The sequence below is a fragment of the Sphingomonas hankookensis genome, from assembly GCF_001619955.1.
Taxonomy (GTDB): Bacteria; Pseudomonadota; Alphaproteobacteria; order Sphingomonadales; family Sphingomonadaceae; genus Sphingomonas; species Sphingomonas hankookensis_A.
The window spans coordinates 1-56,914 of record NZ_LQQO01000003.1 but is presented as its reverse complement, the minus strand read 5'-3'; the positions used below and the strand labels follow the sequence as shown (position 1 = coordinate 56,914).

Here is a 56,914-nt window from a genome sequence, read left to right as displayed (position 1 = left end):
CCATGTCGGCCCGCCGCTCGCCACCGCCGTGTCGGCCTGGGTCAATGTCGCGATGCTGTACGTCACGCTCAGGCGGCGCGGGCATTTCGCGCTCGACAGGCAATTGACCCACCGCCTGCCGCGCTTCGCGCTCGCCTCGCTGCTGATGGGGGCGGCGCTGTTCTTCGCCGATACGCTGGTTGCCCCGTGGACGACGGGCGCGGTGGTCACCCGCATCCTCGGCATGGTCGCCCTCGTCGGCGCGGGCGCCATCGTCTATGGCATCGCCTGCCTGGTCACCGGAGCGTTCCGGCTGGCCGATCTTCGCGCGCTGCTCCGGCGGCGTGCCGCGTAACACAGGAAACCATTCATGCGTGTCGTCTCCGGCATCCAGACCACCGGCAATCTCCATCTCGGCAACTATCTGGGCGCGATCCGCAACTGGGTGCGGTTGCAGGACCGAATGGGCGCGGACGATGTGTGCCTGTTCTTCCTGGCAGACCTCCACGCGCTGACCGTGACGCAGGACCCGGCGACCATGGCGTCGAACACGATCGAGATGGCGGCGACCCTGCTCGCCGCCGGGATCGATCCCGACCGCTCGATCCTGTTCAACCAGGCGCGCGTGCCCGCGCATAGCGAACTGGCGTGGATCCTGGGCGGCACGGCGCGGGTCGGCTGGCTCAACCGCATGACCCAGTGGAAGGACAAGGCCGGCAAGAACCGCGAAGGGGCCAGTGTCGGCCTCTTCACCTATCCGGTGCTCCAGGCCGCCGACATCCTGGCGTATCGCGCGACGCACGTGCCGGTGGGCGAGGATCAGAAGCAGCATCTGGAATTGGCGCGCGATATCGCCACCAAGTTCAACCTCGACTTCAACGTCGACCTGTTCCCGCTGCCCGAACCGATGATCCCGGAGGACACGCCGCGCATCATGAGCTTGCGCGACGGCACCGCGAAAATGTCCAAGTCCGATCCGTCGGACATGAGCCGCATCAACCTGATCGATTCGGACGACCAGATCGCGGCCAAGTTCCGCAAGGCCAAGACCGACCCCGAACCCCTTCCGTCCGAAGTTGGCGGCCTCGCCGAACGCCCGGAAGCACGCAACCTCGTCACCATCTATGCCGCGCTGTCGGGGGAGACATCGCAGGACGTGCTCGCCAACTTCGGCGGCCAGGGGTTCGGCGCGTTCAAGCCCGCACTCGCCGATCTGGCGGTCGCCAAGCTCGGCCCGATCCGCGACCGGCTGGTCGCCCTGCTCGACGACCGCGCCGCCGTCGGCGCAACGCTCGCCAAGGGCGCGGCCAGGGCCGATGCGCTGGCCCGCCCCACCCTGGTCGCCGCGCAACAGGCGCTGGGCCTGCAAATCTGAACATTTGTTTTGGTTAATCGGGTGCCACGGCCAAATTAATGCTGTCCGTGGCACCTTCCCCACCTTATGCGTTCGGCAACGCCCACCACAGGGGAAGCCGTTCGTGACCAGCACCGTCGAAACCAAGCCCTTCACCGACCAGAAGCCCGGCACCTCCGGCCTGCGCAAGAAGGTCCGGGTGTTCCAGCAGCCGCACTATGCCGAAAATTTCATCCAGTCGGTGTTCGACGTGGTGGAGGGCAAGGACGGCGCGACCTTGGTGATCGGCGGCGACGGCCGCTATCTCAACCGCGAAGTCATCCAGACCGCGATCCGCATGGCCGCCGCCAACGGCTTTGCCCGCGCGATCGTCGGACAGGGTGGCATCCTGTCGACCCCCGCCGCCTCCAACGTCATCCGCACCCGCGGCGCGATCGGCGGTCTCGTCCTCTCCGCCAGCCATAATCCCGGCGGCCCGGACGAGGATTTCGGCATCAAGTACAATGTCTCGAACGGCGGCCCGGCGCCGGAGAGCTTCACCGACGCGCTCTATGCCCGTACGCTGGAAATCGACCGCTACGTCATCAGCGACATGACCGATATCGACCTCGACACGCTCGGCGAGACGACGGTCGACGGCCTGACCGTCGAGGTAATCGACCCCGTCACCGCCTATGCCGAATGCATGGAAGGGCTGTTCGACTTCGCCGCGATCCGCGACCTGATCGCCGGCGGCTTCCGCCTGTCGTTCGACGCGATGCACGCGGTCACCGGCCCCTATGCGACCGAGATCCTCGAGCGTCGCTTGGGTGCCGCCCCCGGCACCGTCGTCAACGGCGCCCCCCTGCCCGATTTCGGCGGCCATCACCCCGACCCCAATCTCGTCCACGCCCATGAACTGTACGAGCGGATGATGGGCGACGACGCCCCCGATTTCGGCGCGGCATCGGACGGTGACGGTGACCGCAACCTGATCATCGGGCGCGGCATTTTCGTGACGCCCTCCGACTCGCTGGCGGTGCTGGCGGCCAACGCGCACCTCGCCCCCGCCTACAAGGACGGCATTGCCGGCATCGCCCGCTCGATGCCGACCTCCGCCGCCGCCGACCGCGTGGCGCAGGCGCTGGACGTGCCGCTGTACGAAACCCCGACCGGCTGGAAATTCTTCGGCAACCTGCTCGACGCCGGCCTTGTCACCATCTGTGGCGAGGAGAGCGCGGGCACCGGGTCCAACCATGTCCGGGAAAAGGACGGCCTGTGGGCAGTCCTGCTGTGGCTCAACATCCTGGCGGTCCGGCGTCAGCCGGTGGCCGAGATCATGGCCGACCATTGGGCGCGCTATGGCCGCAATTACTATGCGCGCCACGATTATGAAGGCGTCGAGCAGGCTGGCGCGGACGCACTGATGACGTCGCTGCGTGAGCGTCTGGTGACGCTGCCTGGCACGACGATCGGCGACCTGACCGTCTCGGAGGCCGACGACTTCGCCTATCACGACAGCACTGATGGCTCGGTCAGCCGCAAGCAGGGCATCCGCATCCTGTTCGCCGACGGATCGCGCATCGTGTTCCGCCTGTCGGGCACCGGCACGCAGGGCGCGACGTTGCGCGTCTATATCGAACGCTACGAACCGGCGGACGGCGATCTGGCGCAACAGACCGGCGATGCGCTGGCCCCGCTGGTGGCGGCTGCGGAGACGGTTGCTTCGATCAAGCAGCACACCGGGCGGAACGAGCCGGACGTCGTTACGTAAGAAATTGGGTTCACGCGGAGGCGCGGAGGCGCGGAGGGAGTGCGATCGGGGCACCTCCTCCGCGATCGGGAGATGCTTGCGCTAGCGATAGCCCTAGAGATGAGGCTGCTGCCGCGGCAAGCGCTTGCCCGACGCGCACACTCTCCGCGCCTCCGCGTGAACCCTTCTGCCCCCTTCCCCGCAATCCGTTCGGTTCGAGCAGCTTCGAGCTTGTCGAGAAGCGTCTGTCGAGAACTTGGTCGTTTGGGGCAGCCCCTTCTCGACTTCGGTTCTCGACAGGCTCGAACCTGCGCTCGAAGCAAACGGCAGGGGCGTTGGGTAAGGGGCTTCAGCCCTCGAGCGAGCGCATCAGCGTGCGGACCGCTGCGTCGATTTCGCGATCCACCCCACGCAGTTCCTCGATCCGCCGAACCGCATGGATCACGGTCGAATGGTCGCGATTGCCGAACTTGCGGCCGATCTCCGGCAGCGACCGGGTCGTCAGCCGCTTGGCGAGATACATCGCCACCTGCCGCGGCCGCGCGATCACCTGCGCGCGGCGGGCCGATACCAGGTCGAGCTGCTTCACCTCGAAATGCGCTGATACCGCACGCTGGATATCGTCGATCGTGACGCGCTTGGCCGGCCCCGCCAGCATCTCGCCCAGCGTCGCATGGGCGAACGCCATGTCGATGGTCTCACCGGTCAGCGAGGCATAGGCGACGAGGCGGTTGAGCGCGCCTTCCAGCTCGCGCACGCTGCCGTGAATTCGCCCGGCGAGCAGGTCGATCACATCCTCCGGCACCGCGGTACCCGGCACCTCGGCCAGCTTGGCGGCCAGGATTTCGTGACGCAGCTCGGTCTCGGGCGTCTTGATATCGGCGACCAGACCGCCGCCCAGCCGCGACAGCAGCCGCGGGTCGATCCCGTCGAGCAGCGCCGGCGACCGGTCGCAGGCGATCACCACCCGCTTGCCCGCGTCCATGAACGCGTTGATCGTGTGGAGGCATTCCTCCTGCGTGGCGTCCTTCCCGGCGACGAACTGCAGGTCGTCGATCATCAGCAGGTCGACGCCGCGCAAACGGGCCTTGAAGCTGTGCGTGTCGCGCGCGCGCATCGCCGCGACGAATTCGAACATGAACCGCTCGGCCGGCAGATAGACTGCGCTCGCGCCCGGATCGGCCTCGAGGAACGCATGGCCGATGGCGTGCATCAGGTGCGTCTTGCCGAGGCCCGTGGCGCTGTGGAGGAACAGCGGGCTGAAGCGCGGCACGCCCGGTTCGGCCAGCGCCTTCGCCGCGTTGAACGCCACGCGATTCGACGGGGCGACCACGAACCGGTCGAATCGATAGCGCGGGTCGAACGCCGGACGCTCGGCCGGGGCACGCTGCGGCATGGCGGGCATCGGTGCGGCGGCGGCGGCCGCCATCAGCGGCAACGGCGCTTCGGCCGGTGCCGAATCGAACAACGGAGCGGGCGGAACGATTCGGGTGGGCAAGGCGGTGGCGGTTTCGACGGTGACGTCACGGACATGGGGCAGCTGGGCACGGAATTCATGCGCCAGGCGCTCGGCATAATGGTTGCGGACCCAATCGGTCATGAAGGCCGATGGCAGCGTCAGGCGGACCACGCCGTCGCCATCGGGCGCGACCAGCTCCATCGGCTTCAACCACCGGTCGAACAGTCGCTGCCCGGCGGACACGCGCAGGTTCTGGCGCACGCGGGCCCAAGCCGCTGCCACCTCCACCTGTTCATGATCCACCGGCATCGTCACTGAAACATACCTCTCCCGCGCCGGGAAGCATGCCTCCCGGCCCTGTCGGTCCGTCGTCTAAAAATCCCCCCTCGACCGCGCCGAAGCGTCGGTCGCACGCGAAGATTCGCGTGGGCCCCTGCTCGCCACGAGTGCGTCGGGGAGTGCTGTTTAGGAACCGGAATGCGCTTCGATCAAGTCATCAAACCGAAATAAAGGCAGTTGACACGCCCCCAGCCGCAGAAATGCGTCGGATTTCTTTTTTATGGTTCAATAACAATATGTTAAGCGCAAGTTCGCGCCGTGAATCAGCGGAATCCTAGGATTTCCGCCATTTCCCAAAGGCTTGATTCGACGCGGCTTCGCGGAACCAATTTGGGGATGGTTGGCCGGCATCGATACCATACCGCGCTTGGCATAGGCCGAACGCAACAAACCCCGCCGGCGCTGACGCCGACGGGGTATCCTGCTTGCCGACAATGGCCGAGCGATCAGGCGATCGCGCCGACGGCCTTGGTCAGACGCGAGAACTTGCGGCTCGCGGTGTTCTTGTGCAGCACGCCCTTGGCGACGCCACGGGCCAGTTCCGGCTGGACGTTCGCCAGCGCGGTGGTGGCTGCTTCGCGGTCGCCGGCGACGATCGCTGCTTCGACCTTCTTCACGAAGGTACGGATGCGGCCGACGCGCGCACCATTGATTTCCGCACGACGCGCATTGCGCCGGATACGCTTCTTCGCCTGTGGCGTATTCGCCATGCCGTCCTCGACTCTCGCAAATGATTGGTGCCGATCGAGCAGATCCCGACCGGAGAAGGTGCGCCCCTTAAACGCTTAAGCCCGCGCGGTCAACTATTGCTGGCATGTCCGGCACCAGAAGGTGGAGCGCCCGCCATCCACCCGGCGCTCGACCATGCCGCCGCACGGACACCGCTCGCCTTCGCGGCCATAGACCCGGAATTGCTTGGAAAAATAACCGAGTTCGCCGTCCGGCCGGGCATAGTCGCGCAAGGTCGATCCGCCCGCCTCGATCGCGGAGAGCAGCACCGCGCGAGTCGCGTCGACCAGCGCCGCGAGTCGTTCCGGTGCGATCTGTCCGGCGGGACGGGTCGGGGCGATTCGTGCGACGTTCAGCGCCTCGCAGACATAGATATTGCCGAGTCCCGCAACGATCCGCTGGTCGAGCAGCAGCAGCTTCACCGGCGCGATCCGCCCGGCGAAACGCCGCTCCAGATGTTCGGCGGTGAAGTCCGGTCCCAGCGGCTCGGGACCGAGCGCGACGAAGGGCGGCCATGCCGGCACCTCGGCGGTCGGCATCAGGTCGACCGAACCGAAGCGGCGCGGGTCGTTCAGCACCACCTGCCGCCCCGCCGCCGTTTCCAGCACGAGATGATCGTGGACCAGCGGCTCCTCCGGGTCGACCCGCCAGCGCCCCGACATGCCGAGGTGGAAGATGAAGCTGTCGCCGCGATCGGTATCGATCAGCCCATATTTGGCCCGGCGCGAAAGACCGGTCACCGTCGCCCCGGTCAGCCTTTGCCCCAGATCGACCGGCATCGCCCGGCGCAGGTCGGCGCGGTTGGCGACGACGCGGGTCAGCCGCTGGCCGTGCAGCACGGGGGCGAGGCCCCGGACGGTGGTTTCGACTTCGGGCAGTTCGGGCATGGGATCCTGACGATCGGGACGGTACGCCCCTTGGTGCAAAGAAAGCTAGGTTCGGTTTGCCCCCGCCACAAGGCGCGGCTAGGGCTGTGCCCATGAACGACACGGTATCCTTCGGTTACGAAGACGTAGCCCCCGATGAGAAGACGCGGCGCGTCGGCGATGTGTTCGCGAGCGTGGCGGCGCGCTACGACCTGATGAACGACGCCATGTCGGGGGGCATGCACCGGTTGTGGAAGGACCGGTTCGTCGCGCGGGTGAAGCCGGGCAAGGGCGAATCGATCCTCGACATGGCCGGCGGCACCGGCGACATCGCGTTCCGCATGGCGAAGCACGGCGCGGCCATCACCGTCGCCGACATCAACCCGGCGATGCTGGGCGTCGGCATGGAACGCGCCGAAAAGCGCGGGATCGACGGCCTCGTCTGGTCCGAACAGAATGCCGAGACGCTGGATTTCGCCGATCGCAGCTTCGATGCGTACACGATCGCGTTCGGCATCCGCAACGTGACCGACATCCCCAAGGCCCTGCGCGAAGCGCACCGCGTGCTGAAGCGCGGCGGGCGCTTCTTCTGCCTCGAATTCTCAACCGTCACCTGGCCGGGCTTTGCGGACGTGTACGATCAGTACTCGCACAAGCTGGTGCCGAAGCTCGGCAAGCTGCTGGCGAATGACGAGGACAGCTATCGCTATCTGATCGAATCGATCCGGCGCTTTCCCGACATGCCGACCTTCGAGCGAATGATCGCCGATGCGGGCTTCATCCGCACCCGGGTCGAACCGATCATGGGCGGGCTGGTCGCGATTCATAGCGGGTGGAAGATTTGATGCCGAAGGCATCAAACCCCCGCGCAGGCGGGGGTCCAGGGCCAAAGGCAGCATGACCTCGACGCTCACCCACACCTGGCGCATCCTGAAATGGGGCCGCACGCTGGCGCGCCACGGTGCGCTGATCGATATCGAGCGTAACCCGCGTACGCCGCCGCGCCTGCGCCGCGTGGTCCGTCTCGCCCGGTTCGGGGCGCGCGTGCCAAAGACCCCGCGCTATGCCGAGGCGTTCGCCGCGCTGGGCCCGGCGGCGATCAAGCTCGGCCAGACGCTCGCCACCCGCCCCGATCTGGTCGGCGAAGCGGTCGCGCAGGATCTGCTGTCGCTGCAGGACGCCCTGCCCCCGCTGCCCTGGGACGTGGTGCGCCCGGCGATCGAATCGGGCCTGGGCCAGCCGATCGAAGCGCTGTTCGCCTCCATCGAGGAAAGCCCGGTCGGTGCCGCCTCGATCGCGCAGGTCCACCGCGCGATCACCACCGATGGCCGCCGCGTCGCGGTCAAGGTGCTGCGGCCGGGCGTCGAGGCGCAGTTCTTCGACGCGATCGACACCTATGAATGGGCCGCCGCCCGGCTGGAGGCGATGGGCGGCGAGCTGAAGCGGCTACGCCCGCGTCTCGTCATCGAAACGATGAAGCGCTGGACCGCGCGCGAACTCGACCTGCGTCGCGAAGCCGCCTCTGCCTCCGAACTGGCCGACGGCATGGAGGCCGAGCCCGACTTCACCGTCCCCGCGATCGATTGGCAGCGCACCACGTCCAAGGTGCTGACCACCGAATGGATCGACGGGATCAAGCTGTCGAACCGCCCCGCGCTGATCGCCGCCGGACACGACCTGAACGCGATGGCGACCCGCCTCGTCCGCGCCTTTCTGCGACAGGCGATCGCCGACGGCTTCTTCCATGCCGACATGCACCAGGGCAATTTGTTCGCCCTGCCCGACGGGCGCATCGCCGCGATCGATTTCGGCATCATGGGCCGGATCGACCGGCGCGCGCGGGTGTGGCTGGCGGAGATTCTCTACGGCCTCATCACCGGCGACTATAAGCGCGTCGCCGAAATCCATTTTGAAGCGGGCTATGTGCCGGCGCACCACAATGTCGCCGAATTCGCGACGGCCCTGCGCGCGGTGGGCGAACCGATGCGCGGCCTGGCGGTCAAGGACATGTCGGTCGGCATGATGCTCGATTCGCTGTTCAACATCACCCGCGACTTCGACATGCAGACCCAGCCGCACCTGTTGCTGCTGCAAAAGACGATGGTGATGGTGGAGGGGGTGGCGACCGCGCTCGATCCCGATATCAACCTGTGGGAGACGGCGGCGCCGTTCGTGCGCGGCTGGATTCGCGACGAGCTGGGGCCGGAGGCGATGGTCGCCGACCGCATCGTCACCGACCTGCGCACCTTTGCCCGGCTGCCCGACCTGATCCGCAATATCGAGGCACGCTATCCCGCCCCCGGCGGCGCCCCGCCCTCTCCGCCGCTGCCCGATATCGCGGTGGTGAAGGTCGGCGGCGGTTGGCGCTATGGCCTCGTCGCCCTGGCGAGCGGAGCGGCCGGCGCGGCGCTGGTACAGCTGCTGGGATGATCCGCCCGCGGCCACCGCTGTGGCTGTCGTCGCCCACCCGGTTCGCAGGAGTGCGGCCGGCCATGGCGCTGATGCTCCTGCTGCTCGGCATCGCCCTGTTGCTGACGACATGGATGCGGCCGGTCGAGGACGTCGGCACCCGCGCCGGGGGACAGGGCGACCTCGGCCTCTACGGCGCGGTGGTCGACGGGTTGCGGCGCGGCGGCGACTATTACGGCGTCATCGCGACCGAATTTCGTGCAGCCGGCTATCCGCTGCGCCCGTTCACCGCCGTCCGCCTGCCGACGCTGACCGTGATTCAGGCGGCCCTGCCCGATATGGTGTCGGTCGTGCTGCTGGTGCTGATCGCCGCCGCGACCGGTTTCGCCTGGACCCGGCGGATCGGCGACTGGTTCGATCGCGGCCCGCCGCGCATCACCGCGCTGTTCCTGCTCGCCGGCGGCATGGTCGCCTTCGTCCAGCCGGCGCTGGTCCATTTCCATGAGCTGTGGGCCGGGCTGCTGGTCGCATGGTCGCTCGCCATCCGGCGTGCCGATCGCTGGATCGAGGCCGTCGCGCTGGCACTGTGCGCGATGCTGATTCGGGAGACTGCCGCGCTCTATGCCGTCGTCATGCTTCTCGCCGCGCTGGTCGGGCGGCAGCGGCGCGAGGCGCTGGCATGGGGTGCGATCCTGCTGCTGTTCGTCGCCATCCTGTCGCTCCACGCCCGCGCGATCGCCATGGTGTCGGGGCCGCTCGACATGAGTGCCGCTGCCTGGGGCGGCTGGCACGGCCCCGCGCTGTTCGCATCGGGCATGGCGCGCTCGACCGCGCTGACCATGCTGCCCTGGTGGCTGGGCGCGCCGCTGGCGATGCTCGCGCTGGTCGGCTGGGCGGCGGCGCCGGGGCCGGTCGGCGTGCGCGCGGCGGCGACGTTCGGCGTCTTTGCCCTGTTGATCGCGGCATTCGCACGGACCGACAGCTTTCACTGGGTACTGATCGCCGCGCCCGCCTATCTGGTCGGCATGGCCTTTCTGCCCGATGCCTTGCGCGATCTGACGCGCACGTTGCTCGACAGGCGGCGCGTTCGGGTGCAGAGGATTACCCGATGACACGCATATTGCTGATCGTCGGTGGGGGCATCGCCGCCTATAAGGCGTGCGAGCTGATCCGCCTGCTGCGCGGGGCCGGGCACAGCGTCCGCTGTGTCCTGACCGATGGCGGCGCGCAGTTCGTGACACCGATGACGCTCGCGGCGCTGAGCGAACAGCCGGTCCATACCAGCCTGTGGGACCTGAAGGACGAGGCGGAGATGGGCCATATCCAGCTCAGCCGCCAGGCCGATCTGGTCGTGGTCGCACCTGCCACCGCCGACCTGATGGCGCGCATGGCCGCCGGCGTCGCCGACGATCTCGCCACCACCTTGCTGCTCGCGACCGACAAGCCGGTGCTGGCCGTGCCGGCGATGAACGTGCGCATGTGGCAGCATCCCGCGACCGTCCGCAACGTCGCGACGCTGCGCGGCGACGGCGTGAGCGTGATGGACCCGGACGAGGGCGCGATGGCGTGCGGCGAATATGGCCCCGGCCGCCTGCCCGAACCGGCGGCGATCGTCGCCGCGATCGAATCGCTGACCGCGCCCGCTGCGCGACAGACGCTGGCCGGACGGCATGTGCTCGTCACCGCCGGCCCGACGCATGAGGCGATCGATCCGGTCCGCTACCTCGCCAACCGTTCCTCGGGGAAACAGGGTTTTGCCATCGCCGCCGCCTGTGCCGCGCGCGGGGCGCGGGTGACGCTGATCGCCGGTCCGGTGACCCTCCCCACGCCCGGGGGCGTCGACCGCGTCAATGTCGAATCAGCGCGCGACATGGCGAACGCCGTTGCGCAGGCGTTGCCGGCCGATGCGGCGGTGATGGTCGCCGCCGTCGCCGACTGGCAGGTGGAGGCCGCGCCATCGAAGCTGAAGAAGGGCGACGGCCCGCCGACCCTGACGCTGCTGCCCAATCCCGACATCCTCGCGATGCTCGGCAAAAGCCCGCGTCGCCCGCGGCTGCTGGTCGGCTTCGCGGCGGAAACCGACGACGTGCTGGCGCATGCCACCGCCAAGCGGATCGCGAAGAATGCCGACTGGATCGTCGCCAACGACGTATCGGGCGATGTGATGGGTGGCGACCGCAACAGCGTCCACCTCGTCACCGCCGACGGCATCGACCATTGGGCCGATGCGCCCAAGAGCGACGTCGCCGGTCGACTGGCCGACAGGATTGCCGATGCGCTGGCTTAGCCCCCTCCTCCTGCTCGCCGCCGCCGGATGTGCGACGCATGGCACGTCCTCCGCACCGTCCGCGCCTGCCCTGGCCGGGCAGAGCTTCGGCCCCGCCGCGCCGCGCGACGTCCGCACGCTGGTCGTCTTGCTGCATGGCGATGGCGACGGCGCGGTTCCGGCGACCTTCACCGGTGCCGCGCACCGACTGGCCGACGCGATCCCGCACGCGCGCGCCATCGCGCTGCTGCGGCCGGGCTATCATGACGATGCGGGCAATCATTCCCCCGGATCGCGCGGCGGCACCGGCGGCGACAGCTACACCGCCGACCGGATCGCAGCGGTGGCCGATACGATCAGGAGATGGCGGGATCGCTATCCCCAGGCGCGGACGATCCTCGTCGGGCAATCGGGCGGCGCGGCGATGGCGGCGGCGCTGGTCGGCCTCCGCCCCGGGCTGGTCGACGGCGTCGTGCTCGCCGGCTGTCCGTGCATGTTACCCGAATGGCGCAAGTTCCGCGCGAAACAGGGCCATGGCGGCTTCGCCACGCCGGTCGACAGCTTCGACCCGTTGATGACGGTCGGCGGGGTCGCCCCGGTCACCCGCGTCGCGCTGCTGGTCGGTGCCAACGACAGCGAGACGCCGCAGCGTTTCTCGCGCGCCTATGCAGAGGCACTGGCACTGCGCGGCATCGCCACCGATTATCGCGTGCTGCCGGGACGCGGCCATGACCTGCTCGACGACCCCGACCTGATCGACGCGGTGCGCCGCATGTCCGCCGACCCCGCCCCCGTACCGGTCCGGAACGCGATGGTGACCCCGTGATCGCGCTGCAGATCCTCCGCCTGCCCCATGGTGCCGGCCTGCCGCTGCCCGCCTATGCCACCGCCGGCGCGGCGGGGATGGACGTCGTTGCCGCCGAGGATGTCGAACTGGCCCCCGGCGCACGTCACGCCGTCGCCACCGGCTTCGCCATGGCGATTCCGGAGGGCTATGAGGTACAGGTGCGCCCGCGCTCGGGCCTGGCGCTCAAGCACGGCATCACCTGTCTCAACACCCCCGGCACGATCGACAGCGACTATCGCGGCGAGGTGAAGGTGATCCTCGCCAATCTCGGGCAGGAACCGTTCCGCGTGGTGCGTGGCGAACGCATCGCACAGCTGGTCCCGGCCGAGGTGATCCGCGCCACCCTGACCGAAGTCGACCTGCTCGACGATACCGTTCGCGGGGCGGGCGGGTTCGGATCGACCGGCCGATGATGCCCTTCGCCCTGCTCGGCCTTACCGCCCAGCTGGTGCAGGCGTCGCCTCTGGTCGCACCGTCGCCGCCCATCGCGCCGCAGCCTGCGCCGCTGGCCCGGTCGCCGATCGACTGGAGCGCGTTGCCGCCGCTGCCCTATCGCCGCACCCCGCATCCGACGGCGCGCATGACCGCCTTCGTCCAGTCCGAAATGCGCCGGACCGGCTGTCCCCGCCCCGCCCCGGTCGGCGGCCGCCTGCAGGTGCAGGTCGATGTCGCGGTGCTGATCGGCGAGGATCATGTCGTCCGCGCGACGATCCCCCGCGCGATCAACTGCCCGACCGTCGAACAATATGCCGCCGGGCTGGTGGTCAGCTATGCGCGCGGCAATCTCGTGCCTCGCTTCGTCGGCGCGGGTAACTGGTATCGCGCCGTGCTGCTGTTCGACTGGGCCGAATGACCTTCTCCGACGCCGAACTCGATCGCTACGCCCGCCACCTCGTCCTGCGCGAAGTTGGCGGTGCCGGACAGGCTGCGCTGAAGGCCGCGCGCGTGGTCGTGATCGGCGCGGGCGGCATCGGATCGCCCGCTTTGCAATATCTTGCGGCGGCCGGGGTCGGCACGCTGGTCGTGATCGACGACGACCGGGTCGATGCCAGCAACCTGCAACGCCAGACGCTGTTCACCGGTGACAACATCGGCGTGCAAAAGGTCACGGCGGCAGCATCCGCCATCGCCCGGATCAATCCGTTCGTCGCAGTAGAGCCACACTCCGTCCGAATCGACGCCACCAACGCCGCCGATCTGCTCGCCGGCGCCTCCGCCATACTCGACGGGTGCGACAACTTCGCAACCCGCCTCACCGTCGCCGACACCGCCCTCGCCGCCCGTATCCCCTTGATATCGGCCGCTGTCGGCCAGTTCGAAGGGCAATTGGGCGTGTTCCGCGGCTGGGAACCGCACCTCCCCTGCTATCGCTGCTTCGTCGGCAACGACCCCGCGCGCGCCGACGCCAGCTGCGCCGACCAGGGGGTGCTGGGCGCCCTCACCGGCATCCTCGGCAGCATGGCCGCGCTGGAGGTCATGCGCGCGATCATCGGCTTCGGCGAGGACCCCGCGGGCAGGCTGCTGATCGCCGACCTGCTCGCCTTCCGCTTCCGCACCCTGACCCTGCCCAAGGATCCCGGCTGCCGATGCGCGGGCTGACGGTTGTCGTCGCCGGTCCCGACCCGGACCGGCTGCGCGCCGCGCTGACCACGGCCTGCGCCGCCGCCGCGCTCGGCGGACGCGCCCGAGTCTATCTGCATGAAAAGGCAGTCGAGTTGCTCGTGACCGATGCCGCCGCGCCGGAAGGCCTGCCAAACCTGAACGACCTCCGCGCCATCGCGACCGACAGCGGCGTGGACCTGATCGCGTGCCAGACCGGCCTCGCGCTCGCCGGCCTGTCCGCCGACACGCAAAGGGTCGCGGCAGGCGGTCTGATCGACCTGCTCGCGACCCTCGGGGATGACCGGCTGGTCACCCTGTAGCGGCGGGAGCCTCGGCCCCCGCCCTGTTCCTTACTTGGCCAGCGCTTCCTCGGCGAAGGCCCGCACCGCCGGACCGATGTCCGCGCGCGCCAGCGCCAGCGCGATGTTCGCCTGCACCCAACCGGCCTTGTCGCCGCAGTCGTACCGCTTGCCGTCGAAGGTGAAGCCGTGGAACGGCTGGTTGCCGATCAGCTTGGCCATCGCATCGGTCAGCTGGATTTCACCGCCCGCACCCGGCTCCTGCGAATCGAGAATCTGCATGACTTCGGGCTGCAGGATGTAACGACCCGGAATCATCAGGTTCGACGGCGCCTTGCCCTTGGGCTTTTCGACCAGCGCGGTGACTTCGGTCAGCCGGCCGTCGGTCGCGCCCGGCGAGATAATGCCGTACTTGTCGGTTTCGCTGTCCGGCACTTCCAGCGCGCCGATCACGTTGCCGCCGACCTGATTATAGGCGTCGACCATCTGCTTCAGGAACCCGCCGACCATCAGTTCGTCGGGCAGCAGCACCGCGAACGGCTCGTCGCCGACGATCTCGCGCGCGCACCACACCGCATGGCCGAGACCCAGCGGCTCCTGCTGGCGGACATAGACCGGGCTGCCCGGCTTCTGCCGGATGCCTTCGATCAGCGCCATCGACTTGCCGCGCGCCTTCATCGTCGCTTCCAGTTCGTAGGAAACGTCGAAATGATCCTCCAGCGCGCCCTTGCCGCGGCCGGTGACGAAGATGATCTGTTCGATCCCGGCTTCCAGCGCCTCTTCGACGGCATACTGGATCAGGGGCTTGTCGACGACGGTCAACATTTCCTTCGGCATCGACTTGGTCGCGGGAAGAAACCGCGTGCCCAAGCCGGCGACGGGGAAGACTGCCTTGCGTACCTTCTTGATCGTCATCGTTTCCATCCCTGAAAATTGCTGCGCCGCAATAGAACGATGTCAGCCGATTGGCAAACCCGGCGCTTTATTGATCGTGCCACCCCTTTCGCCTAGAGGCCTTGGCGCATCATGGTCTTTTCCAAGCTCTTTCGCCGATCCGCAGCCCCCGCTCCCCGCGTACCCGATGACGGCGTCGTCTATGCGATCGGCGATATCCACGGCCGGCTCGACTGTCTCGAGCAATTGCTGGCGCAGATCGATGCCGATCCCGAACGGGGCGATCGCCGCGTTACTCTGGTCTTTCTCGGCGACCTGATCGACCGCGGTCCCGATTCGCGCGGCGTCGTCGACCGGGTGATGGCGCTGTGCGCGGCCAGCCCCGACGTCCACTGCCTGTGCGGCAACCATGAGGAACTGCTCCTCGAAGCCGCCGACGGCGCACGGCAAGCGCTGGGCATCTTCAACCGTGCCGGCGGGCGCGAGACGCTGCTCAGCTACGGCGTCGACGACGAAACCTATGAGCGCGAGGACCTGAAGGGTGTTCAGCGCCTGATCCGCGACCATGTGCCGCCGGTCCATCTCGATTTTTTGCGGTCGCTGCCCGACAGCATCGTGATCGGCGATTATGTGATGGTCCACGCCGGCATCCGCCCCGGCGTCGCGCTGGCCGATCAGAAGTCGTCGGACCTGCGCTGGATCCGCGCGCCGTTCCTTGACCATCGCGGGCACCATGAACGGTTCGTGGTCCATGGCCACACCGTCACCGACCAGCCCGACCTTCGCGACAACCGGATCGGAATCGATACCGGCGCCTATCGCACCGGCCGACTGACCGCCCTCGCCCTGTCGGGTGAAACGCGGCGATTCCTGACGACCCATTGTCCCGAAGGAACCGGCGCAAGCGTCGACTGATTCGGCGCGGCGGCGACCGGGTTCCAATTCGTTTCAGCGTTGCCGGCCCCGGCCAGCTTCGTCCGGGGCCGGACCCGCTGACCTGTAGCCGCCGCCACGGCAAAGGCAGGCGCTCGGCGCTTCGTGCTTCCATCAGCAAGGGCGTCGACCGCTTGCCGAGACGGCGCCCCGCTTCGGAGCCACCTGCTCGACACGCCCGTCGCCACCGGAGCCGACATCTGCCGGTCCGACCAACCATCACCATAACGAAAAAGGGCGCCCCGTGAGGGACGCCCTTTCAACAGATCGCGGCGCGGTTACCCGCGCGGACAATCAGTTGCTGTCCGAATCGCTGTCCGAGTCGGCGACGACGACGATGCCGGCGACGACGGCAGCAGCGGCCAGGATCGCGACAATCACGCCGCCGCCGGCCAGCTTCTCACCCTTGGCAGCCGGAGCCGACGCACGAGCAACCGACAGCTTCGAAGCGTTGGCAGCGTTGGCGATCGTCGGAGCAACGGTCATCGACACGGCCGAGGCCGCGATCAGCATCTTCTTGGCAAAACCCATTTCTACACTCCCTTGCAAAACTTTACGTCGGATCGCCCTTTGCACAGCAGCACGCCACCTGCAAGTCCTATCGTTCCGTTCGCGATCAGCCGTTGGGCCATCAAGACCAGAATGGTCGCGCGAACGACTGGCCGGGAACAGGTTAAGATCGCGTTAGTTCCTGCGCCAAAAACAATAGTGGCAACATATTGTTACGATTCGGCTGCGCTCGAACCTATTGCAGCGGCTGATCGCGCGTCGACAGCACTGGCGGCCGATAGGGAATGGGTGCGCCCTTTGGCAGCGCGGCAAGTTCCGCCGCAATCAATTGGGCGCGTTTGGACGCGGATGAATGGGTTCTGCTGTGAAAGATCCCGCCATCGATTCGCGCGCCCGGCCCCCGCCAGAACCGGACCGCCTCCTGCGGGTCCCACCCGGCGTTCCGCAACAGATGCACGCCCAGTCGGTCGGCATCGTCCTCGGTCGCACGGTGCAGTCGCCCGTTACGGCCCAGTTCACGCAGCAACCCTCGGCTGACCCGCGCGGCATCCAGCCGCGCATGATGGCGCAGGATGTTGTGCGACAGTTCATGCGCGACGACCACCGCGAGTTGCGGATCAGCCAGCTTGTCCAGAAACGCACTCGATATCTGTACCAGCCGCCCGTCGGCAACCGCATCCATGGTGGTGCCGACGCGTAGTTCGAACAGCGTGCGGCATCCCAGTGACGGCGCGATGGCGACGCTGCGGTCGCTTCCTGCCCGTCGCACGACCATCGTCAGTGGCCGGTCGACCGGCTGGGCGTCGATCAGCGCGACCATGGCGTCGCGGGTGCGGACATGACCGGCACCATCGGCGACCGGAACCGGCTGTCCGTTGACGCTGACGATCGTATCGTCGGCGTGCAGTCCGGCCCGGGCGGCCGGGCTGTCGGGCACCACCCCCTCCACCGCCACGCCGGTCGCAAAGCCGAACGCCGTACGCGCGGCCGGTTGCTCCGATTCGGCATATTGGTCGATGGCATGGACCACGATGCCCGGCACCGGCGCCACATCGCTGCAGAGCGCGGCGTTCGCCGTCGCCAGGCGATACCCGATCGCACCCAGCCGCAAATCGGCGGCACGCAGTGCCTCCAACGTGGCCGTATCGGCGGGAGCAGCCGCGGGCGCCGCACCGATCGTCAGCAGCGTTGCCAGCAGCGCCGTCGATCGAAGCACATGGGAAGTCTGGCCGGGAACGCGGCGGAACGGGATGCGGAAAGCCATGGCGTGCGAATAGCACGAAATGCGGCAGGCGCGATGGGTGCCCTGCGGCGCGCATCCGGTTCTGGACACCGACATGATCGCGACGATCGACCGTCCAACTCTCGGAGGATCATGTCGGCAATGTACTGATGCGGAGTATGCGACCAGCGCCCGAGACCGTATCATTCGGCCTTCTGCGCGAAACCGTCGCTCCAGCGAGGGCTGGAGCCTCTCGCGGCTCCTGCCATGGGCAAGAACCAGGCGGAATTTCGATCGCCCTTACACGAACGTTTGGTACAAGGCGGATCGGCCCCTGAGCCTTAGCACCTGTTCCAGAGCGCCCGTCCGCCAATCAGACTACGCCACATCGACGGCAGCGCGCGATAACCGGCACCGGCCACGCGTAAACCAGCCATTCGCGCCCCGCCCCCGCAGCACCCCAAACGAAAACGGCGCCGGTACTACCGGCGCCGTCTGCGATTCGTTCGGAGGCTGGTTCAGCGGCCGGCCGGCGGCGAGACTGCGCCCGGCGGGGGCGTAGCGCCGCCCTGCTGTTGCTGCATCATCTGCTGCATCTGAATCTGCTGCAGCACCGTTTCCGGAATGAAGTCGAGCATCTCGACATCGAACACCAGCACCTGCTTCGACAGCTTCTCGACTTCCGGCGACATCGGCGGCGCGCCTTCGGGACGCGGCGCGGCATAGCCGAGTTCGGGCTTCAGCCAGAAACGGTACTTCGACCCCTTCGGCATCAGCTTGATCGCTTCACCGAAACCCGGGACAACACCCTTTGGCGACATCGGCGTCGGCTGGCGGCTCTGGTCGAAGATGGTGCCGTCGGTGAACTTGCCGACATAGTTGACCAGCGCGACGTCGGCGTCGGTCGGCGTCGGGCCGCTACCCTTGGTCAGCACTTCATATTGCAGGCCGCTGGCGGTCGTCACGACGCCGGAGCGCGATGCGTTGCTGGCGAGGAACGAATCGGTGCCGCTGCGCGTGCCGGCCCAGGCGAATCCGGCCGCGAGCAGCAGGGCCAAGACGATCCCCACCCATATCCAGACGATATGACGCTGCTTGACGGGACGGAGCGGAACGGCAGTGACCGACATCGAAACCTCTTCCGGCGCAGCCTGTGCGCCGCATCGCATGGATCAAACAAGGCCGCCGGTCGGATGACCCGCGACCCGATTCGATACTTACCGTGCGCTGTCGCGTTCCATCCGCTTGCGCTCCAGCTTGCGGGCGCGACGAACGGCGGCGGCACGCTCGCGAGCGCGCTTTTCCGAGGGCTTTTCGTAGTGACGGCGCAGCTTCATCTCGCGATACACGCCTTCGCGCTGCAGCTTCTTCTTCAGCGCACGAAGGGCCTGATCGACATTGTTGTCACGGACGATGATCTGCATGGGGTCGGTAAACTCCGGGTCTTTATCGCAATAGAATAGGGTTCGCCGAAGCATGGCTGCGGCGTGACGAATCCCCCTAACAGGACTGTCCCGCGCGGGCAAGCCAAACCGGCAGGGTTCAGAAGATCAGGTCGCCCCCTGCGCGACCGGCGACGATTCGGCCGATCGCATCGAACAAGGCGTCCATCGCCACGGGCTTGAACAGCACCTCGTCGGCCCCGGCCGCGATGCACCGCTGGGTCAGGTCGATCGCGGTATCGGCGGTAACGACCACGATCGGCAGCGTCCGCTTGGCGTCGTCCCGCGCGCGCACCCGCCGGATCACCTCGAAGCCGTCCATGCCGGGCATGCGCAGGTCGAGCAGGACGAGGTCATAGTCCCCCTCCTCGATCCGCTGCAACCCGGCCTCTGCGCTGTCCGCCTCGACCATGGCCGCCCCGGCCACGTCGAGCATGTCGCGGACGACACGACGATTCATCGCATCATCCTCAACAAAAAGGATTTTCATGCGACGCACGCCGATCGGACAGGGCAGACATTGACGCTGTTCATATTGCAATCCGCTATCGCGCTATGCGGCGTTCGGTACAAGGGGGACCGCAGGCGCCCGGCCTTTCCCCACGACAAATAAGGCGTCGATTAGTTGCGTAGCCGAAACAGGTTTTTGCAGCAATGTGACATTCTTGCATGGAGGAGCGATATCATCTTGCTCCCGCGCCAGCAGCACGATGCGCAAGTTACGCTGATGCGCTTCCGCGACTACCATCGATAGTATGCCATCGGCATCGGTGCTCCCCGCCGACAGCGAGGCCATATCGACCAGCACCGTGTTGGTCGATCCCAGCGCCAGCACGTCCAGCAAGCCCGCGGCGTCGTCGAGGAACGCCATGTCGTCGACATGATCGGCGAACAGGGTGCGCATCATCCCCCGGGTGATCGGATTGCGTTCGAGGATCGCAAGCGTTGCCGCCCGCGCCGCCCGGTCCACCGGACCGGTCCCGACAACCTCCGGCGCGACCGTGACCAGCGGCAGATCGACGGTAAAGGTCGCCCCCTGCCCCGGCGCGCTGCTGACGATGATATCGCCGCCCATCGCCCGCGCGAGATTGCGGCAGATCGTCAGGCCGAGACCGGTGCCGCCATAGCGACGCGTGGTGCTGGTGTCGGCCTGCTGGAAGGATTCGAACACCTCCTCCAGGCGGTCGGGTGCGATGCCGATCCCGGTGTCCGCCACGGCGATCGACAGCCGGTCGCCCGTCGCCGCCACCCGTAGCGCGATCTCGCCCGACGGCGTGAATTTCAGCGCATTCGACAACAGGTTGAACAGGATCTGCCGCAACCGGACCGGGTCTCCCTCCACCCAGCGGGGCACGTCGCCCAGTTCGACAACGAAGCCCAGTCCGCGATCCTCCGCCTGTCGCCGCCACAGCCGTGCCAGATCCTCGACCGTCGCGATCAGGTCGGTCGGCACACGTTCGACCGACAAATTCCCCGACTGCATCTTCGCGACGTCCAGAATGTCGTCGACCAGCGATCGCATCGTGACCCCTGCGTCGTGAATGATGTCCAGCCGGTCGCGGGTTGCCGGGGCCAGCGATTCGTCGCGCAGCATCACCTGCGCCATGCCGAGAATACCGTTCAGGGGTGTGCGAATCTCGTGGCTGGTCGTGGCGAGGAAATCGCCCTTGGCCTTCAGCGCCTTTTCGAGCGCGGCATTGGTCGCGGCAAGATCGACGTTGGCGCGCCGGATCGCATCGCGGCTGCGACGCAACGTCACCACGCCGAAGCTCAGCAGCGCAAGGAGCACTGCGACGGCCGCGGCGATGCTGCCGAACAGGATACGCTCGAACCGCGCATTGGCCCGTTCGAACGCGACGTTGCGGCGCAATTCCTCCTGCTGCAACCGCGCGATGCGCAGTTCCTGGTTCTGGAAATCGAACCGCGCCGACATCAGCGCGGTCTTGGTCGAGGTGGTGAGCTGCGTCGCCTGCTCGTTCAGCCGGTCGAGCGCCTCGAGATGGGCGAGCGCCTTCGCGGTTTCCCCGGCGGCGGCATAAACCCCGTAAGCATTGCGATGATTGTCCCGCGCCGTCAGTGGCGTGGTCGTCAGGTCGACATCCTCGAACGCCGTATCCACCAGCCTTACCGCAGTCCGGAAGTCGCCGCGATCAGCGGCTATCCGCCCGGCCAGCGTCTGCAACTGATTAAGCGCGGTTATCGCATCGGCGGCCCGCGCGATCGCCATCCCCCGAACGGCCGCCTGCCATGCAGCATTCGGCGCACCCTCGCCACGATAGGCGCGCGCGATGTTACCGTAGATACGTGCTTCGAAGGCAGGATTGCTGATCCGGCCTACCAGTTCCAATGCGCGGCGGAAGTCGGTCAAAGCGCGACGATACTGCCCCATTTCGGTGAGTACGTTACCGCGATTGTTCAGCAACGATACCGACAGGACGGGATCAGCAGCATAGGCATCGATCGCTTGCCCATAATATTTGAGAGCGGCGCTGAAATCCGATCCCTGTCGATACAAGGCACCTATGCTCAGCAGCGCCAGCGACTGACCTCTGGCGTCTCCTGTTTCCTGATAGATGCGATACGACATCTGATAGTCGTTCAGCGCAGAACTGACATTCCCTTCGTCGGAAGCGACGTCCCCTCGCGTGCGAAGAATATCACCTTCCAGCGGAAGCCGGGGTCGCCGTCGTTGCACGAGCGACAGCGCAGAGCGAATTTCGCGACGCGCGTCGGCACGTCGACCGAGCCGGGCATACGCCTCCGCCTGGAGCCAGATACTGGCAGCAACCAAGGGTGAGTCCGCACCATCACGCTCGCCTGCCGCCTTTTCCAGCGACTCGCCTTCTTGCAATCCCCGCTCGGGTTGGGCGACCAGCCCCGAACGTGCTGCCTCGAACCTTGCTTCGAGGATGGGCTGGTTGGCCTGCGCCATGGCCGGCATTGGCGCCAGTGAGGCGGCAGCGAAGAACAGGACGGGAGCGGCACGTCGCGCGGTCATGGTTCATCATGCGACGGACGAGGTTAACCGCGAGTAAGTTTGCCCAGTCGGCTGATCGCGGCATCTGTCGTGCACATTGCAGGGTAGGATCATCCGGTCCGTCGCGGCTTCCTGCTTAGCCGACCTTCCACTGCCCCACGTCACGGTGAAACGAGAATCGCGGTCCCGCCATCGCCGCGACATGCCGTTCTTCGGACAGGAAGGTCAGGAACGCGGCAAATTCGATCGGGCGGCTGATCAGGAACCCCTGCACCATGTCGCACCCCATGACCCCCAGCAGCGCCAGCGCGGCGGGCGTCTCCACGCCTTCCGCCGTCACTTCCATGTCCAGCGCATGGGCCAGATCGATGGTCGAGCGGACGATCAGCGGATCGCGGTTGCTGCTGGTCAGCTGGGTCACGAACAGCTTGTCGATCTTCAGTTCGCGGGCGGGCAGCCGCTTGAGATAGGCGAGCGACGACAATCCCGCACCATAATCGTCGATCGCGAGCGGCACGCCGATGCGCGCGAAGATGCCGAGATTGGCGATGGCGCTTTCCGGATCGCGGATCACCGCCGTTTCGGTAATCTCGAACCCGATCTTCGCACCGCCCCCGCTGACCAGCGCGCAGGCATCGCGGACGAAGCCCGCATCGGACAGCAGCACGCCCGAGATATTGATGAAGATCGGAATGTCGTGTCCCTGAGCAGCGAGCACGCGCTGGTCGGCGATCGCCCGCTCGATGATCCACAGCGTCAGCGGACCGATCGCGTTCGAACGCTCGGCCGCTTCGATGAACATGCCCGGCAGGATCAGTCCGCGCACCGGATGGCGCCAGCGCACCAATGCCTCGGCGCTGACCACCTGTTGCTGCCGCACCCGCACCTTGGGCTGATATTGCAGGAAAATCTGCCCGCTGGCGATCGCCTCGGGCAGTTCGCGCATCAGCTGGATGGGGTCGTCGCCGGCCGATGGATTGGCAAGGTCGCGCACGACGTCGCTGCGAATCTCGCGCGCATCAGCCAGCGCCTGTTCGGCGGATTCGATCAGGCGGAGCTCGTCGGCATCATGGGTCGGCGCGCCACCACCACCGATTCGCAACGACAAGCGATGGGATTCGCCGTCCAGGTCGAACGGCGCGACCATGGTGGCTCGCACCTGCTCAACGGTCGCGACGCCTTCGGCGGACGAGTCGCAGTCGAACGACAGTTCCAGCATCGCCGGTCCTGCCGGAATGGCGCGGATCATCGGCAGCGCCGTTTCCAGCCGTGCGATGACGTCGTCCATCACCAGCCGCGCGCGAGCCACTCCGACGCTGCGACGCAGGGCGACGAAATCTTCGAGTTCGGCCAGCAACAGGAATCGGTAGGGGGGAACCGCATGCCCAACCGACGCTCCGCCAGCGGATCGTGATGGATCCCGGGCCCCGACCCGCGGGAATTGGTCCGATTCGGCGCGACGCATGACCCGCCTTCGCTACCTACCCAACTGCAAAACTTCGGTTAACGGCGATGATCCGCACTCTGCGTGCGGTCGTTGCGATTCCGATTTGGCGTAGGGTTAATTTTACGTTAATACGTCCGGGCGCTTCGGCGTAACTGGGAGAATGAAGATGCAGGCATTTTTTGCTCTGTTCCGTGACAATTACGGCGACGATCTGCGTCCGATCTGAACGGAACCGGCGCCTGGGACGGTCCGGTACGCCGGGCAGTTCCCAGGCGCTTTTTGACTGCACATGATCGTGGTACGATGGATAGGGCCGTGATCGTATTGGTCCCAGCTCCACGCGATAGCTGAACTGCCGCACGCCGCAGGAATCGTTGCTTTGGTGGGCCGGACCGGATCGCTACCTGCGATCCCGACATGACCGAGCCTTCCCCCGACCGCCTTACCCATCTCCAGCGCCTGGAAGCGGAGAGCATCCATATCCTGCGCGAAGTCGTGGCCGAGGCCGAACGCCCGGTCATGCTCTACTCGGTCGGCAAGGATTCGGCGGTGATGCTGCACCTTGCCAAGAAGGCTTTCTACCCCGCTCCCCCGCCCTTCCCGCTGCTCCATGTCGATACGACGTGGAAATTCCGCGCGATGTACGACCTACGCGACAAGGCGGCGCGCGATGCCGGCATGGAGCTGCTCGTCCACCAGAATCCGGAAGCGAAGGCGCGCGGGATCAACCCGTTCGACCATGGCAGCCTGCACACCGATCTGTGGAAGACCGAGGGGCTGAAGCAGGCGCTCGACCATTATGGCTTCGATGCCGCGTTCGGCGGCGCGCGCCGCGACGAGGAGAAGAGCCGCGCCAAGGAGCGCGTCTTCTCGTTCCGCTCAGCCAATCACCGCTGGAACCCGAAGGCGCAGCGGCCGGAACTATGGCACCTCTATAATGCGCGCAAGGCGAAGGGCGAATCGATCCGCGTCTTCCCGCTGTCGAACTGGACCGAGCTGGATATCTGGCAGTACATCCTGTCGCAGGGGATCGAGATCGTGCCGCTCTATTTCGCGGCGCCGCGTCCAACCGTCGAGCGCGACGGCATGTTGCTGATGGTCGATGACGACCGCTTCCGGCTACTGCCCGGCGAAGTCCCGGTCGATCGCTCGATCCGTTTCCGCACGCTCGGCTGCTATCCGCTGACCGGCGCGGTCGAGAGCGAGGCAGCGACCCTGTCGGAGGTCATTCAGGAGATGCTGCTGACCACCACCTCCGAAAGGCAGGGTCGCGCGATCGACCGCGATGCGGGATCGGCCAGCATGGAAAAAAAGAAGCAGGAGGGGTATTTTTGATGGCAACCGCCCCCGCCTACACGCCCGATGCGCTGATCGCGGCCGATATCGACGCCTATCTCGCGCAGCATCAGAACAAGTCGCTGCTGCGCTTCATCACCTGCGGGTCGGTCGACGACGGCAAGTCGACGCTGATCGGCCGGCTGCTCTACGATTCGAAGATGATCTTCGAGGATCAGCTGGCCGCATTGGAGAGCGACTCCAAGCGGGTCGGCACCCAAGGCGGCGAGATCGACTTCGCGCTGCTGGTCGACGGTCTCGCCGCCGAGCGCGAACAGGGCATCACCATCGACGTCGCCTATCGTTTCTTCGCGACGGAGAAGCGCAAGTTCATCGTCGCCGACACCCCCGGCCACGAACAATATACCCGCAACATGGTGACCGGCGCATCGACCGCCGACCTCGCCGTGATCCTGATCGACGCACGCAAGGGCGTGCTGACTCAGACACGGCGGCACAGCTATCTCGCGCACCTGATCGGCATCCGTCACATCGTGCTGGCGGTGAACAAGATGGATCTGGTCGGCTATGATCAGGCGATCTTCGATAGCATCGTCGCCGATTATGCCGCTTTCGCCGAATCGATCGGCATCGCCGGCTTTACCGCAATTCCGCTGTCGGGGTTCAAGGGCGACAATATCGCCGCCGCTTCGGCCAACACGCCATGGTACAGCGGACCGGCGCTGATCGAACATCTCGAATCGGTCGAACTGGACAGCGAGGCGGCGGCCGCGCGGCCGTTCCGCCTGCCGGTGCAATGGGTCAACCGCCCGGATCTCGACTTTCGCGGGTTCGCCGGACTGATCGCCAGCGGCACGGTGCGCCCCGGCGATGCGGTGCGGGTGCTGCCATCGGGCAAGACGTCGCATGTCGCGCGCATCGTCACGATGGACGGCGATCTGGAACAGGCGGTCGCAGGGCAGTCTGTTACGATCACTCTTGCGGACGAGATCGACTGTTCGCGCGGCGACGTGATCGCTGCTGCCGACGCCCCGCCCCAGGTCGCCGACCAGTTCCGCACGACCATCGTATGGATGGATGGCGAACCGCTGCTGCCTGGTCGTGCCTATTGGTTGAAGACTGGTTCAGGCTTGGTCTCCGCTACGGTGCAGACTCCGCGCCACGCGGTCGACGTCAACACGCTGGCCGAACTGTCGGTCAAGACGCTGCAGCTGAACGACATCGGCGTGGCCGACGTGTTCACCGACCGCGGCATCGCCTTCGAACCCTATGCCGACAATCGCGACCTTGGCGGGTTCATCCTGATCGACAAGATCACCAACGCCACCGTCGCCGCCGGCATGATCGATTATTGCCTGCGCCGCAGCCAGAACGTCCATTGGCAGTCGATCGACATCACCCGCGAGGCCCATGCCGCGCAGAAGAACCAGTCCCCCCGCGTGCTATGGTTCACCGGCCTGTCCGGGTCGGGCAAGTCGACGATTGCGAATTTGGTGGAGAAGAAACTTCACGCGTTGGGCAAACATAGCTTCCTGCTGGATGGCGATAATGTCCGCCATGGCCTTAACCGCGATCTGGGGTTCACCGATGCCGATCGGGTGGAGAATGTCCGTCGCGTAGGCGAGGTCGCCAAGCTGATGGCCGATGCGGGCTTGATCGTGCTGACCGCGTTCATCTCCCCCTTCCGCGCCGAGCGCGACCTGGCGCGGTCGATGCTTCCGGAGGGCGAGTTCGTCGAGGTGTTCGTCGATACGCCATTGGCCGTCGCGGAGGCACGCGACGTGAAAGGGCTGTACGCCAAGGCACGTAGCGGGGCGCTGGCCAACTTCACCGGCATCGACAGCCCGTACGAACCGCCGCTTTCACCCGAAATCCATGTCGATACGACGCGTGAAACGCCGGAAGCCGCCGCCGAGCGCATCGTCGAGCATGTTCTGGGTATCTGGGCGCCGGTGCTGTGACCGACGACGCGCTGCTGGCGACCGCCATCGCCGCCGAGGCGGGCAAATTGCTCCTCGCGATCCGGGAGGAAGGGCGCGAGACCGGCAAGGCGCTGGGCGACCGGGCCGACAGGGAAGCGAACGCGCTGATCCTCGAGCGGCTGCGTGCGGCGCGACCGCAGGCGTTCGTGCTGTCCGAGGAGTCGGCCGACGACAAGGCCCGCTGCGCGGCGTCGCAGACATGGATCGTCGATCCACTGGACGGCACGCGCGAATATGCCGAGGGGCGCGACGACTGGGCGGTGCACGTAGCACTTGCCGTAGGCGGGCGCGCGGCGGCGGGTGCGGTGGCGCTGCCCGCACTCGGCGTTACCCTGTCGAGCAGCCCCGCGCCGATCGTGCCCCCCGCCCCGGCACGCCCGCGCATGGTCGTCAGCCGGACCCGCCCAGCACCGCAGGCACTGGCGGTGGCGGAGGCGATCGATGCCGAGCTGATCCCGATGGGGTCGGCCGGAGCCAAGGCGATGGCGGTGGTGCGGGGCGAGGCCGACATCTATCTCCACGCCGGCGGGCAATATGAATGGGACAGCTGTGCGCCGGTCGCCGTCGCGCTCGCCGCCGGGCTGCATGCGTCGCGGATCGATGGGACGCCGCTTTATTATAATTGTCATGATACCTGGCTGCCCGATCTGCTGATCTGCCGGCATGCCGATGCGGCGCGGATTTTGTCCCTGATCGCCGTGTAATCGTCCCAACGACAAGAAGAAGAAGCGGGACCCCGGATCAAGTCCGGGGTGACGGAGCGGATGCCCCTTACCCCGCGGGCAGGGTCAGGATGGCGCGGGCGCCCAGACCCGGCCCCTCGCTTTCGAGGCGCAGCGCGCCGCCCATCGCCGCCATCCAGTTCGCGCACCAATGCAGTCCCAGCCCGCCCGACTTGGCCTTGCGGGTGGAATAGCCGGCCTGGAACAGCATCGGCGCATCGAGCGGATCGAAGCCCTCGCCATCATCGGCGATCGTCACCGTCACGACGGGTGCGTCGACGATGGTGACGATCACCTGCCCGTCGCCGCCGCCCCGGGCGGCGATCGCTTCGGTCGCGTTGCGGAACAGGTTGCCGATCACCTGGCTGAGGATCACCCGGTCGGCGCGCACCCAGCAGGGCGATGCGGGAAAGGTCACCGCGATCGAGCGGTCGTCGCCATAGCGGGCGATCGCACCGTTGCGCGCGATCAGGTCGGTGACGTCGCAGCGGTCGAGCGCCACGCCCTCCGCCGCCATGTCCTGCGGCCCTCCGATGATGTCGAGTACGTTGGCGAGCGCCGCGCGGCCCGTTTCGAACTGGGCCAGCCGCTCCATCCGCGCCCGCGCCGCCGCATCGATCGCGGTCATGACATAGGCGGCGAGCTTTTCGCGCCGGTCGGGCGGCACATCCCCGCGCGCCAGTTCGGACACGACCCGCTCGATCACGTCGCGTTCGGCGACCGGCGGCTGGGCCAGCCCGTGCGACAGGATCGCGCTGATCGGCGACAGCGCGTTGCGGGCGTTATGGACCAGCGCCGCGCGGCTTTCCGAGCGCCCCAGCCGAAAGGAGCGCAATTCGCGCTGCCCCGCCTGATCCTGCATCTGCCGCCGCACCACCGCCAGCCGCCGCGACAGCGAGTGGATCTCGGCCGGAGCCGGCACAGGATCGGGTATGGTGGCTTCCCCGGGTTCGACCATCGCCGCCATGTCCTGATCGACCTGGCGCAGCGGATCGGTGACCCAGCGGGCAATGCCGCGCCACAGCGTGACCAGCAGCAGCAGGAGCAGGAGCAAACCCACCGCCACGCTTCCCCACGCCACCGCCGGTCCCGCGACGACCCCCAGCACCCCGCCCGCCAGCGCGATCCCGGCGAGCCCAACCAGCGCCATGCGTCCGAGCAGCGCCGCGCCGAGCGGACGGGCGCGCCGCGCGGTCATGCGCGGCCGGGTTCGGCCGATATCCGCGCCTGCCCCGGCCACGCGCCGCTACGCGCCATATCGGTCGCCGCCGCGCCATCGACCGGGCGGGAGAGGAAATAGCCCTGGAGATGCGAGCATCCCGCAAGGCGCAGTGCCTGCACCTGCTGTTCGGTTTCCACCCCTTCGGCCACCACCTCCAGCCGGAGTGCGCGGGCGAGGTGGATGATCGAATGGACGATCGCCGCGCTTTCGCGTTCGCGCCCCATGCCGTCGATGAAGCTGCGATCGATCTTCAGGCAATCGAGCGCGAATTTGCGGATATTGTAGAGCGAGGAATAGCCGGTGCCGAAATCGTCGAGCGCGATGCGGAACCCCATCTGCCGCAGCCGATAGAGTGTGTCGGCGGCACGTTCGGCATCGTCGAAGATCGCCGTTTCGGTGATTTCGATCTGCAACCGGTCGGGGGCGATGCCGGCGCGCTGCACCTTTTCGACCAGATGCCCGACGAAATTCTGCCGTCGGAACTGGCGCGGGGAAAAATTGACCGAGACATATTGGCTTGGCCAGTCGGCGAGCATCGCCAGCGCGCTATCCAGCACCCAGTCGCCAAGGTCGTGGATCAGGTTCGATTCCTCGGCGATCGGCACGAAGGTCGCCGGACCGATCGCGCCATGATCGGGGCTGTTCCACCGCAGCAGCCCTTCGAACCCGACGATGTCCAGCGTCCCCTGCGCAACGATCGGTTGATAGAGCAGCGCCAGTTCCTGCTTCGCGATCGCCTGGGTCAGCCCCTCCTCGACCCGCCGACGGAATCGGATCGATTCGTCCATGCTGTCGTCGAACAGCCGCACCACGCCCCGGCCCGAACGCTTGGCCTCGTTCAGCGCCAGATCGGCACGGCGCATCACGTCGACCGGATCGCGCCCGGTATCGCCGGCGACCATGACCACGCCGATCGACGCCGCACCATGGATCGGATGGCCGAACACCTGCAGATCGGCCGAACAGGCGCGCACCAGCCGTTCGCAGCGCATCACCGCCGCATCGGCGGTATCGACATGCAGCAGCACGCCGAATTCGTCCCCGCCCAGCCGGGCGACGAAGCCATGGTCGCCGGTCCGGTCGATCAGGATGGCGCAGATGGTGCGGATCAGCTCATCACCGACCAGATGACCGAGCGTGTCGTTGATCAGCTTGAACCGGTCGAGATCGATCATCGCCATCGCGAACGCGCCCGGTCGCCGCGCCTGTTCGGACAGGTTGCGCAGGAAGGCCAACCGATTGGGCGCACCGGTCAGCGGATCGCGATTGGCGAGGCGGATCGCCTTGCTCTCGTTCGCGGCCAGCTCGCGCGCCTGATCCTCCAGCTCCTCGATCTTGGTCGCCAGCGCGGCGCGGGTCCGGGCAAGCTCGCGATCCGCCAGCCAGCGATGCGACAGCGCGGTCGCGGTCTGGACGACTTCCTCGGCGGTGAACGGCTTGGCGATGTAGAACAGCCGGTCGGGCGGTCCGGCGACCCGCGCGATCTGTGCCGGCGAAAAGTCGGAATAGCCGGTCACGATCACGATCTGCACATCGGGGTCGATCGCACGGATGCGGCGGGCGGTCTCGCGCCCGTCGATGCCCGGCGGCATCCGCACGTCGATGAAGGCGACGGCAAAGCGCCGGTCGTCCCGCACCGCGCGTTCGACGGCCGCGACCGCTTCATTCCCCTGATGGACATGATCGAAGGTCATGGCGAGCGGCGGCGTGTCGCCGGGTGTCACATCGTCGAACAGTTCGGCCGCCAGATCGGCCAGCTGCGCGGCATCGTCCGCCGGAGCGAACGACATGCGATAGGAATCATGCACCGCCGGATCGTCATCGACAATCAGGACGCGCGCTACGGGGTCATTCGGTTCCATGACGTCTGCAAACTTACCCGACTGGCGACCGGAGTCGCAGGAATTGCCGGATCAGCGCGCGACGGGCCGTTTCGATCCCGTTTTGGTCGGTTACCGGCGCGTTAGCCACGATGGGCCGGGCGGGCCGTCGGTTCGAGGCATCTGCGAACGGTCTTTCCCGACACCGTCCTGTCCGGAAGGTCGGCCAGGGCAGCCCCACCGCCACGGACGAGTCTGGTCAGCAGCGCGGGCCGGTGCCAGAAGGCGGACATGGGCGCACATCATCACGGTCATGGCCACCACGATCACGGGCACGGTCACGGGCATGGCCATGCGCACGGGCACGGCGCGGGCGGGCATCATCACCTGCCGACCGATTTCGGCCGGGCCTTCGCCATCGGGACGATCCTCAACATCGGCTTCGTCATTATCGAAGGGGCCGCCGGCTTCTGGTTCGATTCGGTCGCGCTGCTCGCCGATGCCGGGCACAACCTGTCCGACGTGCTGGGGTTGCTGATCGCCTGGGGCGGCATGGAACTGGCCAAGCGGCCGGCGACGCCGCGCTTCACCTACGGGCTGGGCGCGTCGACCATCCTCGCCGCACTCGCCAATGCGCTGGTGCTGCTGATGGCGGTCGGCGCGATCCTGCTGGAAACGATCCAGCGGCTCGGCAGCCCGCGCGCGATCGACGGCTGGCCGGTGGTGTGGGTGGCGCTGGCCGGGATCGTCGTCAATGTCGCGACCGCGCTGCTGTTCGCGCGCGGACGGCATGGCGACGTCAACATCCGCGGTGCCTATCTCCACATGGCCGCCGATGCGGCGGTGTCGGCCGGGGTGGTGATCGCCGGGTTGGCGATGCTGTGGACCGGGGCGGCGTGGATCGACCCGCTGGTCAGCCTGATCGTCGTCGCGATCATCCTGATCGGGACCTGGGGGTTGCTGAGCGAATCGGTGCTGCTGGCGCTACAGGCGGTGCCGCGCGGGATCGACGCGTCGGCGGTGGAGGCGGTGCTGGCGGCGCAGCCGGGCGTGGTGCGGGTGCACGACCTGCATATCTGGCCGATGAGCACGACCCAGACCGCGCTGACCGCGCATCTGGTGGTGCCCGGCGGGCATCCGGGCGATGCGTTCCTTGCCGCGCTGGGCGAGCGGCTGGAGCACGACTTCGGCATCGGTCATGCGACGGTGCAGATCGAGACGGGGGATGATTGCGCGATGGTGCACGCACATTGAGGGTTTGGTTAAGTCGCGTTCCCTATCGTCATCCCCGCGCAGGCGGGGATCCATACACGCTATCGTCGCGGATAGATTCGAACCGATAGCGTCTATGGATTCCCGCCTTCGCGGGAATGACGAAGATTGCCCGTTGCAGCCCTTACCGCGCCACCGACACGCGGTACACCATGCGGTGATGGTACGGCTTGCCCGGCTCCACCCGTGCCGAACCGAAGGCCGACTGGTTGGGCGTGTCGGGGAATTTCTGCGGCTCCAGCGCGATGCCGTCGCCCATGCGGTACACATGCCCCTTCTTGCCGATCAGCGTGCCGTCGAGGAAATTGCCCGAGTAGAATTGCACGCCCGGCTCGGTAGTCAGCACTTCGAGAACACGGCCGGAGGCGGGGTCTTCGAGCCGGGCGGCCAGCTTCGGCTCCTTCGTGATCCCGGCGTCGAGCACGAAATTATGGTCGTAGCCGCGCCCGGCGACGATCTGCGCATCGCGGCCGTCGCGCACGTCCTGTCCGACGATGCGGCCACGGGTGAAGTCGAACACCGTGCCGGCGACCGCGCGCCGCTCGCCGGTCGGGATCAGCGCGTCGTTTACGGGCGTGTAGCGGCTGGCCGGGATGGTCAGCTTGTGGTTCATCGTGCCGACCGTGCTGCCCTCGCCGCCCATGTCGAACAGCGCGTGGTTGGTCAGGTTGACGATGGTCGGCGCGTCGCTCTTGGCATCGAAATCGATGGTCAGTGCGCCCTTGTCGTCCAGCGCATAGGTGACAGTGACGTCGAGCGCACCGGGATAACCCTGGTCGCCGTTCGGGCTGTTCAGCGCCATGGTGACCGACGCGGTCGGGCCGTCCTTGACCGACACGATCCGCCACACGCGCTTGTCGAAGCCGACCGTGCCGCCGTGGAGCGAATTGGCCTTGTCGTTCTGGGTCAGCTGATACGCCTTGCCGTCCAGCGTGAACTTGCCGCCGGCGATGCGGTTGGCATAGCGGCCGATGGTCTGGCCCCAGTAATTGGGCGCGGTGACGTAGCTGGCGACGTCGTCATAGCCGAGCGTGACGTCGGCGACCTTGCCGTTCCGGTCGGGGGCGTTGAACGCCTGCAGCGTGGCGCCGAGCGTCATGATCCGCGCGCTGACGCCGTTGCTGCCGGTCAGGGTAACCATCTCGACCGCGGTGCCGTCGGGCAGCTTGCCAAAGCTCGACCGCTTGGCCGTGGCGGCGCCCGCCGCCTGTGCCCCGATCAACATTGCCATGGCCGTCGACCCGACCAGAAGCGCCTTCTTCATCGTCACCCTCCCAATGCACCGGCGGGCTATCGCGCCACGTCCGGTCCGTTGGGAAGGATATAGTCCGACAATAAGCGTTAGTTCAAGCGGCGAGGATCAGCCGTCGCCCAGCCGTTCGATATCGGCACCGACCGCCTGCAGCTTTTCCTCCAGCCGTTCATAGCCGCGGTCGAGGTGGTAGACGCGGCTGACCGACGTCTCGCCCACCGCCGCCAGGCCGGCGATGATGAGGCTCATCGACGCGCGCAGGTCGGTCGCCATGACCGGCGCACCGACGAGGCCGGCGACGCCGCGCACCACCGCCGAGCGGCCGGTGACGGTGATGTCCGCCCCCATCCGCGCGAGTTCAGGCACGTGCATGTAGCGGTTCTCGAAGATCGTCTCGGTCAGCACGCTCGCCCCGTCGGCGCGGGTCAGCAGCGCCATGAACTGCGCCTGCATGTCGGTGGCGAAACCCGGATAGGGCGCGGTCGACAGGTTGATCGGGCGGATATCCCCGCTCGCCTCGACGAACAGCGAGGTCGCTTCCTCACGCACCGCGACGCCGGCCTCGACCAGCGCGTCGATGGTCGCACGCATGTCGGACGGCACGACATTGGCCAGCTCGACCGCGCCGCCGGTGATCGCGGCGGCACAGGCATAGCTGCCCGCCTCGATCCGGTCGGGCATGACCGCGTAGGTCGCGCCGTGCAGCCGGTCGCGGCCCTCGATGGTCAGCGTGTCGCTGCCGATGCCGTCGATTGCCGCGCCCATCGCGACGAGGCAGCGGCACAGGTCGACGATTTCCGGCTCGCGCGCGGCATTTTCGAAGACGCTGGTGCCCTTGGCCAGTACCGCCGCCATCACCGCATTCTCGGTCGCGCCGACCGAGACGACCGGGAAGCGATAGCGCCCGCCGGGCAGACGGCCGCCGGGGGCCGTGGCCTTCACATAGCCGGCCGCCAGTTCGATCTCGGCGCCCAGCGCTTCCAGCGCCTTGAGGTGAAGGTCGATCGGACGGTTGCCGATCGCGCAGCCGCCGGGCAGCGACACCGTCGCCTCGCCTGCGCGCGCGACCAGGGGACCCAGCACGAGGATCGACGCACGCATCTTGCGCACAATATCATAGGGGGCGACGGTCGAGGTCAGCCGCTGGCCGCGCATGGTCATGACGCGGCCGAATTCGGATGGGTGCGACCCCTCGATCGTGGTCGACACGCCGAACTGGTTGAGCAGATGGCCGAAGCTGTCGACGTCAGCGAGGCGCGGCAGGTTGCGCAGCGTCAGCGGCTCCTCGGTCAGCAGCGCGCACGGCAGCAGCGTGAGGGCCGCGTTCTTGGCCCCGGAAATGACGATGCGGCCGGACAGGCGATTGCCGCCGCGAATGACGATACGATCCATGGGGCAGCTTCTAGTGTGTGGCGTCACACACGCAAGGGGGCGTTCCGATCCTCCCCGCTTTGCGGGGGGGGGGGCGGACCGTTGGCGATGGCGATGGCGATGGCGATGGTGGAGGGGGGGGCTTCGGCAGATAGCACCGTTCCGACTGCCGCCCGCCCCCTCCACCAGCCTGCGGCTGGTCCCCCTCCCCACATTGTGGGGAGGATCTCAGGCAGGTCGATGCGCTACATAAGCGGTGCGGAGACCCGCGACGAAGCCCAGTTTTTCGTAGAACCGATGTACCCGCGGATCGGAGCGGCCGCTTTGCAGCAGGACGTGGTAGCAGTCGGCCTGCCAAGCCAAGCCGAGTAAATAGCGGACGACGGCGCGACCATGGCCTTTACCCTGCCGGTCCGGACGGGCGGCGACGCTTTCGAGGAAACCGTGCCGCCTGCCATCACGCAGCAGATTGGGCGCAGTAATCAGTGTTGCGGATGCAACGATCGTGGAATCGACGATCGCCACCGCCACATGGGTCGCTTCCGATTCCAGTAACTCGACCCAAAGGGCGCCCCGGCGGTCGATGTCGGCCGCATCGCTGAACCCGACAGATTCATAGAGGCCGATCAGCGCAGAAAGATCGCCGTCTTCTGCCAACCGCACGATGCGATCGATCGCCTCAAGCCTTCTCCAGCGTGCATTGCAGCGGATGCTGGTTCTGGCGGGCGAAGTCCATCACCTGCGCGACCTTGGTCTCGGCGACTTCATAGGTGAAGACGCCGCAGACGCCGACGCCGCGCTGGTGGACGTGGAGCATCACCCGCGTGGCTTCCTCCATGCTCATGCGGAAGAAGCGTTGCAGGCACAGCACGACGAATTCCATCGGCGTGTAGTCGTCGTTGAGCATCAGGACGCGGTAGGGCGTCGGCTTCTTGACGCGGGTCTGCGTGGCGACGCCGAGGCCGGTCGAGCGGTCGTCGTCATGGTCGCGGTCGTCACCGGCCATCGGGATGCTGGGCTGTCGAGACATGTCGCCGCAAAATAGGGCATTGCCGGGGGACAGGGCAAGGGGGTGCGGCACCGGTCGATACCACCCCCGAAGCAAAAAGGGCGACCGCTCGCGCGATCGCCCCCTTCGTTCGACCAGGTGAACCGGTCGCTTACGCGACGGTCTTCACCTTGTCGGCGGCAACCGCAACGCGGTTGCTGATCGGCTGCGCGGCATCGCCGGCCAGCTTGATCATCATTTCCGTGGTCTTCGACGCTTCGGCGACGAACGAGTCGAACGACTGGCGCACGAAGTCCGACTGGAGCTTCATGAATTCGGTCGGCGACTTGACCGATGCCAGCGTCTTGGCGGTCGAGGTCGCGTGCTCGAACGACTTGCGGCCGTACTCAGCCATTTCCTGGCCGAGGGTTTCGAGGCCCTTGGCGGCGATGCGGCTGGCTTCGACCATCGCTTCGATGTTGCCCTTGGCCATCTCGTTCATTTCCTCGAAGCCCTTGGCGCCCTTTTCCATGGCGGCCTTCGCCTTCTCGTTCATGTCGGCCATCATCGCCTGCGCCTTGTTGGCGGCGTTCTGGGTGGTGGCGGTCGCTTCGTTGGTGACGTCCATGGTCTTTTCCTCGACTTGCGCGGTCACGGTCTCGACCGCCGCGGTGGTTTCCTCGACCGCGTTCTGCGCGGTTTCGACGACGGCTTCCGCCGCCTTGGCCACCGGTTCCACGACGGGCGCGGCATCGATGGCGGGTAGTTCAGCCTTAAAGGGCAGTTCGGCAGGAGCGGGCTTCGGTTCGGCGACGAACGGCACCGGCGGAACCTCCGCCTTGGCCGGCGCCTTTACCGGTTCGGCGACCGGCGCGACCGGCGTCGATGCGGCAGCCTCGACCGGAGCGGTCGCGGCCGGGCGGGTGGATCGGGAACTGGCGGGCTTGCGCGCGCCGGTCTTCGGACCTCTCGTGGCCACTCGACATCCTCCATCTGCTACTGCTGCGTCGCACCAAATAGAGGAGGCCGGTTTCACTTTCAAGACGCTATTTTGTGCAGCGCAGCATAAAGTTACGCTACAGTATTCGCGCGTTATCGCGTCCGCACATACTCGCCGGGTGCATCGCACAAGGCCGGCATCGCGCCCTCGCCCGGCACCCGCGCGCCGGTGGCCGGAACGGTCGCGCCATCGGCCGCGGCGATCCATGCGCGCCAGTCCGGCCACCAGCTCCCCTTGGTTTCCTTCGCCCCGGCGACGAACGCCTCCAGCGAATCGGCCGCTTCGTCATTGGTCCAGTACTGATATTTCCCGGCCGAGGGCGGGTTGACCACGCCGGCGATATGCCCCGATCCCGCCAGCACGAAGCGCAGCGGACCGGTGAAATGCTCGGTCACCTTCCACACGCTTTCGGCAGGCGCGATATGATCCTCGCGCCCCGCCTGGATATACGCCGGCGTCTTGACGGTGGAGAGGTCGATCGGCACCTCGTCGACCGTCATCGACCCGGCCTGCACCAGCCGGTTGTCGCGATACAGGTCGGTCAGATAGCCCAGATGCCAGTTCGCCGGCAGGTTGGCGACATCGGCATTCCAGTGGAGCAGGTCGAACGGCGCATAATCGTTGCCGAGCAGATAGTTGTTGGTGACGTAGTTCCAGATCAGGTCGCGCCCGCGCAGCAGGTTGAACGTCGCCGCCATGTAGCGCCCGTCGAGATAGCCGTCCTGCCCGACCTGCCGGATCAGTTTCAGCTGTTCGTCGTCGACGAACAGGGAAAGTTCACCGGCTTGCGAAAAGTCGACCTGCGCGGTGAAGAAGGTGGCGGTGGCGACCTTCGCCGCCTCGCCCCGCGCCGCCAGCAGCGCCAGCGTCGCGGCCAGCGTCGTGCCCGCCACGCAATAGCCGATGGTATGGACCGATTCGACGCCCAGCAGATCGCGCACCGTGTCGATCGCGTCGATCTGCCCGCGCACGACATAATCGTCCCACGTCACGTCCTTCATCGACGCATCGGCCGACTTCCACGACACGACGAACACGCTGAGGCCCTGTTCGACCGCCCAGCGGATGAAGCTCTTCTCCGCCGTCAGGTCGAGGATGTAGAAGCGGTTGATCCACGGCGGAAAGATCAGCAGCGGGATCGCACCGACCGTCTCGGTCGTCGGTGCATAGTGGATCAATTCGTAGAGCGCGGTGCGCTTGATGACCTTGCCCGGCGTGGTCGCGACGTTGCGGCCCAGTTCGAACGCGCTGGTATCGCTCTGCGTCATCTGCCCCTTGGCCATGTCGGCCAGCATGTTCTGCAGGCCTTTCAGCAGATTCTCGCCGCGCGTCTCGATGATCTTTTCGACCACGACCGGATTGGTCGCCGGGAAGTTGGTCGGGCTCATCGCGTCGATCAGCCCGCGCGTGGCGAAGCGCAGCTGTTCTTTCTGCTTGGGCTCCACGCCGTCCAGCGCGTCGACGCTTTTCAGCATATGGTCGGCGACCAGGAAATAGCTTTGGCGGATGAAGGCGAACAGCGGGTCGTCATGCCATTGCTTCGCCTTGAACCGTTTGTCGCGGGCGCGTTCGGGCGATTCCTCGACCGGTTCGGCATTGGCCGGGTCGAGGAAGCGTTGCCACAGCTTCATCGTGTCGGCCCAGAAATCGGTCTGCGCCTTCACCATGCCGGTCGGATCGGGGATCGCCGGGGTCCGTTCCAGCAGGTCGATGCCCTGTTCCAGCATCATCTGCTGCGCGCGGCCGAGCATCTGCGTCCAGTGCTGCAGGTCCTCCAAGGACATTGGCGTGGTGGGCGGCATATTCGACTCGGCGGTCATTTTCTTCTCCCAGGGGCGCGCGGGCCTACCCGTTAGTTGCTTCGTAGCGTAAGGGCGATGACGAAAGGAACGAGAATGTCCGACGAATTCTACCGCATGAAGCGCCTGCCCCCCTATGTCATCGCCGAAGTGAACGCGATGCGGGCCGCCGCGCGTGCGGGGGGCGAGGACATTATCGACCTCGGCATGGGCAATCCCGACCTGCCGCCGCCCGACCACGTCATCGAAAAGCTGGTCGAGGTCGCGCGCAAGCCGTCGGCGCATGGTTATTCGCAGTCGCGCGGCATTCCCGGGCTGCGTCGCGCCCAGGCCAATTATTACGGCCGCCGCTTCGGGGTAGACATCGATCCCGAGAGCGAGGTCGTGGTGACGATGGGGTCGAAGGAGGGCCTGGCCAGCCTGGCGACCGCGATCACCGCGCCGGGCGACGTGATCCTCGCGCCCAATCCCAGCTACCCGATCCACATGTTCGGCTTCATCATCGCCGGGGCAACGATCCGCGCGGTGCCGACCACGCCCGACGAACATTATTTCGAAAGCCTCGAACGCGCGATGGCGTTTACGGTGCCCAAGCCCAGCGTGCTGGTGATGGGCTATCCATCGAACCCGACCGCCGAGGTCGTCGACCTCGCCTTCTACGAACGCGTCGTCGCGTTCGCGAAGGAACATGGGCTGTGGGTCATCTCCGACCTCGCCTATAGCGAGCTCTATTATGACGGCTGCCCGACGCCGTCGATCCTGCAGGTAAAGGGCGCGAAGGACGTCGCGATCGAATTCACTTCGCTCAGCAAGACCTATTCGATGGCCGGCTGGCGCATGGGGTTCGGCGTCGGCAACAAGAAGCTGATCGCGGCGATGACGCGGGTGAAGTCGTATCTCGATTACGGCGCCTTCACCCCGATCCAGGCGGCGGCGTGCGCGGCGCTCAACGGGCCGCAGGATATCGTCGAGAAGAACCGCCAGCTGTACCACAAGCGCCGCGACGTGCTGGTCGAAAGCTTCGGCCGGGCCGGGTGGGACATCCCCAGCCCACGCGCATCGATGTTCGCCTGGGCCCCGCTGCCGCCGGCGCTGGCGCATCTCGGGAGCCTCGAATTTTCCAAGCAGCTGCTGACCGAGGCCAAGGTCGCGGTCGCGCCCGGCGTCGGCTATGGCGAGAATGGCGAAGGCTATGTGCGGATCGCCATGGTCGAGAACGAACAACGCCTGCGGCAGGCGGCGCGCAACGTGAAGAAGTATCTGCAGTCGATGGGCGTCAATACGCCGGCGGGGCGCAGCGCGGGGTAACGCCGACCAGAGCACGACGGTACCCCCGCGCAGGCGGGGGTCCAGGGCGAGGAAACGCGACGTCTGTCTGCTTGGCTCTGGATCCCCGCCTGCGCGGGGATACGGTATGGTTGGGTAGGAGGCCGGAACCCCTTCCTGCTTCCCGGCGCTATAGGCAGCTACCAAAACCGGAGCGCGCCGATGACCACCCTGCCCCTCGAACTCACCCTGCTCGGCTGGTCGGTCGTGCTGCTGGTCGTGGCGCTCATGCTGCAGGGGCAGCTGGCGACGCGCGAGCTGGGCGTCAAATGGAACGCCGGTCCGCGCGACGGGGACCAGCATCCCAAGGGCGCACTGGCCGGGCGGGCGCAGCGCGCGCTCGACAATTTCAAGGAAACCTATCCGGCGTTCATCGCACTGGCACTGGCGCTGGCGGTCAGCGGGCGGACCGGGGGGCTGGGCGCGACCGGCGCGCTGCTGTGGTTCGTCGCGCGGATCGTCTATCACCCGCTCTACCTGTTCGGGGTGCCCTATGTCCGCAGCCTGGTATGGGTCGCGTCGATGTTCGGGCTGTTGCTGATGCTGATCCGCCTATTGTGACAAAGTGTTGCTTGCGCGGCCCCATATTTTCCTCGCTACGCACCGCCCAGCCCCTGTCGCACCCATGGCTGCCCCGCATTCCGCGCGGGCGGAGTCGTCGCCATGTTCCTGTTCAAGGGTCTTGAAAGCCATCCGCGCAGTTTCGTGAAGGCGGTGTCGTGGCGCACCGTGGGATCGATCGATACCTTCGTGCTGGGGCTGTTCTTTTCGGGATCGGCCAAGCTGGCGGGTGCGATCGCCGGGACCGAGGTCATCACCAAGATCCTGCTCTTCTATTTCCACGAACGCGCCTGGTCGCTGGTCCGCTGGGGTCATCGCACCGAGGAGGAGGTAGCGGAAGCGCCCGCGCCGGTGGCCGCCGCGTAAAATCATACTGATTCAAATCAGTTACCGCGATTTCCGTGCGACCATTGCCGCACGGATCGCGTTGGGTCGCAACTATTCCCGTTGAGGAGGTTCCGATGGCCCGACCGATGATGATCGCCCTGACCCTGTCCATGCTGGCCGCCGCCCCGGCGCTGGCGCAGACGCCCGCCACCTATGTCGCCAAGGCCGGTGCCAGCGACCTGTACGAGCGCACGTCGAGCCAGCTGGTGCTGCAATCGACCAAGGACGCCAAGATCCGCGACTTCGCGACGATGATGATCCGCGATCACCAGAAGAGCACCGCCGATGTAAAGCGCGCCGCCACCGCCGCGCGTGTCGCCGTGCCCGCGCCGAAGCTGGAGCCGGCCCAGGCGCAGATGGTCGCCGAACTGCGCCGCGCGACCGGTGCTGCGCGCGACCGGCTCTACGTCACCCAGCAGCGGACCGCGCATCAGCAGGCGCTGGCGCTGCACAGCGGCTATGCCCAGAACGGCACTGCCGCGCCGCTGAAGACCGTCGCCGCCGCCACCGCGCCGGTGGTGCAGCATCATATCGAGATGCTGCAAGGCATGTAATCGTGACGACCGGCCGGCGCAATCACCGGCCGGTCGTCAATCGCGCACCACGTCCTCGGGCAGCGACCAGATCAGGTCGCCCTTGCCCAGCACGCGCCCGTCATGGCTGTGCACTGCGACCGGCTGGATCGGACGGCGGTCGCGGGCATCGACCAGCACCGGCGTCGCCGCGACGCCCGTCTCCCACCGCTCGCCCCATTGCCGCAACGCGACCATCGTCGGCAGCAGCGCATAGCCCTTTTCGGTCAGGCGATATTCGATCTTGCGCCGGTCGCTTTCGACCGCACGCCGTTCGAGGATGCCGTGCCCGACCAGCCGCGACAGCCGGTTGGCGAGGATGTTGCGCGCGATGCCCAGCTCCGACTGGAACTCCTCGAAATGCGACAACCCGTTGAACGACCCGCGCAGGATCAGGAACGACCAGCGTTCGCCCATCGCCTCCAGCGCGGCGGGCAGGCTGCAATGGTTGGCCAGTTCGCGCAGCGGTTCTCGAAGGGCGGTCGTCATTCCTGCCGGTCTAGCGCAACCATGGGGGTAAGGGAAATAATGCGTTTTTCGCATCCGCAGCAAAGATAGCCATTTGCAACTTACATCGATGTATATTAGCGCCGGCATAACGAATCACCCGCCGGAGATGCGCGCCATGAAGACCCCCGCTTTGCTGACGTCCGCCCTGCTGTCCGCCGCCGCCCTCACCCTCCCCTTCGCCGCCGCCGCACAGCCGCGCGGCTATAGCGCGGTGCCCGCCACCGCCCCGACGATCGCGGCGATGATGACGCGCAGCACGCCGTGGAAATGCGCCGGCGACCGCTGCGTCACCACCCGGACCGAAGGCAGCCCGCTGACCATGTGCCAGCTCGCCGCAAAGGAACTGGGCACGCTCACCGCCTTCACCGCCAATGGCGAGGCATTCGCCGCCGAACAGCTCGCCAAATGCAACACCCGCGCCAAGAGTGCGTGAGGCGCCGTAAAAACGGTTGCATTCGGTCGTTGCCCCGCCCCATCTAGATTCCATGCTGCGGCAGTATGAATTGGTGGAGCGGGTCAAGGCCTATGACCCGGATGCGAACGAGGCGCTGCTGAACCGCGCCTATGTCTTTTCGATGCACGCGCATGGCAGCCAGAAGCGCGCATCGGGCGACCCTTATTTCAGCCACCCGATCGAGGTGGCCGGCATCCTGACCGACCTGCACCTCGACGACGAGACGATCGCGACCGCGATCCTGCACGACACGGTCGAGGACACCGTCGCCACGCACGAGGAAATCCAGGCCAAGTTCGGCGAGAATGTCGCGCGGCTGGTCGAAGGCGTGACCAAGCTCAGCAAGATCGAGGCGCAGACCGAGAACGAGCGCGCCGCCGAAAACCTGCGCAAGTTCCTGCTAGCGATGTCCGACGACATTCGCGTGCTGCTGGTCAAGCTGGCCGACCGGCTGCACAATATGCGCACGCTCCATCACATATCGAAGCCCGAGAAGCGCAAGCGGATCGCGCGCGAGACGATGGATATCTATGCGCCGCTCGCCGAGCGGATCGGCATGTACGAGTTCATGAACGAAATGCAGACGCTGGCATTTCGCGAGATCGAACCCGAGGCGTATGAATCGATCACCCGCCGCCTCGAACAGCTGGAGGAAGGCGGCGGCGACCGTGTCGCCAAGATCGGCGGCGACCTGAAGGCGATGCTCGACCGCCACGGCATCGCAGCGGAAGTATCGGGCCGGCGCAAGCATCCCTATTCGATCTGGCGCAAGATGTCGGAACGGCACGTCACGCTGGAGCAGCTGTCCGACATCATCGCGTTCCGCGCGATCGTCGACAGCGAGGAGGAATGCTACCGGGCATTGGGCATCATCCATCGCCGCTGGCCGATGGTGCCGGGCCGGTTCAAGGATTATATCTCGACGCCCAAGCGCAACGGCTACCGCTCGCTCCACACCAGTGTGATCCATGCCGAGAATATGCGGATCGAGGTGCAGATCCGCACGCACGAGATGCATGCCCAGGCCGAATTCGGCCTCGCCGCCCACTGGGCCTACAAGCAGGATGCGGTGCGCCCCGATACACAGGTCCGCTGGATTCGCGACCTCGTCGAAATCCTCGACAATGCCGAGAGCCCGGAAGAGCTGCTCGAACATACCCGCATGGCGATGTATGCCGACCGCATCTTCGCCTTCACGCCCAAGGGCGAACTGCACCAGCTGCCCAAGGGCGCCACGCCGATCGACTTCGCCTACGCCGTGCACACCGATCTCGGCGATCAGGCGGTGGGGGCGAAGGTCAATGGCGGCGTCGTGCCGCTTCGCACCGAGCTGAAGAACGGCGACCAGGTGCAGATCCTGCGGTCGAAGGCGCAGCGCCCGCAGGCCAACTGGTTGAACTTCGCCATCACCGGCAAGGCACGTGCCGCCATCCGCCGCTATATCCGCCAGCGCGAACGCGACGAGACGGTGGCGCTCGGCACCAAGCTGTACATCGAACTCATCGCGCGCCTGCCGGTCCCGCCGGGCAGTGACGCGCTGGGCGAGGCGCTCAAGCGGCTGAAGTTGACCGACGAGGCGGCGCTGTACGAAGGGCTGGCGCGCGGCAAGCTGAGCGAGGAAGCGGTGATGGAGGCGGTGATGCCGGGCGTCATCGCCAATCGCCTCGCCGAACCGATCCCAGCCCAGCGCGCGCCGATCGAGATCAAGGGGCTGACCGCAGGGGTCGGCTACGACCTCGCCACCTGCTGCCATCCGGTGCCGGGCGACCGCATCATCGGCGTCCGGCGTGGCGCGGGCCGGTTCGAAGTGCACGAGATCGGTTGCAGCGAGATCGAGGCGATCGACCCGCACCATTGGATCGACCTGACCTGGGGCGACAATGCCGAAGGGGCGACGGCGCGGATCGCGGTCACGCTGAAGAACGAACCCGGCGCGCTCGGCGCGGTCGCGACCGTGATCGGCGGGCACAAGGCGAACATCCTGGGGCTCCGGCTCGACAACCGCGACACCACCTTCCACACCAACACCATTGATGTGGAAGTGCGCGATGCGGCGCACCTGATGAAGCTGCTCGCCGGACTGCGCGCGGCCGATGCGGTGAACAAGGCGGAACGGGTTTAGGGCGACGCCCCCTACCCCGTCCCGGAGCGTACCCCCGCGCAGGCGGGGGTCCAGAGTAACGATCGGCGTCGCCAGCGGCTCTGGACCCCCGCCTGCGCGGGGGTACGGATACTAACCGCCGGCTCGCGACCGGCGGCCTCCCCGATCAATCCTCGGCGATCAGGCTGTCCTTGCGCGTATCGCGCATCCGCAGATACACGATCAGCGAAATGCCGATCATCGCGGTGACGTACCAGTAGAAGCCCTGCTCCCACCCGGCGGCCTTGAACTTCAGCGCGACCCATTCCGCCGTGCCGCCGAAGATGGTGTTGGCCAGCGCATAGGGCAGCGCGACGCCCAGCGCGCGGATATGCGCCGGGAACATCTCCGCCTTCACCACCGCGTTGATCGAGGTGTAGCCGGTGACGATGATCAGCGCCGCCATCACCAGCAGCCCGGCGGTGAACATGTCGGTCGTCCGCTCCAGCGTCGCGAAGATCGGATAGGTGAACAATACGCCGGCAATGCCGAAGGCGATCATCAGCGGCTTGCGCCCGATCCTGTCGCTCAGCGCCCCCGCCACCGGTTGCAGCAGCATGAAGATGAACAGCGTGACCGCGTTGATCTGCGTCGCCGCTTCCTTCGAGAAGCCCGAGGTGTTGACCAGGAACTTCTGCATGTAGATCGAATAGGCGTAGAAGGCGAGCGTACCGCCGGCGGTCAGCAGCATGACCAAAGCGGTTTCCTTCGGATGGTGGCGCAGCAGCGTCAGGAACCCCGACTTGGGCGCGTCGGACGCCTTGACGTTCTTGAAACTCTGCGTCTCGGCGAGGCCACGGCGCAGGCGGAAGACGACCACGGCCAGCACCGCGCCGATCACGAACGGGATGCGCCAGCCCCATTCCTCCAGCGCCGGCTTGCTCATGACGTTCTGGAGGAGCAGCAGCAGCAGGATCGCGAGCAGCTGGCCCGAGATCAGCGTGACATATTGGAACGACGAGAAGAAGCCGCGCCGATCCTTGCCGGCCATTTCCGAAAGATAGGTCGCGCTGGCGCCATATTCGCCGCCGACCGACAGGCCCTGCATCAGCCGCGCGAGCACCAGCAGCGCGGGCGCCGCGACGCCGATGGTTTCATAGCCCGGCGTCAACGCGATGATCAGCGACCCCGCACACATCAGCGTCACCGACAGCGTCAGCCCCGACTTGCGGCCGTGCCGGTCGGAATAGACGCCCATGACCCACGCGCCGATCGGCCGCATGACGAACCCGACCGCGAACACCGCCGCCGTGCTCAGCAGCTGGGCGGTCTGGTCGGTGCCGGGAAAGAAATGCGGGGCGAAATACAGGGTGAAGGCGGCATAGACATACCAGTCGAACCATTCGACCAGATTGCCGGTCGACCCGCCGATGATCGATTTCAGGCGCGCATTGGTCGATGTCGTCGCGTCCTGCGCGAGATGCGGCGTGGGTGGGGTCGCCATATCGTCTCCCATTATCCTGTGATGATGCCGTCAAGGGGATCGATCACGCGATAGCGGTGCCGCGCGCGGCGTACCAGCGTCGATCCGGATGAGCGACGCGACGTCGGGAACAGGCGGTTTTCGAAAACGGGGCAGCGACGCCGACGGGGAACCCCGTCGCGGCCAATGCAAGCGCGGTATCGTCGCAACGCCACTGGCGCGCCCGACATAACGAAGGTGGGCACTCAGATCATTGGGAAATTGTGGTGCCAAAGGCGACTTAACGGTGTTTCTACCGGATATCGTTCGATGGCGACCTAATGATCACACATTGAAATACATTGCTGTGTTCCGAATCCAAGATGGCCGATTTTGGGACTTACCCGCCATTCAAAAGCGCACGAAGAACGGCGGCTTTCGGCAGGAGCGGACGATCGATAATTTGCCGATGTCATCCCCCGAAACAAGCAAGATCTGGTCGATTGCTGTCCAGAAGCACGCGGCAGAACAACGTGAGAAGCTGATGTCTATCTTTCAATTTTCATTCAGAAATGCGCCTCTCATCCAAGTCGAGTTTCACCCCAATCCATTTTCAAAAGAGAAGGAACGGACTGAATCCGGGATAATGCCCTCGGCGCGCATCAGAATGAACCGATCATTCAGCTTCCTACCAGTCGTGCGGAGCGTACCACATGCGAAATCACTCTTTACACGGATAAAAATCGGCATCAATCCGGCCGGCGTAGCTGGAGATACTGCCGATGCGTTTTTTGCCATGGTCGATGCTCTGCATTGTGGCTTTCGCCTCACCGGCGTTTACGCAGGACGTGCTGCCGCTTCCGCTTGATTATGGTGCTGCGCAAGAGCGGCTGCTCCACCGATCCGACGCGATCGAGGCTTCTGCCGCGAACATACGCAGCAAGGAAGCACAGGAAGGAGCGACCCGGACGCTCGGCCGCCCCGATATCGATATCGAGGCGCAACTGCTGGAATATCAAAAGACGCTCTATCTGCCTCTCGGCTCGCTGGCACCTGTGGCGGAAGCCTTCGGCATCCCCGATCCGCTGAAGTTCAGGCAGGAACGCACCAGTACACGGCCGATCGTCACGGCCACGTTGCCAATCTACGCCGGCGGGCAGATCAGTGGCACGCAGGCCGGCGCACGCGCCCAGGTCGCGCAGGCAAAGGCGGATCGGGACATTGCGATCGACGATGCGCTCGTCCAGCTTGTCCGGGCCTATTACGGGCAACAGCTTGCCGAACGAGCGCTTGGCATCCGCCGCGATGTGCTCGATGGCCTCGAGCGGCACGTTGCCGACGCGGTGAAGCTCGAACAGGCACGCTTCATCAGTCGCGCGCAACGCTTGCAGGCGGAGGTCGCGCGCGACGACGCGGCGCGCGACTATGCACAGGCGATTTCCGATCTTGCCACCGCCAATGCCGCGCTCGCCGGGATACTGCGCGCGCCGGCGGGGGTGCGCCCAATCAGTCCGCTCGGGGTCGATTCGCGGCCACTCGCGCCGCTCGCCACGTTCAAGGCCGCCGCGCTGGACACACATCCCCAGCTCGCCCGGTTGCGGGCGCTGGAGGACCAGGCGGAGGCCGGCGTGAAGATCCAGCAATCAAAGCTCCGGCCAACCATCTACGGCTTTGGGCAATATAATTTCGACCGACGCAATTCACTGCTCACGGATCCCGATTGGTCGATCGGCGTCGGCTTGAAATACAAGCTCATCTCCGGCGCGGGCCGGCAGCAGCAGGTGGAGGCCGCGCGCGCGACAGTGGAGCAGGCCGACGCCGGGCTGCGCGAGGCGCGCACCCAGCTCGATATCGGCGTGACCAAGGCGTGGAATGACGTGGAGGCGGCGCGTAAACGGTTCCTGCTCCTCGACAGTGCGCTGGTCTCGGCGGACGAGAATGTGCGTCTCCAGACCCTATCCTATCGCGAGCAACAAGCGACGTCGCTCGACGTGGTCGACGCGCAACTCGGGCGCGGCCGGGCCCGCATTCAGCGCGCACAGGCGGCGAATGACTATGTGCAAGCGCTCGCCCGGCTACTCAGCATGAGCGGGCAGGTCGACCGGATGCCGGAATATCTCTCGCGGGCCGACAAGGTGATCCCATGACCGAACCCACGCAAGACGACGCGCCCCCGCCTGTCGAGGCCCCCGTGCCCGCCGCCATTCCCGCCGACGCACCCGCACCATCCGACGCGCCAGCACCCGCTGCCCCGCCCGCGCCCACCACGCACGGTCGGCCGATGGTGATCATCGCGGCGATTATCGTGACGGCACTGCTCGCGCTTGGTTTGTGGCTCAGCTACCGCCCCGCGCCCGATCAGCTTCAGGGCATGGTCGATGCGCGCGCACTTCGGATCAGTAGCAAGGTGACCGGGCGGATCGCCGCCTTCCATGTCGAGGAGGGCCAGCCGGTGAAGGCAGGGCAATTGCTCTACACAATCGCCAGCCCCGAAGTTGCCGCCAAGTCCGAACAAGCGGGCGGCGCGCTCGTGGCGGCGCAGGCGGTGGAAAGCAAGGCGGACGAAGGTGCGCGGCCAGAAGATATCCGCGCGGCGGAGGCACAGTGGCGCCGCGCAAAGGCCGCCGCCGAGCTCGCCCAGACCACCTATGCACGCACCCAGCAGCTCTATGAACAGGGTGTGCTCGCCGGTCAGAAAGCGGACGAGGCCCGCACCAATGCCGTCGCCTCCGCCGAACAGGCCAAGGCGGCACGAGCGCAATATGATCTCGCGCTGGCCGGCGCGCGACCGCAGGACAAAAAGGCAGCGAGCGGCCAGGTGCAACAAGCGCGCGGCGCGGTGGCGGAAGTGCAGGCGGCGGCCGACGAAACCCGCGTCATCGCGCCGGCGGATGGCGAAATCGGTAAGCGGCTCGCCCAGCCCGGTGAACTGGTGCCGCAGGGTTTTCCGGTGTTCACGCTCACCGATACCGCTCATCCATGGGTGACGCTGAACGTGCGCGAGGATCAGCTCCACGGCCTCGCCCGCGGCAAAGAACTGAGCGGCACAATCCCCGCGCTTGGCGATCTGCGCGCGCGCTTCCGCGTGATCTATACGGCACCGGCTGGCGACTTTGCGACCTGGCGGGCAACGCGGCAATCGAGCGGCTTCGATATCAAGAGCTTTGAGGTTCGCGTTATGCCCATCGCGCCAATCGTGGCGCTGCGGCCGGGCATGACCGTGCTGTTCGACTGGCCGGCATAACAGGGTGAGAAACGCCTTCGGCAGCGCGCTTCGCCGGGAAATGCGTTTCCTCGCCACCAGTTTCTGGGACCGTGCGCTGGTGATCTGGGTGCCATTGCTGCTGATGGCGGTGGTGGCGATCCAGTTTTCCGCGGGCGTGATGCGCGACCTGCCGATTGCGGTGGTCGATCTGGACGGCACCGCCGTCGCGCGTGAACTGACCCGCCGGCTCGATGCGGCGCCGGGGCTGCGTGTCGTGGCGCAGGTGCCAGATATGCAGGCGGCCGAACGGATCGTACGCTCCAACCGCGCCTATGCAGTCGTGCTGATCCCGGCGGATACCGAGCGAGCGGTGCTGCGCGGGACGACCGGCAGCATCACCACCTTTTACAACGCCAGTTATTCGACCGCTTCGGGGGCAGCCCTGCGCGAGATTGGCGCGGTCGTGCAGGCCTATGCCGCAACGCTCGGCACCGAGCAGGCCGCCGCTCTCGCCGGGCCTGGCCAGGTGCGCCGGCCGCCGGTTGCCGCGCAGAGCACCATCCTGTTCAATCCGCAGAGCAGCTACGAACTGCAACTCGTGGCGCTGATCCACCCCGCGCTGCTGCACCTGATCTTCATGGTTGCCGTCGCGAGCGCACTGGGCCGCGAGTTGCGCGACGGCACGATCGGCGCATGGATCGGCGGAGAGGATCGGCGGAGGGCGATCGCCGCAGTGGCGGGCAAGTTGACGCCATATCTGGCAATTTTCACCGGCTGGGGATTGCTGGCCACCGGCTATCTCGCCGGGCTGCGCGGCTGGCCGGTCGCGGGCAGCGTGATTCTGCTGCTCATCGGCTATGTCGCCATGTACCTCGCCTATATCGGCGTGACCTTGCTGATCGTCGGCCTCACCTTGTCGATGGGCAGGACGTTATCGATCGCCGGGCTTTACGCGGGCGCCTCCTTCGCCTTTGCGGGCGCGATTTTCCCGATCGAATCCGCCTCCAGCTTCGCCCGGATCTGGAGTGCGCTCCTGCCCTATTCGGCATTCGCCAAGCTGCTGTCGGAACAATGGATTATGGGCGCGCCCGCGATGAAATCTGCCGGGCAGCTGCTCGCTATGCTCGCCTTCCTGATCGTCGGGACAGGCATCGGGCTGCCGCTTTACCTGGCGGCTGCACGCCGACCGCAAGCCTGGGGGCGACGATGATCGGCCGCGCCTTCCTCGCCACCTTCCGCGCAATCCTGGCCGACAGCTCGGCGCTAATGCTGCTGATCGGGTCGTGCCTTCTTTATTCCTTCTTCTACCCCACCGCTTATTCCGGCGAGGTGCCGGTGCGGATGCCGGTGGCGGTGGTCAATCTGGATCATAGCGCCACCAGCCGATCGCTGGAGACCCGGCTCGGCGCGTTGCAACAGGCGGAAGTGGTCGCGCGGCTCCCGTCCCCCGCCGTCGCGCTACGCTGGCTGGAAGAACGGCGGGTGAGCGCGATCGTGGTGATTCCGCAAGGCTTTGAACAGCGCATCCTGTCCGGCGGTCAAGGGACCGTCGCGCTCTATGGCAACGGCGCCTATCTGCTGCGCAGTTCGACCGCGCTTGCCGGCATTGGTGCGGCATTGGGAGAGATCGGACGCGATGCTGCGGTTGCCCAGGCGATGGCCAGCGGGGCGCCGGCCGCCGCCCCGCTGGCGATGATCCAGCGCCCCTTGTTCAACACCCGCGAGGGCTACGGCAGCACGATCTTTCCCGGTGTCGCCTTTCTCATCATCCAGCAGACCTTGTTGATGGGGCTCACCGTGCTTGCCGCAACGATGCGAGAGCGCCAGGGAACGCTCAGCTTCGCGCCACGCACCCTGCTCGGCATCGCGCTGGCCTTTCTCGTCATCGGGTGCGCGGACATCGCCTATTTCACTGGTTTCGTCTTCTGGTTTCAGGATTATCCGCGCGGGGCTGCCGATCCGCTGACGCTGGTCGTGTCCGCAACGCTGTTCATATCCGCGACGGTCGCCGGCGCGTTGGCGCTCGCCAGCTTTTTCCGCACGCGTGAGCGCCCCATCCAGTTGTGGATCGTCACCTCGGTCCCGATCTTCTTCCTGTCCGGTCTGTCCTGGCCAAGCGAGGCGACGCCGCACTGGCTATCGCTGTTGGCGCGCCTCCTGCCGACGACGCCGGGAATCAAACTGATGGTTGGCGTCAACCAGATGGGCGCAACGCTGGTCGAGCAGCGAGGTGCGTTGATCAATCTCGCGCTGCTAACCATTTTTTACGGTGCGATCGCGGTATCGCGCTATCGCCTGCGGCCTTGCGGAGCGCCATAGCCCGCCGACTGAACATGCCCCCTGTTTGGTAGCGAGCCATTCACATCTCACGGCCGATTTTAAACTTTACGGGCGGACGAGGGACGCTCTGCCGCTGTCGTCTCACGGCCTCTTACCCCTTCGTCTTGGGATCTGACGATCGCTCAGTGACTTGGCTCCAGCCGCGAGCGCGTAATTCCACCTCCTGAATGAATAACTGGTTTCGAGATCATGCCTTCAGAAATTGAAGGACACCGATCGGGCGCTCCGCGACTCTGCGGTTGAACGAAACCCGAACGGCCATTTTTGGCAGGAGCGGTCATTCCCCGAGCGTCGGAGAACGACTTGAGTTGGTCGACTGCTGCCAGTAGCTCTTAAGTTGCATTCTGTCGTCAATCACATGTTTGCCGACACCCTGGCCGACCACCTCGGCTCGGCCTATCGCGAACCGGCCTTTTCTGCGCGACAAACCCTGTCGCAATGCTAAGCTGCACGGGAACTCTGGATTCGAGGTTTTCCGCACATGCTGGTTGGCTACATGCGCGTGTCTTCGGCCGATGACCGCCAGTCGGTCGGTCTTCAGCGCGACGCGCTCGTCGCGGCCGGGGTCGACGAGCGGCACCTTCACACTGACAAGGCATCCGGCGCGCGCGACGACCGGCCGGGGCTGAAGGCCTGCCTTGAATACCTGAAGGCCGGCGACATGCTGGTGGTGTGGAAGCTGGACCGGCTCGGCCGGTCTTTGCCGCACCTGCTCGGCATCGTCACCGACCTGAAGGCGCGCGGCGTCGCGTTCCGGTCGCTGACCGAGCAGATGGACACGACCACTCCGCACGGCGAGCTGCTGTTCTGATCATCCCTCGGTTTGACGGACACCGATGATAGGCTCTGCGGAGCCAGGAGGTGTATGATGGCGAGTACGACGAAGCGTCGGTTCACGGATGAGTTCAAGCGCGAGGCGGTGGCGCTTTGGGAGACGAGCGGCCGGCTGCAGACCGAGGTGGCAGCCGAGTTGGGGATCATGCCGACGATGCTGCGTCGCTGGCAGCGCAAGCAGCAGGAGATCGGCCCCCCGCCGGCAAGCCCGGCGGGAAAACCGCCAGTATCGACGATGGCATCGCCAGCGGATCAGGCGTCGGAGATCGCGCGGTTACGCCGTGAGTTGGACCGGACGCGGATGGAGCGCGACATCCTAAAAAAAGCCGTCGGCATCCTCTCGGCTTCGCTCGAGACAGGCTTTGCGGAGATGCCGCGGTGAAGTTCGCTTTCATCGAGCAGCATGCGTCCACCTGGCCGGTGAACGTCATGTGCCGCATGCTCGGCGTGTCGCGCAGCGGCTATTACGACTGGCGCGGTCGGGCGCCGAGCACGCGGACGACGGCGAACCTGGCGCTGCTCGGCGACGTGCGTCGGCTCCAGGCACGGCATCAGGGGCGATACGGATCACCCAGGATGCATGCCGCCCTGCGGGCGGAAGGTCATCGATGCAGCCGTGGCCGCGTCGAGCGGCTGATGCGCCGACACCGCATCCGTGCGCTGGCCGGTCGCCGGTTCCGGCCGTGCACGACGGACAGCCGCCACTATCTGCCGATCGCGCCGAACCTGTTGGCGCAGAACTTTGTAGCGACCGCGCCGAATACGATCTGGCTTGCCGATATCACGTACATCGCGACCGGCGAAGGCTGGTTGTATCTGGCCGCGGTGCTCGATCTGGCGACCCGCAAGATCGTCGGGTGGGCCATGCGCGACCATATGCGAACCGAATTGCCGCTCGCCGCGCTGATGATGGCGACCCAGCGGCAGCGACCAACGGGCGGTCTCATCTGTCACTCGGATCGCGGATCGCAATACGCGGCCGGAGCCTATGTCGACTATCTGGCGACGATTGGCGCAGTGCCCTCGATGAGCCGCACCGGCAATTGCTATGACAATGCCCCGATGGAGAGCTTCTTCCACACCCTCAAAGTCGAACTGGTCCATCAATGCCGGTGGGCGACCCGGATCGAAGCGCGACAGGCGCTGTTCGGATATATCGAGGGATACTATAATCGACACCGCATGCACTCGGCCCTCGGGTATCTAACCCCCGAACAAGCCGAGCAGCGGGTAACCGGCTAATCCAGCGTGTCCGCTGAACCGGGGGAAGATCAGTTCTCCATCTTCGGCGCGCTCGCGCAGTATGAGCGTGCTCTAACCCGCGAGCGCGTCATCGCCGGGCTAGCAGCCGCGAAGCGTCGCGGGCGGCAAGGCGGGCGGCCGCCCACGATCGATCCCGAGCAGATCGAGCAGATCAGGGCCGCGCTCGATAGCGGTGCCAGCAAAGCATCGGTCTGCCGCTCCTTCAAGGTGGCTCGGTCGACCCTGCTCGACACACTGGAACGGGTGGGCTGGACCGCCTCAGCCAAGGCCTGATCCAGTGCCGCATCGCGCTGTTCTCACCGAGGGGCAGCGCGACGCGCTACTCGCTCTCCCCGACACTGAACTCGACCTGGTCCGGCACTGGACGCTGAGCGCCGACGATCTGCGCGTCATCGTCAGCAGGCGGCGTCCGCACAACCGGCTCGGCTTCGCCGTCCAGCTCTGCGCGCTCCGTTATCCCGGCCGGCTGCTCCGGCCGGGGGAGCTGATCCCAAACGCGCCGCTCGCGTTCGTCGCCGACCAGCTCGACGTCGATCCGGAGGCGCTCGCCGGCTATGCGTCGCGCGGGCCGACCCGCTACGAGCACCTCGACACGCTGCGCGACGTGTTCGGGTTCCGGCAGCTCAGCCGTCCGGCAAGGGCGGAGCTGCAAGCATGGCTGCTGCCGGCCGCACTCGCCACGACGGGCGGCGCCGAGCTCGCGCGCATGCTCCTGGACGAGTTCCGCAGGCGACAGATCATCGTGCCCGGGATCACGCTGGTCGAGCGCATGGTGGCCCGGGCGCTGCTCGACGCCGAACGCCACGTCGCCGAGCTGCTTACCCGAAAACTCACCGCAGAGCAGCGCGACGGGCTGGAAGGACTGCTCGTGCCCCACGCAACGGCGAGGACAAGCGTACTCGCCTGGGTGCGACAGCCGCCTGGGCGACCGGGCCGGCGCGCGTTCTCGGCTATCCTCGATCGGCTCGCCGCCTTACGCGTGCTCCGGCTCAACCCAGCACTGACCGACGCCGTGCATCCCGAGCGCCTGCGGCGGCTCACGGGCGAGGGCGCGCGGCTCACCGCCCAGCACCTCGCCACCTTAAACCCCTCTCGACGTCGTGCGGTGCTGGTCGCGACCGCGCTGGAGACGCAGGTCACGCTGACCGACGACGCGGTTCTCATGTTCGAGCGGCTGTTCGGCCAAATGTTCCGCCGCGTCGAACGGCGCGAGGAAGCCGCGCTGAAGCGCGACCGGCGCAACATCACGGCCAAGATCAGGCTGCTCGCGCGGTTGAGCGACGCGCTCCTTGCCGCGCGGAGCAACGGCGACGACCCGCTCGCCGCGGTCGAGCGCGTCATTGGTTGGGACGAGCTCGGCTCTGAGGTGGAGGAGGCGAAGCGCCTGGTCCGGCCCGACCCGCTCGACCCTGTCGAGCTCGCCCGGTCCAACTTCCCCATCCTGCGCCAGATCGGCCCCGCGTTCGTGCAAGCCTTCACGTTCGGGGCGGTGCCGGCCTGCTTGGCGCTCGCGCGCGGTGTTGAGATTGTGCGACTGCTCGGAACCGGTCGCCTGCGCAAGCTCCCGGCCGATGCGCCCGTCGGCTTCATTCGCCAGACCTGGCGACGTCGCATCGGTCGGGATGGCATGGACCGGCGCACCTACGAGTTCTGCGTGCTGGCCGAGCTGCGCGACCGGCTGCGCGCGGGCGACATGTGGGTGGAAGGAAGCCGCCGCTATCGCGCGGTCGCGCAGCAGCTCATCCCCGCGCCCGTGTTCGCCGCGATGCGGGAGGCGGGACCACTGCCGGTGCCGTTGCCGGGATCCGCGGCCGAGTGGCTGGCCGGGAAGCGCGAGGTCCTCGCCCGCCGTCTGGGCGAGGTGGCGACTAAGGTCGGTGCCGACGCGCTCGAGGACGTGTCGCTACGGGCAGGGCGGCTGCGCATTTCGCCGCTGAAGGCGAGCACGCCCGACGAAGCGGAAGGCGCGCTCGCGCCTTTGTACGCGCACCTGCCGCCGATCCGCGTGACCGACCTCCTCGCCGACGTCGACCGCTGGACGGGGTTCACCGGCTGCTTCACGCACCTGACCACGCGTCGCACTCACGACGACCCGCGCGCGGTGCTCACCGCGGTGCTGGCCGACGCGACCAACCTCGGCCACGCGCGCATGGCGGAAGCGTGCGACCTGGTCAGCCAGCGCCAGCTCGGCTGGTTGTCGTCCTGGCACCTGCGCGAGGAGACCTACGGCACGGCGCTCGCCCGGCTGGTGAACGCGCAGCACCGGATGCCGCTCGCGGCCCTGTTCGGGTCGGGCGCGTCGTCGAGCTCGGACGGGCAGCACTTCCCGCTCAACCGTCGCGCCCAGGCGACCGGGGCCGTCAACCCGCACAAGGGCTCGGAGCCGGCCGCCTCGTTCTACACGCACGTGTCCGACCGCTACGCGCCTTTCCACTCCAAGGTGATCTCGGCCGGTGCCGGCGAGGCCGCCCATGTGCTCGACGGCCTGCTCCACCACGGGGCCGACCTCAGCATCGAGCGGCACCACACGGACGGCGGCGGGGTGTCGGACCACGTCTTCGCGATGTGTCACGGGATGGGCTTCCTGTTCGCGCCGAGGATCCCGAACCTGTCTGCCAGACGGCTCCACTTGTTTAAGGGCCTCGACCCCGGACCGGACATCGCGCCGCTCGTCGGCGAGGCGATCGACGAAGAGCTGATCACGGCCCACTGGACGGACGTGCTCCGTCTCATGACCTCGGTCCGCACGGGCGCCACCAGCGCGTCTGCCATGCTGGAGCGGCTCGGCTCCTACCCGCGCGCGAACGGCTTGGCGCTCGCGCTGCGGGAGATCGGGCGCATGGAGCGCACGCTGTTCACGCTCGACTGGATCGAGCACCCCGACGAGCGGCGTCGCGCTACCCGCGAGCTGAACAAGGGCGAGGCGGAGAACGCGCTCAAGCGGGCGATCTTCTTCCATCGCGCAGGTCGGTTGCGCGACCACGGCCTTCAGGCGCAGAGCCATCGCGCGAGCGCCCTCAACCTCGTCGCAGGCGCGATCGTGCTGTGGAACACGACCTACCTTGAAGCCGCCATGCGGCACCTCAAACGCCAGGGTCGCCCCGTGCCGATCGACATGCTGGCCCACCTCTCGCCGCTCGGCTGGCAGCACATCAACCTCACCGGCGACTATCTCTGGACCGAGCCCGCCACCAAACCGGGGCAGCTCCGGCCGTTACGCTCGATGCTCAGCCCGCCGCTGTCCCGAGCCGCTTAGGGTCAGGACCCATTGATGTGAGCGTCACGATCTGATTCAGGCTCCGCGAGGAGACCGGAATGAGTGACCTGTTTTGGCTGACGGATGAGCAGATTGAGCGGCTGCGGCCGTTCTTTCCCAAGAGCCACGGCCGGCCGCGGGTGGACGACCGACGGGTTCTGAGCGGCATCGTCTTCGTCAACCGCAATGGGCTGCGCTGGCGAGATGCGCCCAGCGCCTATGGGCCACACAAGACGCTCTACAACCGGTGGAAGCGCTGGGGTGAGGCAGGCGTGTTCACGCGGATGATGGAAGGGCTGGCGGCGGCAGGCGCCGAGCCGAAGACGGTTATGATCGACGCCACCTACCTGAAGGCGCACCGCACGGCATCGAGCCTGCGGGTAAAAAGATCCCATGGGCGCGGGCTGGCGCCGGTTGAGGCAGACTGACCTTCCCGCTTTGTCGTGAAGGAGGTTGCCCGTGCCCGTGTCCGTCTCATGCCATGCCGCCGTCAGCACGCAGCTGAACGCAATCTTCGTGTCGCTGGAGCTGAGCCGCTCCACCTGGCTGGTGACGTCGCTGTCGCCGGGTCGCGGCGAGCGGATCTCGCGGCATCAGGTGAAGGGCAGCGACGTGCCGGCACTCCTGGAGCGGT

Annotated in this window: 51 protein-coding genes and 4 pseudogenes (1 of these 55 cut by a window edge); 34 read left to right on the top strand and 21 right to left on the bottom strand. The window is 66.6% G+C overall.

All coding sequences use genetic code 11. From position 1 onward, the window contains the following. The 3 genes from murJ to AVT10_RS03525 all read left to right on the top strand — a co-directional run. Positions 1–334 carry the 3' portion of a murein biosynthesis integral membrane protein MurJ gene (gene murJ, locus AVT10_RS03535; RefSeq protein ID WP_066688422.1) on the top strand. The gene continues 1,247 nt to the left of window position 1, outside the view, so only the last 334 of its 1,581 coding nucleotides appear in the window; the start codon falls outside the window, past its left edge; its stop codon occupies positions 332–334. A 15-nt stretch (positions 335–349) separates the two neighbouring features. Beyond that, on the top strand, positions 350–1,354 hold the full coding sequence (gene trpS / locus AVT10_RS03530) for a tryptophan--tRNA ligase (RefSeq protein WP_066688421.1): 1,005 nt from the start codon (positions 350–352) through the stop codon (positions 1,352–1,354). Between the two features lie 103 nt (positions 1,355–1,457). Beyond that, positions 1,458–3,086 carry an alpha-D-glucose phosphate-specific phosphoglucomutase gene (locus AVT10_RS03525; protein ID WP_066688416.1) on the top strand — a complete coding sequence of 543 codons (1,629 nt, stop codon included), beginning with the start codon at positions 1,458–1,460 and terminating at the stop codon, positions 3,084–3,086. 328 nt (positions 3,087–3,414) lie between these two features. On the opposite strand, the gene dnaA is transcribed toward AVT10_RS03525, so the two are convergent. The 3 genes from dnaA to mutM form a co-directional block, all read right to left on the bottom strand. Next, a complete protein-coding gene (dnaA, locus tag AVT10_RS03520; protein WP_066688415.1) occupies positions 3,415–4,833 on the bottom strand; it encodes a chromosomal replication initiator protein DnaA in 1,419 nt (472 codons plus the stop codon). 476 nt (positions 4,834–5,309) lie between these two features. Continuing rightward, positions 5,310–5,573 carry a 30S ribosomal protein S20 gene (gene rpsT / locus AVT10_RS03515; protein WP_056459222.1) on the bottom strand — a complete coding sequence of 88 codons (264 nt, stop codon included), beginning with the start codon at positions 5,571–5,573 and terminating at the stop codon, positions 5,310–5,312. 93 nt (positions 5,574–5,666) lie between these two features. Next, positions 5,667–6,479, bottom strand: a complete 813-nt coding sequence (gene mutM / locus AVT10_RS03510) for a bifunctional DNA-formamidopyrimidine glycosylase/DNA-(apurinic or apyrimidinic site) lyase (protein ID WP_066688414.1) — start codon at positions 6,477–6,479, stop codon at positions 5,667–5,669. 92 nt (positions 6,480–6,571) lie between these two features. Here mutM and AVT10_RS03505 point away from each other — a divergent pair, with 92 nt between their 5' ends. From AVT10_RS03505 to AVT10_RS03465, 9 genes are all read left to right on the top strand, one after another. Further along, the gene (locus tag AVT10_RS03505; RefSeq protein ID WP_066688412.1) at positions 6,572–7,303 is read left to right on the top strand and encodes a class I SAM-dependent methyltransferase; all 732 of its coding nucleotides are present in this window, start codon (positions 6,572–6,574) and stop codon (positions 7,301–7,303) included. Between the two features lie 52 nt (positions 7,304–7,355). After that, complete coding sequence (gene ubiB, locus AVT10_RS03500) at positions 7,356–8,888, top strand: 2-polyprenylphenol 6-hydroxylase (RefSeq protein WP_066688409.1); 1,533 nt, start codon at positions 7,356–7,358, stop codon at positions 8,886–8,888. A gap of 62 nt (positions 8,889–8,950) precedes the next feature. Beyond that, positions 8,951–9,979, top strand: a complete 1,029-nt coding sequence (locus tag AVT10_RS03495) for a hypothetical protein (protein WP_066688407.1) — start codon at positions 8,951–8,953, stop codon at positions 9,977–9,979. Next, positions 9,976–11,154, top strand: a complete 1,179-nt coding sequence (gene coaBC, locus AVT10_RS03490) for a bifunctional phosphopantothenoylcysteine decarboxylase/phosphopantothenate--cysteine ligase CoaBC (protein ID WP_066688405.1) — start codon at positions 9,976–9,978, stop codon at positions 11,152–11,154. The genes AVT10_RS03495 and coaBC overlap by 4 nt, the downstream gene beginning before the upstream one ends. Then, positions 11,141–11,959 carry an alpha/beta hydrolase family protein gene (locus AVT10_RS03485; RefSeq protein ID WP_232307860.1) on the top strand — a complete coding sequence of 273 codons (819 nt, stop codon included), beginning with the start codon at positions 11,141–11,143 and terminating at the stop codon, positions 11,957–11,959. The genes coaBC and AVT10_RS03485 overlap by 14 nt, the downstream gene beginning before the upstream one ends. Then, positions 11,956–12,393 carry a dUTP diphosphatase gene (dut, locus tag AVT10_RS03480; protein WP_066688404.1) on the top strand — a complete coding sequence of 146 codons (438 nt, stop codon included), beginning with the start codon at positions 11,956–11,958 and terminating at the stop codon, positions 12,391–12,393. Before AVT10_RS03485 ends, dut begins: the two co-directional genes overlap by 4 nt. Continuing rightward, entirely contained in the window at positions 12,390–12,833 is a 444-nt protein-coding gene (locus AVT10_RS03475) for a hypothetical protein (protein WP_232307859.1), read from the top strand. The genes dut and AVT10_RS03475 overlap by 4 nt, the downstream gene beginning before the upstream one ends. After that, positions 12,830–13,579: a HesA/MoeB/ThiF family protein gene (locus AVT10_RS03470; RefSeq protein ID WP_066688402.1), complete on the top strand. Its 750-nt coding sequence runs from the start codon at positions 12,830–12,832 to the stop codon at positions 13,577–13,579. The genes AVT10_RS03475 and AVT10_RS03470 overlap by 4 nt, the downstream gene beginning before the upstream one ends. After that, positions 13,567–13,902 carry a DsrE family protein gene (locus AVT10_RS03465; RefSeq protein WP_066688401.1) on the top strand — a complete coding sequence of 112 codons (336 nt, stop codon included), beginning with the start codon at positions 13,567–13,569 and terminating at the stop codon, positions 13,900–13,902. Before AVT10_RS03470 ends, AVT10_RS03465 begins: the two co-directional genes overlap by 13 nt. 30 nt (positions 13,903–13,932) lie before the next feature. Here AVT10_RS03465 and galU read toward each other — a convergent pair whose 3' ends face one another. Next, positions 13,933–14,796: a UTP--glucose-1-phosphate uridylyltransferase GalU gene (galU, locus tag AVT10_RS03460; RefSeq protein ID WP_066688599.1), complete on the bottom strand. Its 864-nt coding sequence runs from the start codon at positions 14,794–14,796 to the stop codon at positions 13,933–13,935. A gap of 111 nt (positions 14,797–14,907) precedes the next feature. Here galU and AVT10_RS03455 point away from each other — a divergent pair, with 111 nt between their 5' ends. After that, positions 14,908–15,690, top strand: a complete 783-nt coding sequence (locus tag AVT10_RS03455) for a metallophosphoesterase family protein (protein WP_066688400.1) — start codon at positions 14,908–14,910, stop codon at positions 15,688–15,690. Positions 15,691–16,002: 312 nt separating this feature from the next. Here the strand turns inward: AVT10_RS03455 and AVT10_RS03450 are convergent, their stop codons facing one another. The 7 genes from AVT10_RS03450 to AVT10_RS03420 all read right to left on the bottom strand — a co-directional run bounded on the left by AVT10_RS03450 (position 16,003) and on the right by AVT10_RS03420 (position 23,216). Beyond that, positions 16,003–16,239: a hypothetical protein gene (locus tag AVT10_RS03450; RefSeq protein WP_198158490.1), complete on the bottom strand. Its 237-nt coding sequence runs from the start codon at positions 16,237–16,239 to the stop codon at positions 16,003–16,005. A 214-nt stretch (positions 16,240–16,453) separates the two neighbouring features. Beyond that, positions 16,454–17,482 carry a M48 family metallopeptidase gene (locus AVT10_RS03445; protein WP_084401288.1) on the bottom strand — a complete coding sequence of 343 codons (1,029 nt, stop codon included), beginning with the start codon at positions 17,480–17,482 and terminating at the stop codon, positions 16,454–16,456. A 476-nt stretch (positions 17,483–17,958) separates the two neighbouring features. Next, positions 17,959–18,498: an FKBP-type peptidyl-prolyl cis-trans isomerase gene (locus AVT10_RS03440; RefSeq protein ID WP_332307262.1), complete on the bottom strand. Its 540-nt coding sequence runs from the start codon at positions 18,496–18,498 to the stop codon at positions 17,959–17,961. Positions 18,499–18,657: 159 nt separating this feature from the next. Then, entirely contained in the window at positions 18,658–18,864 is a 207-nt protein-coding gene (gene rpsU, locus AVT10_RS03435; RefSeq protein WP_010545388.1) for a 30S ribosomal protein S21, read from the bottom strand. A gap of 118 nt (positions 18,865–18,982) precedes the next feature. Further along, on the bottom strand, positions 18,983–19,372 hold the full coding sequence (locus AVT10_RS03430) for a response regulator (protein WP_066688395.1): 390 nt from the start codon (positions 19,370–19,372) through the stop codon (positions 18,983–18,985). A gap of 63 nt (positions 19,373–19,435) precedes the next feature. Next, complete coding sequence (locus tag AVT10_RS03425) at positions 19,436–21,814, bottom strand: ATP-binding protein (protein WP_232307864.1); 2,379 nt, start codon at positions 21,812–21,814, stop codon at positions 19,436–19,438. A gap of 181 nt (positions 21,815–21,995) precedes the next feature. Further along, on the bottom strand, positions 21,996–23,216 hold the full coding sequence (locus AVT10_RS03420; protein WP_232307858.1) for an EAL domain-containing protein: 1,221 nt from the start codon (positions 23,214–23,216) through the stop codon (positions 21,996–21,998). A 507-nt stretch (positions 23,217–23,723) separates the two neighbouring features. Between AVT10_RS03420 and cysD the strand changes: the two genes are divergently transcribed. From cysD to AVT10_RS03405, 3 genes are read left to right on the top strand one after another with little or no spacing between them, the layout of a single operon-like run. Further along, complete coding sequence (gene cysD, locus AVT10_RS03415; protein ID WP_066688390.1) at positions 23,724–24,641, top strand: sulfate adenylyltransferase subunit CysD; 918 nt, start codon at positions 23,724–23,726, stop codon at positions 24,639–24,641. Further along, positions 24,641–26,563 (top strand): sulfate adenylyltransferase subunit CysN, encoded by a 1,923-nt coding sequence (cysN, locus tag AVT10_RS03410; RefSeq protein WP_066688389.1) that lies wholly within the window; start codon positions 24,641–24,643, stop codon positions 26,561–26,563. The genes cysD and cysN overlap by 1 nt, the downstream gene beginning before the upstream one ends. Then, positions 26,560–27,288, top strand: a complete 729-nt coding sequence (locus AVT10_RS03405) for a 3'(2'),5'-bisphosphate nucleotidase CysQ (protein WP_084401284.1) — start codon at positions 26,560–26,562, stop codon at positions 27,286–27,288. Before cysN ends, AVT10_RS03405 begins: the two co-directional genes overlap by 4 nt. A gap of 67 nt (positions 27,289–27,355) precedes the next feature. Here the strand turns inward: AVT10_RS03405 and AVT10_RS03400 are convergent, their stop codons facing one another. Continuing rightward, positions 27,356–28,504, bottom strand: a complete 1,149-nt coding sequence (locus tag AVT10_RS03400) for a sensor histidine kinase (RefSeq protein WP_157092675.1) — start codon at positions 28,502–28,504, stop codon at positions 27,356–27,358. Next, a complete protein-coding gene (locus AVT10_RS03395) occupies positions 28,501–30,390 on the bottom strand; it encodes a GGDEF/EAL domain-containing response regulator (RefSeq protein ID WP_066688385.1) in 1,890 nt (629 codons plus the stop codon). The genes AVT10_RS03400 and AVT10_RS03395 overlap by 4 nt, the downstream gene beginning before the upstream one ends. A gap of 249 nt (positions 30,391–30,639) precedes the next feature. On the opposite strand from AVT10_RS03395, the gene AVT10_RS03390 reads away from it, so the two are divergent. Continuing rightward, complete coding sequence (locus AVT10_RS03390; protein ID WP_066688383.1) at positions 30,640–31,602, top strand: cation diffusion facilitator family transporter; 963 nt, start codon at positions 30,640–30,642, stop codon at positions 31,600–31,602. Positions 31,603–31,744: 142 nt separating this feature from the next. Here AVT10_RS03390 and AVT10_RS03385 read toward each other — a convergent pair whose 3' ends face one another. The 6 genes from AVT10_RS03385 to AVT10_RS03360 form a co-directional block, all read right to left on the bottom strand. Continuing rightward, positions 31,745–32,884 (bottom strand): aldose epimerase family protein, encoded by a 1,140-nt coding sequence (locus tag AVT10_RS03385; protein ID WP_066688382.1) that lies wholly within the window; start codon positions 32,882–32,884, stop codon positions 31,745–31,747. A 96-nt stretch (positions 32,885–32,980) separates the two neighbouring features. Next, positions 32,981–34,264 (bottom strand): UDP-N-acetylglucosamine 1-carboxyvinyltransferase, encoded by a 1,284-nt coding sequence (murA, locus tag AVT10_RS03380; RefSeq protein ID WP_066688380.1) that lies wholly within the window; start codon positions 34,262–34,264, stop codon positions 32,981–32,983. A 207-nt stretch (positions 34,265–34,471) separates the two neighbouring features. Beyond that, entirely contained in the window at positions 34,472–34,900 is a 429-nt protein-coding gene (locus tag AVT10_RS03375) for a GNAT family N-acetyltransferase (protein WP_198158489.1), read from the bottom strand. A gap of 22 nt (positions 34,901–34,922) precedes the next feature. Continuing rightward, on the bottom strand, positions 34,923–35,249 hold the full coding sequence (gene clpS, locus AVT10_RS03370; protein WP_066688376.1) for an ATP-dependent Clp protease adapter ClpS: 327 nt from the start codon (positions 35,247–35,249) through the stop codon (positions 34,923–34,925). A gap of 154 nt (positions 35,250–35,403) precedes the next feature. Next, positions 35,404–36,210: a phasin family protein gene (gene phaP / locus AVT10_RS03365; RefSeq protein ID WP_066688374.1), complete on the bottom strand. Its 807-nt coding sequence runs from the start codon at positions 36,208–36,210 to the stop codon at positions 35,404–35,406. A gap of 113 nt (positions 36,211–36,323) precedes the next feature. Next, complete coding sequence (locus AVT10_RS03360) at positions 36,324–38,051, bottom strand: PHA/PHB synthase family protein (protein ID WP_066688372.1); 1,728 nt, start codon at positions 38,049–38,051, stop codon at positions 36,324–36,326. A gap of 75 nt (positions 38,052–38,126) precedes the next feature. On the opposite strand from AVT10_RS03360, the gene AVT10_RS03355 reads away from it, so the two are divergent. The 4 genes from AVT10_RS03355 (at position 38,127) to AVT10_RS03340 (ending at position 40,858) form a co-directional block, all read left to right on the top strand. Next, positions 38,127–39,338 (top strand): LL-diaminopimelate aminotransferase, encoded by a 1,212-nt coding sequence (locus AVT10_RS03355; RefSeq protein WP_066688371.1) that lies wholly within the window; start codon positions 38,127–38,129, stop codon positions 39,336–39,338. 180 nt (positions 39,339–39,518) lie between these two features. Further along, entirely contained in the window at positions 39,519–39,917 is a 399-nt protein-coding gene (locus tag AVT10_RS03350) for an MAPEG family protein (protein ID WP_066688369.1), read from the top strand. A gap of 102 nt (positions 39,918–40,019) precedes the next feature. Next, a complete protein-coding gene (locus tag AVT10_RS03345) occupies positions 40,020–40,283 on the top strand; it encodes a DUF2061 domain-containing protein (RefSeq protein WP_066688367.1) in 264 nt (87 codons plus the stop codon). 95 nt (positions 40,284–40,378) lie between these two features. Beyond that, entirely contained in the window at positions 40,379–40,858 is a 480-nt protein-coding gene (locus tag AVT10_RS03340; RefSeq protein ID WP_126015016.1) for a DUF4142 domain-containing protein, read from the top strand. 36 nt (positions 40,859–40,894) lie between these two features. Here the strand turns inward: AVT10_RS03340 and AVT10_RS03335 are convergent, their stop codons facing one another. Further along, complete coding sequence (locus AVT10_RS03335; RefSeq protein ID WP_066688365.1) at positions 40,895–41,365, bottom strand: winged helix-turn-helix transcriptional regulator; 471 nt, start codon at positions 41,363–41,365, stop codon at positions 40,895–40,897. A gap of 136 nt (positions 41,366–41,501) precedes the next feature. Here AVT10_RS03335 and AVT10_RS03330 point away from each other — a divergent pair, with 136 nt between their 5' ends. Both AVT10_RS03330 and AVT10_RS03325 read left to right on the top strand, forming a co-directional pair. After that, positions 41,502–41,819, top strand: coding sequence for a CC_3452 family protein (locus AVT10_RS03330; protein ID WP_126015021.1), 318 nt, complete (start codon positions 41,502–41,504; stop codon positions 41,817–41,819). 52 nt (positions 41,820–41,871) lie between these two features. After that, positions 41,872–43,962, top strand: a complete 2,091-nt coding sequence (locus AVT10_RS03325; RefSeq protein WP_066688361.1) for a RelA/SpoT family protein — start codon at positions 41,872–41,874, stop codon at positions 43,960–43,962. A gap of 145 nt (positions 43,963–44,107) precedes the next feature. On the opposite strand, the gene AVT10_RS03320 is transcribed toward AVT10_RS03325, so the two are convergent. Further along, positions 44,108–45,424 carry an MFS transporter gene (locus AVT10_RS03320; protein WP_066688359.1) on the bottom strand — a complete coding sequence of 439 codons (1,317 nt, stop codon included), beginning with the start codon at positions 45,422–45,424 and terminating at the stop codon, positions 44,108–44,110. Positions 45,425–45,734: 310 nt separating this feature from the next. Here AVT10_RS03320 and AVT10_RS18060 point away from each other — a divergent pair, with 310 nt between their 5' ends. The 11 genes and pseudogenes from AVT10_RS18060 to AVT10_RS18055 all read left to right on the top strand — a co-directional run. Further along, positions 45,735–46,250 carry a hypothetical protein gene (locus AVT10_RS18060; RefSeq protein WP_157092674.1) on the top strand — a complete coding sequence of 172 codons (516 nt, stop codon included), beginning with the start codon at positions 45,735–45,737 and terminating at the stop codon, positions 46,248–46,250. Beyond that, the gene (locus AVT10_RS03315) at positions 46,165–47,529 is read left to right on the top strand and encodes a TolC family protein (RefSeq protein ID WP_066688357.1); all 1,365 of its coding nucleotides are present in this window, start codon (positions 46,165–46,167) and stop codon (positions 47,527–47,529) included. The genes AVT10_RS18060 and AVT10_RS03315 overlap by 86 nt, the downstream gene beginning before the upstream one ends. Next, positions 47,526–48,626 (top strand): HlyD family secretion protein, encoded by a 1,101-nt coding sequence (locus tag AVT10_RS03310; RefSeq protein ID WP_198158488.1) that lies wholly within the window; start codon positions 47,526–47,528, stop codon positions 48,624–48,626. Before AVT10_RS03315 ends, AVT10_RS03310 begins: the two co-directional genes overlap by 4 nt. Positions 48,627–48,666: 40 nt before the next feature. Next, positions 48,667–49,797, top strand: coding sequence for an ABC transporter permease (locus AVT10_RS03305; RefSeq protein ID WP_066688353.1), 1,131 nt, complete (start codon positions 48,667–48,669; stop codon positions 49,795–49,797). After that, the gene (locus AVT10_RS03300) at positions 49,794–50,906 is read left to right on the top strand and encodes an ABC transporter permease (protein WP_066688351.1); all 1,113 of its coding nucleotides are present in this window, start codon (positions 49,794–49,796) and stop codon (positions 50,904–50,906) included. Before AVT10_RS03305 ends, AVT10_RS03300 begins: the two co-directional genes overlap by 4 nt. Positions 50,907–51,408: 502 nt before the next feature. After that, positions 51,409–51,735 (top strand): annotated as a pseudogene (locus AVT10_RS03295) (recombinase family protein); the annotation flags it as partial. Positions 51,736–51,795: 60 nt separating this feature from the next. Beyond that, positions 51,796–53,003 (top strand): annotated as a pseudogene (locus tag AVT10_RS03285) (IS3 family transposase). A 6-nt stretch (positions 53,004–53,009) separates the two neighbouring features. Then, complete coding sequence (locus tag AVT10_RS03280; protein WP_084401278.1) at positions 53,010–53,297, top strand: helix-turn-helix domain-containing protein; 288 nt, start codon at positions 53,010–53,012, stop codon at positions 53,295–53,297. 4 nt (positions 53,298–53,301) lie between these two features. Then, on the top strand, positions 53,302–56,280 hold the full coding sequence (locus AVT10_RS03275; protein ID WP_066688347.1) for a Tn3 family transposase: 2,979 nt from the start codon (positions 53,302–53,304) through the stop codon (positions 56,278–56,280). A gap of 59 nt (positions 56,281–56,339) precedes the next feature. Then, positions 56,340–56,684: pseudogene (locus AVT10_RS03270) on the top strand (transposase); the annotation flags it as partial. A gap of 55 nt (positions 56,685–56,739) precedes the next feature. Beyond that, positions 56,740–56,914, top strand: a pseudogene (locus AVT10_RS18055) (IS110 family transposase); the annotation flags it as partial.

What these genes read in the sequence shown, in the direction of transcription:
- AVT10_RS03350 (WP_066688369.1), top strand. Translation starts at nt 39,519, where the DNA reads ATGACCACCCTGCCCCTCGAACTCACCCTGCTCGGCTGGTCGGTCGTG.
- rpsU (WP_010545388.1), bottom strand. Translation starts at nt 18,864, where the DNA reads ATGCAGATCATCGTCCGTGACAACAATGTCGATCAGGCCCTTCGTGCG.
- AVT10_RS03495 (WP_066688407.1), top strand. Translation starts at nt 8,951, where the DNA reads ATGGCGCTGATGCTCCTGCTGCTCGGCATCGCCCTGTTGCTGACGACA.
- AVT10_RS03445 (WP_084401288.1), bottom strand. Translation starts at nt 17,482, where the DNA reads ATGGCTTTCCGCATCCCGTTCCGCCGCGTTCCCGGCCAGACTTCCCAT.
- AVT10_RS03485 (WP_232307860.1), top strand. Translation starts at nt 11,141, where the DNA reads ATGCGCTGGCTTAGCCCCCTCCTCCTGCTCGCCGCCGCCGGATGTGCG.
- AVT10_RS03395 (WP_066688385.1), bottom strand. Translation starts at nt 30,390, where the DNA reads ATGGAACCGAATGACCCCGTAGCGCGCGTCCTGATTGTCGATGACGAT.
- trpS (WP_066688421.1), top strand. Translation starts at nt 350, where the DNA reads ATGCGTGTCGTCTCCGGCATCCAGACCACCGGCAATCTCCATCTCGGC.
- clpS (WP_066688376.1), bottom strand. Translation starts at nt 35,249, where the DNA reads ATGGCCGGTGACGACCGCGACCATGACGACGACCGCTCGACCGGCCTC.
- AVT10_RS03465 (WP_066688401.1), top strand. Translation starts at nt 13,567, where the DNA reads ATGCGCGGGCTGACGGTTGTCGTCGCCGGTCCCGACCCGGACCGGCTG.
- AVT10_RS03450 (WP_198158490.1), bottom strand. Translation starts at nt 16,239, where the DNA reads ATGGGTTTTGCCAAGAAGATGCTGATCGCGGCCTCGGCCGTGTCGATG.
- AVT10_RS03455 (WP_066688400.1), top strand. Translation starts at nt 14,908, where the DNA reads ATGGTCTTTTCCAAGCTCTTTCGCCGATCCGCAGCCCCCGCTCCCCGC.
- rpsT (WP_056459222.1), bottom strand. Translation starts at nt 5,573, where the DNA reads ATGGCGAATACGCCACAGGCGAAGAAGCGTATCCGGCGCAATGCGCGT.
- AVT10_RS03345 (WP_066688367.1), top strand. Translation starts at nt 40,020, where the DNA reads ATGTTCCTGTTCAAGGGTCTTGAAAGCCATCCGCGCAGTTTCGTGAAG.
- AVT10_RS03470 (WP_066688402.1), top strand. Translation starts at nt 12,830, where the DNA reads ATGACCTTCTCCGACGCCGAACTCGATCGCTACGCCCGCCACCTCGTC.
- AVT10_RS03300 (WP_066688351.1), top strand. Translation starts at nt 49,794, where the DNA reads ATGATCGGCCGCGCCTTCCTCGCCACCTTCCGCGCAATCCTGGCCGAC.
- cysD (WP_066688390.1), top strand. Translation starts at nt 23,724, where the DNA reads ATGACCGAGCCTTCCCCCGACCGCCTTACCCATCTCCAGCGCCTGGAA.
- AVT10_RS03335 (WP_066688365.1), bottom strand. Translation starts at nt 41,365, where the DNA reads ATGACGACCGCCCTTCGAGAACCGCTGCGCGAACTGGCCAACCATTGC.
- cysN (WP_066688389.1), top strand. Translation starts at nt 24,641, where the DNA reads ATGGCAACCGCCCCCGCCTACACGCCCGATGCGCTGATCGCGGCCGAT.
- AVT10_RS03320 (WP_066688359.1), bottom strand. Translation starts at nt 45,424, where the DNA reads ATGGCGACCCCACCCACGCCGCATCTCGCGCAGGACGCGACGACATCG.
- AVT10_RS03360 (WP_066688372.1), bottom strand. Translation starts at nt 38,051, where the DNA reads ATGACCGCCGAGTCGAATATGCCGCCCACCACGCCAATGTCCTTGGAG.
- AVT10_RS03505 (WP_066688412.1), top strand. Translation starts at nt 6,572, where the DNA reads ATGAACGACACGGTATCCTTCGGTTACGAAGACGTAGCCCCCGATGAG.
- murA (WP_066688380.1), bottom strand. Translation starts at nt 34,264, where the DNA reads ATGGATCGTATCGTCATTCGCGGCGGCAATCGCCTGTCCGGCCGCATC.
- AVT10_RS03475 (WP_232307859.1), top strand. Translation starts at nt 12,390, where the DNA reads ATGATGCCCTTCGCCCTGCTCGGCCTTACCGCCCAGCTGGTGCAGGCG.
- AVT10_RS03385 (WP_066688382.1), bottom strand. Translation starts at nt 32,884, where the DNA reads ATGAAGAAGGCGCTTCTGGTCGGGTCGACGGCCATGGCAATGTTGATC.
- galU (WP_066688599.1), bottom strand. Translation starts at nt 14,796, where the DNA reads ATGACGATCAAGAAGGTACGCAAGGCAGTCTTCCCCGTCGCCGGCTTG.
- AVT10_RS03430 (WP_066688395.1), bottom strand. Translation starts at nt 19,372, where the DNA reads ATGAAAATCCTTTTTGTTGAGGATGATGCGATGAATCGTCGTGTCGTC.
- mutM (WP_066688414.1), bottom strand. Translation starts at nt 6,479, where the DNA reads ATGCCCGAACTGCCCGAAGTCGAAACCACCGTCCGGGGCCTCGCCCCC.
- AVT10_RS03310 (WP_198158488.1), top strand. Translation starts at nt 47,526, where the DNA reads ATGACCGAACCCACGCAAGACGACGCGCCCCCGCCTGTCGAGGCCCCC.
- AVT10_RS03425 (WP_232307864.1), bottom strand. Translation starts at nt 21,814, where the DNA reads ATGGCGCAGGCCAACCAGCCCATCCTCGAAGCAAGGTTCGAGGCAGCA.
- AVT10_RS03305 (WP_066688353.1), top strand. Translation starts at nt 48,667, where the DNA reads ATGCGTTTCCTCGCCACCAGTTTCTGGGACCGTGCGCTGGTGATCTGG.
- dnaA (WP_066688415.1), bottom strand. Translation starts at nt 4,833, where the DNA reads ATGCCGGTGGATCATGAACAGGTGGAGGTGGCAGCGGCTTGGGCCCGC.
- AVT10_RS03325 (WP_066688361.1), top strand. Translation starts at nt 41,872, where the DNA reads ATGCTGCGGCAGTATGAATTGGTGGAGCGGGTCAAGGCCTATGACCCG.
- AVT10_RS03355 (WP_066688371.1), top strand. Translation starts at nt 38,127, where the DNA reads ATGTCCGACGAATTCTACCGCATGAAGCGCCTGCCCCCCTATGTCATC.
- AVT10_RS03315 (WP_066688357.1), top strand. Translation starts at nt 46,165, where the DNA reads ATGCGTTTTTTGCCATGGTCGATGCTCTGCATTGTGGCTTTCGCCTCA.
- ubiB (WP_066688409.1), top strand. Translation starts at nt 7,356, where the DNA reads ATGACCTCGACGCTCACCCACACCTGGCGCATCCTGAAATGGGGCCGC.
- coaBC (WP_066688405.1), top strand. Translation starts at nt 9,976, where the DNA reads ATGACACGCATATTGCTGATCGTCGGTGGGGGCATCGCCGCCTATAAG.
- AVT10_RS03340 (WP_126015016.1), top strand. Translation starts at nt 40,379, where the DNA reads ATGGCCCGACCGATGATGATCGCCCTGACCCTGTCCATGCTGGCCGCC.
- AVT10_RS03400 (WP_157092675.1), bottom strand. Translation starts at nt 28,504, where the DNA reads ATGACCGCGCGGCGCGCCCGTCCGCTCGGCGCGGCGCTGCTCGGACGC.
- AVT10_RS03390 (WP_066688383.1), top strand. Translation starts at nt 30,640, where the DNA reads ATGGGCGCACATCATCACGGTCATGGCCACCACGATCACGGGCACGGT.
- AVT10_RS03330 (WP_126015021.1), top strand. Translation starts at nt 41,502, where the DNA reads ATGAAGACCCCCGCTTTGCTGACGTCCGCCCTGCTGTCCGCCGCCGCC.